Genomic DNA, 57,671 nt, shown 5'->3' with positions numbered 1-57,671 from the left:
AGAACTTGACGAGAGGCTCGCGCGTCTATTTTCCTGTGTTCGTGAAAGGCGGCAAGCTGTCCGTCGGCGACCTGCACTTCTCTCAGGGGGACGGCGAAATTTCGTTCTGCGGCGGTATCGAAATTCCCGGCTGGATTGACCTCCAGGTGGATGTGATCAAAGGCGGGATGGAAAAATACCAGATCAAATCGAACCCGATTTTCAAAACGAGTCCGGTCGAGCCTCATTATACGGATTACATCGTGTTCGAAGGTATTTCCGTGGAAGAAGGAAGTGGAAAGCAGACGTACCTGGATGCGAATATCGCCTACCGGCGGGCCTGTCTCAACGCGATCGATTACATGAAAACACTCGGCTACACCGGGGAGCAGGCGTACATGCTGTTAAGTACGGCGCCGGTGGAAGGCCGCCTCAGCGGGGTCGTGGACATCCCGAATGCCTGCGCCACCGTGGCAATCCCGAAAGATATATTCGTGAATCAGGATGTCTTTCCGAAGAAGTAGGTGAGGAGTTTGCCAAACTATACGTTTCTCTGCGGCGGCTGCGGAGAGTTTACGCAGTGGCACCAGTCCAGCAGAGGGCCGAAATCACACGCCCTCTGCCCGGTCTGTCTTCATATCGCCCGCCGGCAGTTTAAGCCGGTTTATACGTTCCGCATGGACAGCAGTGTGAAAAAGCGGATGGAGCAGGGCATGGAGCCCCGGATCGTCTCCCGGAACCAGCTGCCCTCCACGCCGATCCGCAAATCCGTGCCGCATGGACGGCCGTGGCAGGTATAACCTTCAGCCACGGTTCTCCGCCGGCACGCATCCTATTACGTCCTACAGCTCCGGAGGACCACGTGCCTCCCGGAGCTTTCTCATTTCTCATCAGCCGGAGTAATGCCCGCCGACTTTCCGACTGCGGGTTTCCTGGATGCTCGCTTTCGTGAAGCCGGCCCCCGTGCGGATCGTCCCCCGCCCGTACCGTTCATTCACCGCATCCATCGTCCGCCACAGCTGCTTTTTCTTTTCGCGCTTCTCATCAAAGGAGAACCGTTCATATTCCGGCGCCAGTCCGCTGACGGACACGCGGATTTTCCGGACGACAGCACGGGTGGCATAATACGTATCGAAGAGTGCCAGCGCCTGCAGGTAAAGATCATCGACATCGTTGGTCCAGAATTGATGAAAGGATTTCTGCCGCGAGAACCCGCGCCCCGCCGTCTCCCGGCTGTAGCGCATGGACAGGTGGACGGTCCGGCCGATCAGTTTCCGTCTCCGCAGCTGTTCGGCCACTTCTTCGACCAGGTCGCGGATGACCTGACGGATTTCCGGCCGGCGCGCATAGTCCCGGAGCAGCGTCACCCCACGGCCGACCGATTTGATGCCGGCGTTGCTGCTGCCGCGGTCAAAGGAAAAAGCCACATCCGGAGGCGCTTCCGGGTCGTAGAAGACCGGACTGTCATCGATGCCGTGCGCCTGCAGCCACACCTGCCGCCCGAGTACGCCGAATTCCTTCTCCAGCACCTCCACAGGTTCAGCCGCCAGGTCGCCGATCGTATAACAGAGACGGCGCTCCATTCTTGAAGCAATCCCTTCTCCAATCCCCCACATCTCCCGCAGCGGCAGATGGTGAAAATGGGCAGCGAACTGACCGCCGGTCGTCTCGGCGATTCCGTGCTTCTTCGCATAGATGTCGAGCGCCATTTTAGCCATGAACTTGTTTTCTCCGATGCCGATCGTCACCGTCAGTCCCATTTCCCGGAGAAGTCGGCGCTGAATCGATTCAGCTGTTTTCCAGGCGCCGCCCCAGAGGTGCTCGGTTCCGTCGAGCGTGAGCCAGCTTTCATCCACCGAATAGACGTGCAGCGCCTCTTCCGGCACGTAGGAGCGGTAGATGTCCGTCACCCGGTTTGACTGCTCCAGGTAACGACGCATCCGTGCCTGTACGACATGGATGCTGCTGTCGTTGATGTTCTCGATTTCAAACAGGCGGGAGCCGGTCCGGATGTTGTGCTCCTTTTTCATCGCCGGCGTCGCAGCAAGGACGACACTGCCGGACCGGTTTACATCCCCGACGACCGCCAGCTTCGTTGTCAGCGGGTCCAGCCCCATGTCGACGGCTTCCACGCTCGCGTAAAAACTCTTCATGTCCGCACAAAGCACCTGGTGGGAAGCGCGCTGTTCCATCCTCATCACCTCATATCAGAATATACGTTCGCATTTATTGTACCACACTCTACGTATACCCAGAAGAGAAATCGAACAAACGTTCTTAAAAAACAAAAAGCGCAGAGCGCCTTTTGTTCGAAAGGAAGCGTCAAAGAATACGTGTGGAAACTTCGTCGACTCGGCAGACAAAGCCTGTCGCCCGGACCCCCAAACCTCGACGCCCCGCGGCGAAAGGCTGTCGCCCCAAAGAAAAAGCCCGCCACACGGCTACAACCTCGCCACACGAGGCAAGAGGTACGTCGAGGTATGCACGCAGCCCTGTCGACTCACGCTGAAACCCCGCCGCCAAACCGCATCATCTTCCTCCACCCTGTTGCATAGGTAAGCGTAAAAAACGTACGGAAATCAGGCGCTGTGCCTGCCGCGCCGGGCTTTCAGCAGGGCTTGTCTTCAAGTCCTTCTTCCCCTCTCCCGGGGAAGAAGGGATTTTCAGACGGCGCGGATCCTGTCGGAGTCGTCGCCTTCTGCTCGGGCACGCCAAAAAGCCGTATACCTTTCTCTTTTTCAAGAACGGCATACGGCCAATCGGCCACTGGTGACGCTTATTCCAGCTTGAAGACAAAGGCTTCCTGCACGGGCGGTGCCCATGGCAGGTACTCCTTCAGGACATCGGCTTCCATCGTACCCGTACTGCACGGGGACAAAATAGCCTCCTCCGTTCCGGTAAAGAAGATGGCAAGACCCCATCGCTGGCACACGCGCTTTCCAGTCGGATCAACAGTCATCTACAGCGTGCGCCGGCTGTTCAGAACAGAACGCGTGCCGCTGCACGCTATTAGAGACGTTCTACCCACGCCGCGCGCGACGCCGTCGTCGTACTGTATAAAAACATATACATTCCTATCACCGAACAAAAGCGCAGAGCGCCTTTTGGTCGGAACGGCGTGCGGCGTCGCTGCATGCTTTTCAAGGGAAGAAAGGGGTTTGCTTTCTTCCCGCGCAGCGCACGAAGCCGCCGTCACCTTGTATGAAAACTTATACATTCTTATACTTCAAAAAAGGGCAGCTTTTCAGCTGCCCCGGTACGTGCTGTAGCCGCCCGGTGCAACGAGCAGCGGCACATGGTAATGTTCATCCGGATCGGCGATGCCGAAACTGATGGGAATGACGTGGTAGAACGGGGGGTCTGGCTGAATGACGCCCCGCGACTCAAAGTACGGGTAGACGTGAAAGAGAAGCTCGTACGTCCCTTTCCGCATCGTTTCGCCGGAGAGCAGCGGGGCGTCGGCACGCCCATCATCGTTCAGGCTCCCCTCCGCACGCAGGCAGAATTCTTCCGTGGCAGGGTCATACTGCCAGAGTTCATAGCGCATGCCGGCCGCCGGGCGGCCGATGCTCGTGTCCAGGACATGGGTCGTCAGTTTACCCTTCATGCGGGAGGTCCTCCCGGTGGACAGCAAATCCCTGGAAACCATAAGGAGGACGCGGCTCCGTAAATACTTGACCTTTCCCGCCGCCGGCCGTCGTTTCCCGGATGGTCTCCCACGTCCGGTTGTTCGACTCAAACGATACTTCTTCCAACTGCGGGAACCGCTCCAGCGTCCGGACACCGATATCATAAATCAGTTTTTGAATCGACGGGGAATGCTCGCTGTCGAAAATCGTCTGGGCGATGTGCTGCACCTGTTCGGCCGGCACATATTCGGTCACCGCTGTCTCCGGATCGGCATACGTCCAGTGGATGTTCAAATAGATGAACAGCGGCCGGTCGGTCGTCTCCGGAAGCGTCGTGAACTCATCCCGGACGAAGCCGGCGAACGAGCTTCCTTCCACCTTGATCAGATGCAGATCGGTCACACCGCCCCGCATCGTTTCGAGCACGGGTCCTTCTTCTCCGCGGACCACCCGGACATCGGCGGCCGGTCGATTCAATGTCTGTTCTCCGAATACGACCGCACTGCGGCCGCCGGCGGTTTCCGCTTCCAGGAATGGCAGCTGCGTCCCGGTGAAGTTCACCGCTTCGATATGGTCGTATTTCTCCAGGAATCGGCACGCCGTGTAATAGAAATATCCTTCCATCGTCGACCCTTCATACTCCCCGGCATAGTGAAGCAGAAAGTTTTTCATCGAATCGGTTGCTACGACCATGCTGTTGTCACCATCGGTAAAGGATGGAAGAAACGCCTCTCCTTCCAGCGATACTTGGGCATCCATTGCGAAAATCGTATTCGAGCGCCCCGTGAAACGCGACTCGGGAATCGGTTCAGCCTGCAGCGGAGCCGCATACGTCCGATAAACGAACACATCCCCTTTCCCGTAATACATCGTCCGTGCTGTTTTCTTTTTGACTGTATCCATCTTCTCGATCATCCCTTCTTTTCTTCCATACTTAATCTATTTACGCCATGCCCGCCTGCCTGCTGGCAGCCGAGTCGGCTACGAGTGCTTCCAAGCGGAAGCTGGCAATCGCCGCCACTTCCCGGAGTGCCGTATCCCGCTCCACCTGCAGCGTATGATGACGGCGCCGCTCGATGTCTGTCAGAATATCCTGCTTCGTTTTTCCTTTCACCGCCAGAATGAACGGGAAGGCGAAGCGCTCTTTATAGGCTTCATTCATTCTCGTCAGCGCGTCATATTCATCCGTCGTCAGCTGATCGAGACCAGCTCCCTGCTGTTCGCTGCGGGAAGCACTGGTGACTTCCATTTTCGTCCCGAGATCGGGGTGCGCCCGCAGAAGAGACAAGTGCTCGGCCTCTGATGCGCGGTACATGTCCTTCTGCAGCGCCTCCAGGAGTGCTGCCTTATCCTCGAACGGGCCGCGGTGCCACGTCCGTTCCGCAATCCACGGCGAGTGTTCAAAAATCGGACCGATGCTTTCTATAAACGATTCCTGTGACATGTCGTTGATTTCTCTGATGGTATACATGCGGACTCCCCCTCTTTGTCTCGTTATCCCGAGTGACTGGACAGCTGATCGTATTCCGGTACCGATGCTCCGGCAAGTTCAGGAATACGCCCGATCAGCCGGCGGATCGAGCTGTCTGCTTCGCGCAGGACGGTATCTTTATCGATCGTCTTCAGCTGCTGGTCTTCCATGACGATCCGCCCGTGGATCATCGTCATGACGACGTCAGCACGCGTTGCAGAATAGACGAGGCGTGAAATGGTATCGACATCGTAGGACGGATACGTATGGAAATCGTACAAGTCGTGCAGCACGAGGTCCGCTTTTTTCCCGACTTCAATCGAGCCGATCTCGTTCTCCAGCCCCATCGCTTCAGCCCCGCCGATCGTCGCCATGCGGAACACGGTGCGGGCATCCATCGCGGTCGGACCATGGTCCGGCTTGTGCATGAGGGCCGCGAGCCGCATCTCATTCATCATGTCGAGGTTGTTGTTGCACGGCGCGCCGTCGGCTCCGAGCCCGACGCAGACGTGCGCATTCAGCAGAGCCGGAATGTCGGCGCGTCCGGAAGCGAGCTTCATGTTGGAGCCCGGACAGTGCGTGACTTTGACGCCGCGCTCTTGAATGATCCGGCGCTCCTGTTCATCGAGCCAGACGCAGTGGGCGAGAATCAGCTTGTCCGTCGCCAGGCCGATGTGATCCAGGTAGACGACGTTACGCATGCCGGTTTCCGCTTCGACGATATCGATCTCCCCGAGGTTTTCCGAGGCGTGGGTGTGGACACGGGTGCCGTGCATCCGCGACAGACGCGCCGTTTCCCGGAGAAGCTCCTCGGTGCAGGAGATCACGAAACGCGGCGAGTACGCGTACTGGATGCGGCCGTTGTCTCTGCCGTGCCAGGCTGCCATGAGGTCGGCACTCTGCTGCAGCGATCCGGTCGTGGTCTCCTGCAGCGCCCGGGGAACTTCGTCTCCTTTATCCATCATGACCTTACCGGACAGCGCCCGCATGCCGGAGGCTTCAATCGCCCGGAATGCTGCTCCGGTGTGATTGACGGTCTCCATGTCGACAATCGACGTCGTGCCGCTGCGGATCATTTCGCCGAGGCCGAGCATCGCCGAGTAGTAGACCGACTCCTCGTCATGCGCCGCTTCAAGCGGCCAGATGCGTTTTTTCAGCCAGTCCATCAGCTCCAGATCATCGCCCTTCCCGCGGAAGATCGTCTGGCATAAATGTACGTGCGTCTGCACAAATCCCGGTGTCAGCACTTTACCTTTCGCGTCGATGACGTGATCCGCCTCGGGATAGGATAAGCTGCTGCCAATGTCTTTGATGGTGTCTCCTTCGATATAGACATCCCCGGTGAACGTCTCTTCCGTCTGATTCATCGTGATGATTTCTGCTTGTCTGATCAAGGTCGTTTTCATGATTTTCCTCCTGTAGCGGGCTCGTTCGTCCCTTGTTTTGACTTCTGCATGACGTAAACGTGTCTTAAACGTTTTTCGTAGTCAGGAATTTCCGGTTCCTGCCAGAGACCTTCCGACCGTATTTCGGAAGTTGTACGAAAAATCAAAACGAGAGACAAGCTCTCCTGCCTGGTGCCATTGTTCGGGTGTATCAATATCAAAGGTCGTCCACGCTTCCCGGACGGCGATCGTTTCCACCGGAAGGGCCTGCATCAAGGCCTTTCCTGCCCTGTCTCCACGACGGATCGGCGGCAGTCCCTGCGGCCGTCCCCAGAAAACCGGGTGTGCGGGAATGCTGCGGCAGACCGGCTGTACGGCAAAGCCGCGTTTGTAGCGGTGCATCGCTTCTTCGCCCTGTTCCCGGACGCGGGCCGCTACCGGGACGGGAATGAACGGTTGATCTGCGAGGAAAACCATCATGCCGTCGGTCTCCGTTTCCAGTGCTTCGATGCCGCGGGCGAGTGACGTGCCCTGCCCGGCCTGATACTCCGGGTTGTAGAGTACTTCCACCCGGGGATGCGCCGTCAGCCGGCGGATCAGTCGATGTTCTCGTCCGGCCGCGATATAGACGTGGTCGCAGACGTCCAGTGCCGTAGAGACTGCCCACTGAATCAACGGACGCCCGTCCAGCTTCAGCAGCATTTTCGGTCTGCCCATTCTAGTGGACATGCCTGCTGCGAGAATCAACCCGTCCACTCTGGTCATGCCATCACCTCCAGCATCGCTTTTGTTTTCACCCGTCTGCGGTATTGAATCAGCTCTGCCGCGATGCTCACGGCAATCTCCTCCGCTCCTTCGGCGTCAATCGGCATACCGACAGGGGAGGAAATGGTTTCCGGTACCCGGCTCTGCAGCAGCCGCTCTGTTCGGGAGCGCGGCCCGAGAATGCCGAGGTACCCGTCGAATCCCTGCTTCTGCAGCGCCTGCACAATGTCCCGGTCCTGTTCAAAGGCGTGGGTCATGACGACCACCGCGTCTGCTTCGACCTGCTGTTCCGCCAGATAACCAGCCGGATGTCTGACGAGATGATGCGCCGCTTCGGGAAAGACAGAGGGATCGTTTCTTGCCGGGCGCGGATCGACGATCGTGACGTCAAACGCCAGGTCGGCTGCCATGTGGACAAGCGGCGCTGCATCCCGGCCTGCACCGAAGATCAGCAGCTGCTCCCGCGGTACGATCGTTTCATACACCCGACCGTCCTCCATGAGGACGGCGGTCTCTTTCACCGCGGTTGCTTTCATCGTACGCTCGATCTCCGTCGTTCCCTTTCTCGTATCTTTCACGAGCAGGAGGGTGTGCCTCGTTTCCAGCAGCTCCAGCAGCTCTTTCGTTCTGGCCGGGTGAAGGACTTCGAGCAGAATGGTGACGGCTCCGTTGCAGCCGGCGCCACGGCCCCAGCCGAGGTCGTCTTCAGCCCGCAGGTCGTACGTGAGAAGCTTCATGCCACCTTCCTGCAGCAGTCGTTCTGCTTCGAACTTCAGACCTTCTTCGACGCAGCCGCCGGTGACAAGCCCGTATTCTCCGCCGTCCGCATCGAAGAGCATGCTCGCTCCTTCTTTCTGGTAGGCGGACCCTTCCACGCGGACGACCGTCGCCAGTACATAGGCTGCCGGGTCTGATACCGCTGTGCGCAGAAGCGTATGCAGTCCACTCATGACAGTCCCTCCTCGGTGATTTTGTCGAGCACCCGATGGATGCCTCCGTAGCCGGTGCAGCGGCAGATGTTGCCGGAAAGTCCTTCCATGAGCGCTTCTTTCGTTTCTGCCCGGCCGCTGCGGAGAAGGCCGCGCAGGCTGATCATCATGCCCGGTGTACAGTACCCGCACTGCAGGGCGCCTTCTTCGACGAACGCCTGGGTGAGGGCATCTTCTTCAGGAAACGATTCGACGGTTTCAATCCGCCGCCCTTCACACTGGTACATCATAAGAAGGCAGGAATTGTGCGGCACGTCGTCAACGAGAACCATGCAGGCCCCGCAGCGGCCGACTTCACAGGACACCTTCGTCCCGGTCAGCCGCAGGTCGTGCCGCAGAATATCGACTAGCCGCCGGGATGGCGAGGCTTCGATCTGATACGTCGTGCCGTTGATCTCAAGCGGGGTTGTTTTCATAGAGGTTGTCATCCTATCGTCTCTCCTTCAGCTGCTGTCATCCATGCTGTTTCATCTACCAGCACCTCCCGGTCGATCGGAAGGCGTTCCACCCGCACGCCGGAAGCTTGATACACAGCCTCAGCAATGGCCGGAGCCAGGGCGACCGAACCAATTTCGCCGACGCCGCGCGGGCCGTAATCATCTCCGGGCGGCAGCGTCTCTACCGCCTGAACGGGCTGATAGCCGGGGACGTCCTGGATCGTCGGCATCAAATACGTGTCCAGGTTCGGTGTCCGGCAGACGCTCCCTTCCATCACCGTATCTTCCATGAGCGTAAATCCAAGCGCCATCACGGATCCGCCTTCAATTTGTCCGAGGTAGCCGATCGGATAGACAACCCCTCCTGCAGCAACGACGTGTTCAGCTTCCAGCACCTGAACAGCACCAGTCCGCTGATCAATCTCCACCTCGGTAATGACCGCCGTCGATCCGTACAAGTAGTGGCCGCCGATGATCGGGTCCGGCGTAACAGGGAAATGAAACGAGACGGCTTCGGTAATGTCCGCCAGCGCTGCTGCTTCCTGGTAGGAGAGGAGCAGCTCCTGCTGCGTGCCGCCCTCCATCCGGAAGATACCGCCGGGACCGGTTTCCATGCGGGAAGCCGGCACACCGGAAGCCTGCTGGACCGCGGTGAACAGCTGCTTTTTCCACCCGGGGACCATCCGCTGCAGCGCCTGCCACATCATGTTCGTGGAGCGGCTGGCAGTCGAGGATCCGCTCGGCGGAACGAGCGACGTATCGCCGATGGTGAGGCGGATGTCGTCTTTCGTGCAGTGAAAATGATCCAGCATCATTTCCTGCAGGGAGGCAAGCAGTCCCTGGCCGAATTCCTCGTGTCCGAAGGCGGCTTCGATCCGCCCGTCTTTCGTCAGCCGGAGCTCTCCGCCGGCCGGATCGGGAATGCCGTAGCCGAGACCGGATCCGTGCATCGCCAGCGAAACCCCGATGCCGCGGACGAGCCACGGCTCTTCTGCTGACCTGGAGCGTTTCGGCTTCTGCCAGAGCAGGGATCGCTGGACGGCTTCCCATACGTCCCGCGGGCCATTGTTCGGCGCCACTTCCTGTTCGAGCGGACCCGGGTCGTACATGCGCCGGAGGTTGCGTTTCCGCAGCTCCCACGGAGGAATGCCCGATTTATCGGCCAGACGGTCCAGCTGCCCTTCCAGTGCAAAGATGACCTGGTTGCCGCCGAAGCCGCGGAACTCGCCGGCAACACCGTTGTTCGTGTAGACGGCCCTCCCATTCACACGGACGGCTCCCATCCGGTAGGCTCCTACCGCATGTTCCGTCGCAAACTGCAGGACCGGACCTCCGAGGGTAGCGTAGGCCCCGGTGTCGGAAAGGATGTCCACCTCGTGTGCGGCAATGCGCCCATGCTGATCCAGCCCGGTTTTCATGCGGATCTGCATCGGATGGCGCTTCAGGCCGGCGCGGACCGACTCCTGCCGGCTCTGATGAATCTTGACCGGTCTGCCCGTGTGGAGCGCGAGCAGCGCCCCGTAGGGCTGAACGTTCAGTTCATCTTTTCCGCCGAACGAGCCGCCGATCGGACTGGACACAATGCGGATCTGTGCTTCATGCCAGCCGAGAATGCGGGCCAGCTGCATCTGATCCTTGTAGCCATGCTGGGTCGGAGCGTGCACCGTGAGCGATCCGTCTTCCTCCGGCAGAAACAGGCCGCCTTCGGTTTCCATATAGCCGTGCATCTGACGCGGAGTTTCGTACGTTTCTTCGACGATCCAGCGGCAGTGTTCCCACGCTTTATCGAGGTCCTCATGATGGAACGCGGTCGTATGCAGCACATTGCCTTCGGGATGTAGGTGCACCGCGCCAGGTTTGAGTGCTTCCGCCGGGGAATCGAGCGGAGCAAGCGGCTCTGCGTCGATCCGGATCAAGTTCAGCGCTGCCTGTGCCGTTTCCGGCGAATCCGCGGCAACCGCAGCGACCGCATCGCCTTCGTAGCGGATATGGTCCGTACAGAAGACGGGCTGGTTCGGATCTGCAATCCCGAACCCGTTCCACCCCGGAACATCCGCTGCGGTGAGAACGGCGTGTACGCCCGGCAGTGCTCTGGCTTCGTCAATGTCCACCTGCTTCAGCACCGCGTGCGGCATGCCTGCGCGTTTCACCGCCCCATACAGCTGTCCTTCCTGATTCAAATCCGTCAGATACTGCAGCCGTCCGGACGCTTTTTTCATGCCGTCCGGGCGGCGGTTTCCTCTTTTTTGCTCATGTAGATACAGCGTGATCACGCCCTTTCCTGTACCATTCACCGACAATCAGGTTTGCCGCTACCCGCTTTTTATACTCCGCCGATGCAAAAACGTCACTCGGTGGATCATACTCCCGCTTGATCTCATCGTGCATCAGGGCCGGGAAGAGTTTCCGCGTGGACGAACGGCAGAACAGCGACTCCGTCTTCGGCATCCGCTTTGGTACGGCGGATCCACCGCCGCAGGCGATGGCAGCTGCCAGCACGTTGCCCTGCGGATCAATCCGGAGCCGTCCGGCTACCGTAACCTGGGAAGGAATGAACGTTTCTCTGCGCCCGCTCTTCAGCGCAAACACGACATCATCCACTTCTTCCGGCGCATCATAGATACGGACCGCCGTCAGCAGCCGCTCCTCTTCCGTCTCCCGCATGAGCCACGCCTCGAGCGATTCCTCTTCAAGTCCGTCGCTTCCATACCAGAGGAGGACGGCGTCGTAAACGAGCAGCGCCGGCACCGCATCCCCAGTCCGGGTGCAGATATTGCCCCCGATCGTCGCCTGATGCCGGATGGACGGCGCCGCAATCTGCTTGCATGCCTCCACCAGCACTGGCAGTTTTGCCAGCACAGCCGGATGCTCCAGCACGTCCGTCAGCGTCGTAAACGCGCCGATTTCTATATAGTTCTCCTGTACAGCGGCGCCGGACTGCAGCTCCGGCACACGATCGACAGCGATCAAATGTTCCGGCTCCTCCAGCGTCCCGGCCTCCCACTGCGTCCGCAGCCATGTTCCGCCGGCTGTAAAACAGTAACGTCCATCCAGCTGCCCCGTCAGCGACACGACTTCCTGCAGAGTCCAAGGTCTCCAAACCTGCTGCTTTGTCATCGTCATTCTGTACAGGCCTCCTTACTCTTCATATTTCCTCCGTCTCTCGAAGAAGGTACGCTTTATCGTACAAAGAAATTGTCTGAATAAAAAGACTTTCGTCAGTAAACTTCACGCACTTTTTTCGGCGTGTAGAAAATGTGACACAGCCCTTATCCCCCGAGGAGACTGGGGTGGAGGCACTTTTTCAGCGTGCGGCGTATGTTCCTCCTGCACAATGCCGGACGTGCCGCACAGCATTGTGCATAAAGACGCTGGTTCAGGGGAAAGGTAGGATAGGTCTCAGAGATGGAGGGGATGGACATGACGAAAAGAAATGGATGGATACAGGATGTCGTGGTGCGCGGGTCGGAGGAAGGGCCGCTTGCCGGGATGTCGTTCGGGTTGAAGGATGTGTTTGATGTGCAGGGCTGGACGAACACAGCAGGCAATCCGGATTGGTTCCGGACGCATCAACCGGCCGTGTCGACGGCGCCGGTCGTGGAGGCGCTGCTGGATGGCGGTGCGCTGCTTGCGGGGCTGACGGTGACGGATGAGCTGATGTACAGCCTCCAGGGCGAAAATGCGCATTACGGGACGCCGGTGAATCCGGCTGCTCCGGATCGGATTCCGGGGGGCTCGTCGAGTGGCTCTGCGTCGGTGACAGCGGCTGGCCTGGTGGATATCGGGATCGGGACGGATACCGGGGGCTCGATCCGGATTCCGTCTGTCTACTGCGGGTTGTTCGGCCTGCGTCCGACGCATGGAGCCGTGCCGGTGGAAGGGCTGATTCCGCTTGCGCCCTCCTTTGACACGGTCGGTGTAATGACACGAGGCATGCCGGAATTAATGAAGACGGCCGGCGTGCTGTTCGACGGTCCGGCCGATGCGCCGCTGACGCAGGTGCTTCTGCCGGAGGAAGCGTGGGAGCTTGCGGCACCGGCCACGGCGGAGACCCTGCGTCCGCTCGTGCCGGAAGACGCCGTCGGGCGAACGCTGACAGAAAACGGCCTCGCTGCCTGGGCGGAGACGTTCCGCATCATACAGGCGTATGAAATCTGGCAGGAGCACGGGCCGTGGATCACGGAGACGAAGCCGTCCTTCGGGCCCGGCGTCAAGGAACGGTTCAAGATGGCGTCGACCATCACGACGGATGCCTATGAGCAGGCGGTCCAGGAGCGGAAGGAGATTACCCGCTGGCTCGATAAACTGCTCGGGACAGATGGCATGCTCCTGATGCCGACTGCGGCCGGACCGGCACCAGCGCTCTCGCTGCCTCCGGATGAGGTCGACACGATCCGGAAGGCGAACCTGCAGCTCTGCTGCATCGCCGGACTCGCCGGGCTGCCACAGGTGACGATCCCGGTGGAAGGACCTGACGGCTGGATCGGCTTGTCCGCCGTCGGTCCGCGTCACCGCGACAAAGACCTCCTGCAGCGTGCCGCGTCTTTCATGGAGGCGGACAAACCAAAGCCGGCACGGGACTAGACATGACACTCGGTTCATTGGTACAAGGGGAGCGAACGCTGCAGCCTCGAAGAAATGTTGTGCTTATACCGGAAGAGGAGCCTTCTTGAACGGAGGCTCCTCTTTTTTCGGTCGAGAAGACACGAGAGCACGGGCGGCGGACACGTCCCCCCTCTATTCCTTTTTCCAGCGGCTGCCCCGGCAGCCGGGAAACCGGATGGGCCTGGTTCATCAGCAGGGTGACTGGGGTGATGCAATCGAAGCTGCTATTTGGATCGAACGTCCGCTCGAACGCGCTGAACGTCCGCTGGCGGCGGCTGAACGTCCGTTCCGCTTCTCTGAATGACCGCTGAACACCTGAAGGGCCGCTTTTTCCGTCTGAATGACTGCTGTGCAGCGCTGAGCGTCCGCTCTCAGCCGCCGAACGTCCGCTCCAGCGTCCCGAGTGTCCGCTCCCGCACCAAGCGGCGGACACGCTCCTCCCCTAATTCCTTTTTCCCCCGGCAGCCGGGGATTCAGCACCCCAGTAAGTAGAGCACGTTCAAACACATAACAAAATCGGCTTCCAGCAGAAGCCGATGGAAGCCGCATGAGGACACTTAACCATTGATACAACGCATCCACTGCATAAACGTCACTTAACGTTTTCTACCTCCCGAAAAATGATTTCGCACCTAATCATATAATACAAATACCTCCATCTTTGTTCCTTGGCTTTCCTTATACTTCCCTTCCCATTGTTTGGATGCATAAGGAAAATGTATGTTACAGTTAGTATAGTTACTTCCTCTGTTTCATCATAATCTTTATGATATTTTCGGTGTTTCTTCCTCCGCTAAGCAAGATACATAGAAATGTACCAAACTAGAACTCGTATCGCCTGTCTCCGTGCGGATGGTTGCTGGACGGATTTTTCAGCTGATCTTACCCAGCTGGCGATTCAGCCTGGAAAGCATCTTTTAAAACCCCGACTGTCTATGCTTCGCTTTCTTTGATTACTTAGCTTTTACTGTCACGAGGTAGGACCACTTCAAACGCAGCTAATAAAATGAAGCTGAAATTTCGATCATGAAGCTTGCTGAACAGATGATGACAATTTAAGGAGGCCCACATGAAGGTTCAAGATATTCTTCCTAAAATGAGCAAAATGTATTTAAACCGAATTCTCGATAGTTTTATGAAAGATGTGAAGTTGAATGATGAAGAGGAAATGCGCGACGTCATTTCACGAAATATTGAGGAATTTCAAAACAAAGAACGTGTGAAGCGCAACCTGGATTTCTCTGAAGAAAAAAGAGATGTTTTTTTGATCAACGAAATGATCCTTATGGCTTTAATGGATACCGAAGGCTATCTCTTAACCGAAGCGGAAGTCATTCAACAAGTAGAACAACTAGAGAAACAAATAGTTGAAGAAAGCATGGATGAGGAGTATGTCAAAAACGTGATCGATCCTGATCATTATCGAATCTATTCCAATGTGTTAAAAGCTGCATGGAAAAAAGATGAAAGTTTAAATGCTCATGAAATCAACATGCTGACAGTGTTGAGAGAAGAACTCGGACTAACTAAACGAGATCACTATCTGATAGAGAGCCAAATCGGCAGATTCCCTCAGAAAGGGAATAAACCTCATAGTCTCAAGCAAATAGAAAATTCATTGAAACACCTGCAACTTAGAGGTTTGATCCTAAGATTCAAAGAGGATGATATTTACTACATCATCCCTAAAGATATCGCCAGAACAATCAGGTATGAGCTGGGCGGCGAATTAAGGCAATCTACGTATGAAATGCTCCTGCAGGATCTATCCAAAAATCAATTGAAAGAGATTTTAACTCAGATGGACTTACCGGGGTCCGGGACGAAACCAGCTTTAATCGATCGGATTCTCCGCCATCACATACTACCTTCCTCAGCGTTAAACTCTTTACCTAACGGTGATCTGAAAGAAATACTGAAAAGTTTAGAGGGAATCAACATCAGCGGTACAAAGTCCGAGCGTATTAGCAACATCATTGATTATTATGAGGATTTATCTACACAGGAAGTTTCTGATCCAACTGATGAACGAGCACTTTATTTCGACTATATCGAAGACCTTGCCTCTAGAAATTACAATCCATTGCGCGTAAATAAGGTAATTGATAAAGATAATGAAATCGAGAAATATTTTGAACAAGCCACTCATTATGCTGTCGAGAAAAAACTTGGCTTAAAACCTGTTGCTATGAAGGGTTCTAAACACAGCGATGGTAAGTTGTCATTTGGAAGCAACGAATCGGTTTTGTGGGATAATAAAAGCATGGAAGAGTCATATACTTTTCCAAATGACCATTTTGATCAATTTCTGGGCTACATTAGAGCAAACGACAACCGAGTAACGCTCTTCTTGATCATCACTTCAGACATTTCACCAGAAGCGGTATCTCAAGCTCAAAGACTGAAGGCGCTCTCCGAGACCGATTCTGACGTCGCTTTAATCCGGGCAGAGGATTTTAAATATGTCTGTGACAACTGGAAAGAATATTCTTCCAAGAAGATACCCGAGTTCAGCCTTCAAGTATTTAACTACACTGGAGAGTTAAATCGACAAACATTGACAGACCGGATGAAATGGGCAGTTGAATAAAAACAATTTTGACTGCATCAAACTACACAACACCGAAAAAACCCCCGCTGCATGGCAGCGGGGGTTGTTATTATTGTGCTTTTTTGTTGTCGTCTTCCGGCGGCTGTTCTTCGCCCATCAGGTTGTTCCCCAGGGTGCCGTACTGGCCACCGCTTGTCGGGTCAATCAGCTGATTTCCGTTGAAGTATGGCCGTGGAGTTTTCCAAAGTGCGATGAGGGCTTTCCCCATCGGCATTTCATGGTACAGGTGCGGCCAGAATTCTTTGACCTTCTGCTTCACGAGCGGATAGTACTTCGAATTGACCGTCGGGAACAGATGGTGCTCGGTATGGTGAGAGAAATTGAAATGAATCACATCGACCCACTTCGGTACAGTGACCGTAAGGCTGTTGGCAAGAGGGTCATTGACTTCCGTCTGCGGATTAAGCCGGTGATTGGTGGAAATGTAAGCCATGACAATTCCGTTGGCGATCAGCAGTGGAATGAAGTAGATGAAAATCCAGTTCGTGAAACCGACCAGCAGCAGCAGGCCAATCCATGTCACCCATGGGAGGATCAACTGCATCCATAGTGCTGGTGCAGACTTCGAGTTGAATTCCTTAATATATGCTGCAAACATGCGCGTCGAGTGAAGAGTGAACATCACCGTCTGGGAAGCGAATTCGAAAAACGCCCGCACGGAGATTGGTAAACGATACATAGCACGAAGGAGTCGACTGTTTTTCACTTTCGACTCGGTCAACCACGTATCCGGGTCCTTTTCTTCATGCTGGGTATGCACGTGGTGAGTCATGTTGTGCCATTTTCTCCAAATACGGGGACCTGTGCAAAGCGGCCAGAAAAACAGACCTCCTAAGAAATTACGAAGCGCAGGTGCCTTCACAATCGTTCCGTGCAGAATTTCGTGTCCGAGAAAACCCATTCCGGCAAAGCTCATACCGATCACGATTGAAAGCAGAAGTGCAGCTGGAGCTGGTATCGGGAGTAAAATGACAGACAGCATCGCAGCGACCGTGACTAATAGGTAGGCAGCACCGCCAAGCAGTTTTTTCGGATCAGGTCGAAAAGCTTTTTTCGGAAGATATTCTTTTAGCTGTTTGGAATACCATCCAAACGAATGAAGTTCGCGCATGATGTTAATCCTCCTTTTTCTTTTAACACTTTACTGAACAAAAGCTCTACTAAGGTTATCATAACACCATATCTGACAATTTACAATAGCTTATAACACCTGGTACTAAAAAGAACGACATATTGTGACAACGCTGTTAACTAGTCTTTACGAAAGACTCACAAGATGACCTGTTTAAGATGAAAGTCCTTACATAAAAGAGGTAATATCACTCTTTTGTATCATATTTCCAAATGCGAGTTTGAGCCATCCGTCAACAGGTAATACACCTTCTTAAGCAGTTCTATTACGAAATAGAAAGGAGGAAGATTCTTGCGGACTACCGAGAAGATGGAGCAGGCGATGTATTTCAATCACGGCTTCTGCTACGAAGAGTATGAACAGTGCATCCATCGCAAGCTGCGTGTCGAGCGCGCACGGGCCGAGTCATACAAGCAGGCGAACGAACTGAGCCGCCAGCTGAATAATAACATTCAATAAACCAGTCGTACCAGGCAGATGATCAGAAAGCAGAGACCACTGCCGCAGATAAAGATTGTCCAGTCAGAGTGACTCCCAGGTAAAAGGGGGTGCTCTTTTTGTATGATACCATGCATACGCCTCCCGCACCCGGGGATGCACCGTGACATCTTTGTGTCAATTCCCTTCTATTCACATCGCCTTCATTATCTTTCTGTTCATGCTTCTTGGTGAAAGAAACTCCACTGCAGTCCGGCTGGCTTTCAGATGAACGCACGCGTTCTTGCCGTGCAGTGCATGAAGCCGCCGTCTTCTTGTATGAGCACTCATACATTCCTATAATCAAAAAAGAACGGCCCTCTACAGGAGAGGGCCGCTCTTTTTCATCAGCCGGGGGGGATCCCCGGTTTTGTTTCTTCTTAAAGATCATGGTGTCATTACAATGCCTGGCTGATGGATTTCGGAAGCAGGTACTGCAGCAGGTGATCCGGGCCACCGGCTTTGGAGTCGGTACCGGAAAGCTTGAATCCGCCGAACGGATGGTAACCGACGATTGCACCGGTACAGTTACGGTTGAAGTACAGGTTTCCGACATGGAAGTGCCGCTTCGCATACTCCATGTTCTCGACATTCGTCGAAATGACGGCGCCTGTCAGGCCGTATTCGGTGTTGTTGGCAATGTCGATCGCCTCTTTGTAACTCTTCGCCTTTGCAAGCGCGAGAACCGGACCGAAAATCTCTTCTTTCATGATGCGCGCCTGCGGATCCAGATCGCCGAAAATCGTCGGCTTGATGAAATAGCCTGTGGAATCATCGGACTCGTCGCCGGTGAGCAGCTTACCTTCTTCTTTCCCGATGTTGATATAGCTCGTGACCTTGTCATACGCCTTCTGATTGATCACGGGCCCGAGGTAGTTCTCGAACTTCTCGGAATCGCCGAGGGTCAGCTTCTCAGTCTCTTCGACGACACGTTCTGCCACCTGATCATACAGATCCTCGTGGATGACCGCGCGGGAGCCGGCCGAACACTTCTGACCGGAGAAGTTGAAAGCGGCTGTGACGATGGCTTCCACCGCTGTTTCGACGTCGGCTTCTTTGTCGACGACGACCGTATCTTTACCGCCCATTTCTGCGAGCACGCGCTTGAGATGCTGCTGGCCTTCCTGTACTTTCGCCGCCCGCTCCATGATGCGGAGACCTGTCGCTTTCGATCCGGTAAACGTGATCAGCGCGGTGTCTTTATGATCGACGAGGTAGTCCCCAATCTCATGCGGTTCACCCGGAACAAAGTTGAGCACGCCGTCCGGTACGCCAGCTTCGCGCATGATATCCACGAATTTTGCGGCAATCAGCGGCGTCGGCTCTGCCGGCTTCATAAGCACCGTGTTGCCGGTAACAAGCGGGGCAACCGTCGTACCGATCATGATGGCCGCAGAGAAGTTCCACGGCGGAATCGTGACAGCGACACCAGCGGACGTGTACACGTACTGGTTGCTTTCTCCGTCCCGGCTGACGATTTTCTTGCCGTCCTTCAGCTCAATCATCTGACGACCGTAGTATTCCATGAAGTCGATACCTTCTGCCACTTCAATATCCGCTTCACGCCAAGGCTTCCCGGCTTCTTTTACTACCGTGGCAGACATTTCATGCTTCCGGCGGCGCATGATGGCCGCTGCACGGAACAAGAGTTCAGCCCGTGCCGTCGGGTTCGTCTGACTCCACGTTTTAAACGCTTCTTTCGCTGCAGCGAATGCCTGATCCAGTTCTTTCGGAGAAGCTTTGGATGTACTTCCGATCACTTCCGTCTTGTTACACGGATTGTAGCTGACGAGCTTTTCCTCTGTCGTCACTTCTTTCCCACCGATAATCAGCGGATACTCCTTGCCGATGTCCTCCTTGACTTTCGCGAGTGCCTCAAGAAACTCCTTCTGATTCTCTTCTTTCGTGAAATCCGTAAATGGTTCATGACGGTATTCTGTATACATGCCTATCCTCTCCTTTCATATAGTAAACGTGCCGTTATCAGCCTATACCTTCTTCGACATGACCTTCAAACATTCCTGCTACAGAGCCTGAAGGACTTCCTCAATCTGCTCAATCGCCCAGTCGAGATCTTCTTCCTCGATGACGAGCGGCGGAGCAAAGCGAATCACGTTCTGCTGCGTTTCCTTACAGAGCAGTCCGGCTTCTTTCAGCTTTTCACAGCTGCTTCGTGCAGGTTCTGTCAGTTCCACGCCGATGAAGAGGCCGCGTCCGCGGATTTCTTTGATTTTCGGATTGTCGATCTGCGCCAGGCGGCCGCGGAAATAGTCACCGAGCCGTTCTGAGCGTGCGGCAAGCCCTTCTTTCTCCAGTACATCCAGCGATGCGACCGCGACAGCTGCCCCGAGCGGATTACCGCCGAACGTGGAGCCGTGCGAACCCGGATCAAACACGCCGAGTACGTCCTCATCTGCTGCAACACAGGAAATCGGGAACACGCCCCCGCCGAGGGCCTTGCCGAGGATATACATGTCTGGATGCACGTCCTCCCAGTCACAGGCAAACGTCCGTCCCGTCCGGCAGAGGCCCGTCTGGATCTCATCGGCAATGAACAGCACATTGTTCTCCCGGCAGATTTTCTGCGCTTCCCGGAGAAAACCTTCCGGCGGCATGACGACGCCGCCTTCGCCCTGGATCGGCTCGACGAGAAAGGCCGCTGTGTTGGCATTGATCATGCGGCGCAGAGCTTCTGTATCGCCGTACGGAATCGTCCGCATCCCCGGAAGCATCGGTCCGAAATCCGTGCCGTCTTCTTCCTGGGCTGCAAGCGACACCGCTGTCATCGTCCGGCCGTGGAAATTACCATGGCAGCCGATGATCTCGGCTTCAAAGCGCGGTACGCCTTTGACACGGTAAGCCCATCGCCTCGCCGCTTTGACGGCCGTCTCCACCGCTTCCGCTCCTGTATTCATCGGCAGCACGAGCTCCTTGTTGGTCAGCGCACTGACTTTATCATAGAACAAGCCGAGTTTATCGTTGTGAAACGCGCGGGACGTCAAAGTTACTTCGTCCGCCTGGTCCTTCAGCGCCTGGATGATATCCGGGTGCCGGTGGCCCTGATTCAGCGCCGAATAGGCACTCAGCATATCAATATAACGGCGCCCTTCCGGATCTTCCACCCAGGCTCCTTCTGCTTTGGAAATGACAATCGGCAGTGGGTGATAATTCCGTGCGCCGTGTTTTTCCGTCTGCTCAATCACACCCTGCGTACTGGTGGCTGTATTCATGGTCATCCCCTCCTGCCTCCCTTCTTATGCAAATTCCATGCCAAAGAAGCACCCTGTGATTTCGGGAATCCGCTTTCAATCGATGACGAAAAAGTAGGCATAAGACAAAAAGAAAGCGCATGCTGATTTGGCATCGGATCTTACCGCCGAATTTTTTTGATCCCCAGCCGTTTCATTCGATACTGCAGGCTCTGCCTCGTCAAACCGGCCGCCGTGGCTGTTTTCTGCACGTGATAATCATGCTGCCGCAGCAGCCGCTGCAAGTAGCGCTTCTCCTGTTCCGCCAGAAACGGCTTCAACTCTTCGTCCACCGGGGTCTCCTCCTGCATGTCGGGTTCTGGTTCCGCCCGCTTTTTCCCGCCGTTTACATGCGGCGGCAGGTGCTCCGGCTGAATCATTTCCCCCGGCTGCAGCAGGTTGAGCGCTCCTTCCACAACATGCTCGGCTTCCCGGACGTTGCCGGGCCAGTGGTAGCCGTGCATCAACGCCAGCGCTTCCTCCGAAAAGCCGGGCGTCTCCAGCTGGAACAGCGCCTGATACTTCCTTAGAAAGTGCGCAAGCAGCGGCTCCAGGTCTTCCGGCCGGTCCCGGAGCGGCGGAATGAACAGCGTCACGACGCTCAGCCGGTAGTACAAATCCTTGCGCAGCCGGCCGGCCTGAATGGCGTCAATCGGATCCTCATTCATCGTCGCCACCAGCCGCACATCGACTGACCGCTCTTCGCTGTCACCGACCCGGCGGATCGACTTGTCCTGAATCACCCGCAGCAGCTTCGACTGGAGCGCTGGACTGAGCGAGTTCAGCTCATCTAAAAGCAGCGTGCCGCCGTCCGCTTCTTCAAACAGTCCCGGCCGGTTTTCCGCCCCCGTGAACGCGCCTTTTTTGGTACCGAACAAAATGCCCTCGATGAGACTTTCCGGCAGCGCGGCACAGTTTTGGCTCACAAACGGACCGCTGGCACGCGGACTGCCGCTGTGCATGCTCTGCGCGAACAACTCTTTCCCGGTCCCCGTTTCCCCGATGATCAGCACCGACGACGTCGTCCGCACCGCCCGCTTCGCATGCTCAATCACTTCGCGCAGCGCCCGGCTCGTGCCGATAATATCATCAAAGCCAAAGCGCCGCCGCGAACTGCGCATATTTTCTTCCACCAATTTTTCCAGCCGCGTCACGTCTTTCGAAATCTCCAGCGCACCAACCAGCACCCCATTCTCATACACCGGAAACGTGTCATTCACCGCCGTAATCTCCATCCCTTTGTTATTCCGATACGTCTGCCGCGCCCCGCGCGACATGACCTCTGTCTCCAGCACCCGGTAGAGCGTACTCTCCCCCTTCTCAAACGTAAACACATCCTGAATCGCCCGGCCGAGCACCTCTTCCGGATCCATGTTTTCCATCTCCGAAATCTTGCGGTTATACAACACGCTGATCCCGCGCTCATCCACCGCGTGCACACCGACATCCACTTCCTCCGTCAACCTCCGGTACATCGCGTCCAGCGTTCGATTCATGCAACCCCTCCTGCGGACAAATTTTTTGTCATCATAGCACACATGCCCCGCCTCTGTCTCCTTCGTGGGCGAAAACGAGCAGACGAAGGAGGAGCAGGAGCAGGCGGTATCCTGAGCAACACGTTTGTGCGGCCAAAGAATGCGTACAGAGGGATGGCGCTGCGCGGTCATTCAGCTCAGCTTTACAGAACCGGAACGAGAGAACAGCTGATGACCCAAGCCCTTTTCGCTCTACGACTGCCGGGGCAGTCGCGGAAACACTGGAATCATGGGCTGCGCGGTTGAACGCGTACGTGGTTATGGTGCCGCTCGGTCATTCGCGCCGCCGGCTCGGACGTTCCGCGGCTCCGGGCGGTCATTCAGACGCCGCCGGCAGTCATTCAATGGTAAAACGCGGTCATTCGGGCGCTGCGCAGTCACTCCGCTCGCTCCAGCGGACGTTCCACACCGCGGCTCGGTCACTCAGCAGGAGCCAGCGGTCATTCAGCACTTGAGGAGATGGCATCTTCTCCTCACCTATCACCTCGATGTTTTCCAATACTCACAAAAACAACCCAACCTTTATCTAAAAGTACTTCCATTACCTTTCCGGGCAGGCATACGAATAAAAGCGCAAAGCGCCTTTTGGTCGGAACGGCGTGCTGCATCGCTGCTAGCTTTTCGAGGGAAGAAAGAGGTTTTCTTTCTGCCCGTGCAGCGCAGGAAGCCGCCGTCTTCTTGTATGAAAACTTATACATTCCTATACTTCAAAAAAACGCCTCCATGTCCTTCTTCAGGACATGGAGGCGCGTGACTCAGCTTCAGCTGCTGTGTTCTTTGACCGGGAACCAGCCCGGTGTGTTGACGATCGCATTCCAGAGCGGCTCCGGTACGACCAGCTTTTCGCGGTCATCGACAGACAAGGATGTACGGATTTCTCCTTCGCGGTCGGATTCGACTTTTTCGATCCAGTCCGGCTCAACAATCAATCCGCGGCCGATTGCCATCAGCGGCACGCCGCCCTTCATCGCATCCTCGACCTGTTCCGGTGTGTACATCGATCCAACGCCGACGACAGGCACCGTCTCGCCGACGACATCCTGCACGAGCTGCACGCGGGAGCGCTTATCCTGCTCGTCGCGCATCGAGCCGGCATGGAAGTCCTGCACGGACACGTGGAGATAGTCGAGTCCTTCGTCCGCCAGACGGCGAATCAGCACTTCTGTATCCTCCATCGTAATACCCGGCTCTTCTTTTTCCTCCGGAGAAAAACGATAGCCGACGATGAAGCCTTCCGGCGCTTCTGCTGCTGCCTTCTGCACTTCATGCACGACGGCCAGCGGGAAACGGAGACGCTTCTCCAGCGTGCCGCCCCATTCGTCTTCGCGGCGGTTGGAGTGCGGGGAGAAGAACTGCTGGATCAGGTACGTGTTCGCTCCGTGGATTTCCACGCCGTCATAGCCGGCACGGATCGCCCGTCGCGTCGCATCGCCGAAAGCTTTGATGATGTCTTTAATCTCTGCGCCGGTCAGTTCGCGTGGAACCGCTGCGCCTTCACGGACAGCAGGTACGGCACTGGCACTGACGGACTCTTTTTCCGGGAGCAGCTCCGGGGGCGCCATGCGGCCGCCGTGGAAAATCTGCAGGATCGCTTTCGCCCCTTCTCCATGGATCGTATCCGCTAGCTGGCCCAGGCTGTCTACGAGATCATCACGGTCCACCCCGATTTCGCCCGGAAAGCCCTGGCCGCCCGGCGTCACATTCGCGCAGGCGGTGATCACGGCGCCGACGCCTGTGGAACGGACGCGGTAATACTCCCGCTCGGCTTCCGTGGTACGTCCATCTTCTCCGGATGAGAAGTTGGTCATTGGTGCCAGCATGATGCGGTTCCGCAGCTCCGCACCGCCCGGCAGTGTGTATGGTTTCATAAAGTCTCTCATGATTTCATCCTCCTCTTTCTTAGTCCGCTTACTATTTTATAGCGAAGGCCTTCCGGAAGAAACTAATCTGCTCACGCTTCCTGCTGGCAGAGCAGGAAAACCCGTCCCCTATACAGAATATAGAGCACAGGCATCTCCTGCTTGAGGAATCAGCTTGTTGAAGATATGCAAAAAGAGGTCGACTTCTTCTTTTCTTTGTCTTTTCTCCTCCACTTACCGGCGGAAGCTTACCGTGGGCTTGTCTTCAGCCAGTTCCCCTGTCTTCCGGGCAGAGGAACGGATCTTCCGACGGCGCGAACATCCCACTGCCGTCACCGCCGGACGCACCGGAGAAAAGAAGCGTTTCTTCCTTTGCAGGAAAGGTATCATATTAGACAACAAGGCGCTCAGCGTTTTTCGATAACGTTACGGAGGTGCTCATCTTCTGAAAAAACGGAAGCAGCCAACGGAATACGTAGACAGAAAAAAATAAAGCCATGACGATTTTTTTCTGAAGGCAGAGGGAAAGGAAAGAAGGCAGGGTGACATCAACATTTTCTTATATAAATCATAAAGGAGTAGATTGTATGCTGGAACGATTACTGAAAGATTATGACAAGACCCTCTCCCACGACGGGGTCGACGGAGAACGACTCGCTGCGCGCCTCGCCGCACTGGCGGAGATTGGCGCTGTCGAAGGAGGCGGCGTCTCCCGAATCGCTTTTTCCGACGAAGAGCAGGAAGCGAAAGAACTCGTGATGCAGTGGATGGAAATTGCGGGACTGGCCGTGCATCAGGACGGGATTGGGAATGTGATCGGGACGCTCGCCGGAACGACGTCCGACCGAGTCGTCATGTCGGGGTCACACCTGGACAGCGTGCCGCACGGCGGCCATTTCGACGGCCCGCTCGGCGTGCTGGCAGCGCTGGAGGTCGCGGAAGCATGGAAGGATACGGGGTTCACGCCGGAGAAAACATACGAAGTCGTCGTGTTCACAGATGAAGAAGGCGCGCGTTTCCACAGCGGCATGACCGGCAGCCAGGCAATGACCGGGGACTGGAACCGGCCGGAGAAAGAGCGGCTGACCGATATTTATGGCGAAACGTTCGCCGAGGTACTTCGGCAGCGCGGGCTCAGCTTTGACAGCATGGCTTCCGCCGCCCGTGATCTGTCCCAGCTCGATGCGTTCATCGAAGTTCATATTGAACAAGGGAAACGACTCGAGAAAGAAGATCTGCCGGTCGGCATCGTCGAAGGCATTGCCGGACCTTCCTGGCTGGAAGTCACGTTCACCGGTGAAGCCGGGCATGCCGGCAACACACCAATGCCCGACCGCCGCGATGCCCTCGCAGCTGCCGGACAATTTGTGAGCACCGTGCCGCAGCTCCCGGAACAGATCAACAAGACGTCTGTGGCCACTGTCGGACGGCTGCACGTGAAGCCGAACGGTGTGAATGTCATTCCCGGTGAAGTGACGCTCACTGTCGATATTCGGGACATCCAGGCCGATGCCCGCAGCAGGCTTCAAGGAGCCGTCGAACTACTCGCGGAAAAAACCGGTGCTGCAGCAGGAGTCGACGTCTCCACGAAGCCCCTTATGGCGATCGATCCGATTCAAGTAGAAGACTTCATGAAAAATGAAGCGGCGGCTACCATGCGTTCCGTTACCGGCCGCACGTATTTTCTGCCGAGCGGAGCCGGTCACGACGCCATGATCCTCGGCCGCCACCTGCCGATGGGCATGCTCTTCACCCGTTCCAAAGACGGCGTCAGCCACAATCCGGCCGAGTGGTCGAGCCTGCATGACTGTGTGCAGACGGTACATGTGCTGAAAGCCTGGCTTGAAGCGCGCACGTCCGTATCAGGATGAACGAGTGACGACCCGCTGATACACGAGCAGCAGAAACACCAGCATACCGCCGGCCAAGAGCATGGTGAGGATGTTCGGAATAAGCACGTACAACGCCAATACTGCGCCGACAGCAGAAAGCAGCAGCCCGGCGCGCCGCTTTTCCTCTCCTTCTGTCAGTTTCAGCAGGCGGAAACCGACCGCAGCAACACCAGCAACGAGTGCCAGCAGGGTAATGAGAAACAGGACGTCCATGATCGATGTCTCCTTTCGTACTGTTCTTTACCCGCTGCTGTCCCGGCTGAACCCGATGTTTCCCCTTCCCTCCTGCGCGGGTAAAGGGGAAACGGTACGATAACCTAAAGGAGGCTTCACTGATGAAATTAGTCCAGCTGCACGAATTTGGCGGACCAGAAGTGCTCAACGTCGAAAATACAGAGAAACCAACCCCGGCGGAAGACGAGGTGCTGATCCGCGTCACCGCGGTCGGTGTCAACTACGCAGACACGATGCGACGCCAGAATCAGTACGTTCTCGACACCCCGCTCCCGTTCGTTCCGGGTTCGGAAATCGCCGGTGAAGTAGTCGAAGACGGCCAGTCGCTCAAAGCCGGCACACGGGTGACGGCCCTCATTGGGGAAGGCGCGTATGCAGAGTACGTCACCGCGAAAGAACAAACCGTCATCCCGATTCCAGAACAGCTGAGTGACCGCGAAGCCGCCGCCCTGCCGCTTCAGGGGCTGAGCGCCTACCACATCCTGAAGTCGATGGGCCGCCTGCAGAAAGGCGAAACCGTCCTCATCCATGCAGCCGCCGGCGGTGTCGGCACGCTGGCCGTCCAGCTCGCCCGCTACTTTGAAGCCGGGACGATCATTGCCACCGCCAGCACCGAAGAAAAGCGGTCGCTCGCCCTTTCTCTCGGTGCCGATCACGCCGTGGACTACACGAAAGACGGCTGGGAAAACGAGGTGCTCAAGCTGACCGAGAACGGCGTCGACGTCGCACTGGAGATGGTCGGCGGCGACATCTTCGATCAGACGCTCAACTGCCTTGCTCCGTTCGGCCGGCTCGTCACATACGGCGCAGCCAGCGGCGAACTGCCGGAATTCAGTCCGTTCCGCCTGCTGGAGAAAAACCAGTCCGTCATCGGTTTCTTCCTGCCGCAGATGATGGCGAAGCCGGAACTTTTCCAATACAGCCTGCAGGAGATCATGACGCTCGCTTCCGACGGCCGGCTGAAGCTCGAAATCGGCCACGTCTACCCGCTCGCCAAAGCAGCCGAAGCCCATGCCGACATGGAAGCACGAAAAACGTCCGGCAAAATCATTCTCGAACCATAAGCACAAGGCCGTCTCAGCACAGCGCTGGGGCGGTCCCTTTTGGCTTCAGCCATTCATCAGGACAGAGAAGGAGGATCCACCTATGACCGATCCATCCGTTCATACCGCGTTCGGCGTCTATGCTGTCTGCGTGGAAAACGACAAGCTGCTCGTCATCCATAAAAGCCGCGGCCCTTACGTACACCGGTACGACCTACCCGGCGGAAATCCGGAAGCCGGCGAATCGCTCGCCACAGCGCTGCGGCGGGAGTTCCTTGAAGAAACCGGCATGACCGTCCGGCTCCGACGAAACATCGGCACGGCGGATGTGAAGCTGCCGTGGCACTTCGGTCAAACAGCCTCCCTTCATCACATCGCCGCCTTTTATGAAGGGGAAAGAGCATCCGTTCCCGCACAAGCACCGGCCGTTTTCGAAGAACAGGACGCACTCGGAACGGCCTGGGTATCCGCCGAACATGTATCTACAGCCAATGCATCGCCGCTCGTCCTGCTCGCATGTGCCTGGCTCAAGAAACGGGAACTCCCGCTGGAGACGTTCACGTACGAGACGTGGGAGGTACTGCCGCGTCCGGATGCTTACCTTTAATGCCGACGGCTGTTTTCTTCTGCCATCCGACAGGAAATCACAGGCGCTCCCGGCCTCCGGTATGGTACGATAAAGCTATCATCGTCAGCCAAGGAGGAGACACGTATGGTTTTCAATCAGCTTCAGGATCTGACCGAAGCGAACCAGCAGTTTCAAGGGTTCGGCCTCGTCCGCAGTGCCAATCTGGCACAGACGAAAAAAGGAGATCCTTTTTATAATGTGACACTCGCCCACGGAAAAACGGAGCTTCCCGTGAAAGTGTGGAGCGATTTGATCCATGGACGCGAGGAAGAAGTGAAGCAGATGCTTCAGGACGGCCGCGTGCTGTATGTAGAAGGAGATACGTCGACGTACCAGGACAAACTGCAGATGACCGCACGTTCGTTCCGACCTGCCAAGGAAGAGGAATACGACATCGCCGACTTCCTGGAAACCCCGCCGGAGCCGATCGAAGCGCTGCAGCAGGAACTGGAAGGGTACCTTGAGCAGATCGTGGACCCCATCGTCAAAGACATCGTCCAGACCATCTATACCCGGTACAAAAAGCCTTTCGCCGCGTATCCGGCAGCGACCCACAACCATCATTCCTTTGTGGGCGGCCTGTTGTATCACACGGTCTGCATGCTGCGTCTCGGAATGGATATCGCTTCCCGCTACCCAGCGGTAAACAAGGACTTCATCATCGGCGGGATTACGCTGCACGATGCGTCGAAAGTGATCGAGTATACGAATCACATCGCCCCGCAGTACAGCAATCCCGGTGAGTTCATCGGCCATATTTCCATGTCCTCCATGTTCGTCGACCGTGAACAGCAGCGGATTCTATCGGAACGCGGCGAGTCGAAGCTCAACCCCCACGAACAGGAAGCCGTCTATCAGCTGCAGCACTGCATCCTTTCCCACCACGGCCGGATGGAATGGGGGTCGCCGGTGGAACCGAAGACGCTGGAAGCCCACATCATTCACCAAATCGACATGATTGACTCCCGGGTGAACATGATTGAACGCGGTCTCGCCGATGCTCCGGAAGGCGAATTCACGAAAGTCTTTCCGCTCGGGAAGCTGTACAAACCAATGAGCCGCTGACCGGCGGAAAGGAGCATACATGGCTACATTTCTTGAACGGCTGCAGCGCTGGGACGCTGCCTTGTTCCGTGCGGTCCATCAGGGGCTCCGCTCCCGCGTCATGGACATCTTCATGCCGCGGCTGACCCACCTCGGCGGACCGACCTTTTCCGCTCTGCTCATGCTGGCCATTGCCTGGTATTCAGCCCGGACCGTCTACGATCTGTTTCTGCCGACGCTTGTCGCTCTGCTCGTTACCCAGCTGCTGGTGACCGCATTAAAAAACATCTATGCCCGGATGCGTCCATACGACCGCTTTGCTTTCGTGCAGCTGCTCGCCAAACCATTGAAGGACTATTCTTTTCCATCCGGTCATACGGCAGCGGCTTTCACGATTGCCGTCAGTCTCTCGATCCAGCTGCCCATGTACACAGCCGTCCTGCTCCCTATTGCCTTGATTGTTGCCTTAACCCGGGTGTATATCGGCGTCCACTACCCGTTCGACTGTGCCGCCGGAGCAAGCATCGGCGCCGGTTCCGCTGCGGGCATTGCCTGGGTGCTCTAATCACGGTGCTGCCGGCCGCAGGCGGCAGGCGCAGCGTCCGGTTTCCGTACGTATTCTTAGACGCTTACGGCACACTTGCTGTTTGATAACGGGCCAAAAGCGCAAGCACTTTTTGATCGGAGCGACGTGCGGCGTCGCTGCAGGCTTTTGGAGGGATGCATGGGTTCTCATGCTTCACGAGCAGCGGTCAGAGCCGCCGTCGCACTGTATGAAAACTTATACATTCCTATCATACTAAAAAAAGGGGTGCCCTGGATTTCTTCCAGGACACCCTATTGTCATGGCATGCTGCTTCTGCCTGTCTGCGGCAGTACATGCTGATACATTTGGTTTGTACCGTTTTCTGCTGTGCGTCAGCTGACGCCGTTACCATGAAGCGCGGCACCGTTCTCTGTCTGGAACGCTTCCGAGTATTCCACTTTGCTGGACACACCTTCGAGCACGCCAGGCTGCAGTTCGAGTGCGAGATAATGGCCGGCTTCTGTGTCAAATGGCGGGCGGATGCCTTCTGCCAGGACGGCCCGGAAACCAAACCGCTCATAAAAAGACGGCTCCCCAAGCACAGTGACTGCTTCGTACCCTTCTTCCTTCGCCCGTTTCAGCGCTTCTTGTACCAGTGCTGTGCCGAAACCCTGCTTCTGAAAGGCGGGTGCTGTCGAAACAGGCGCAAGTGCCAATGCCCGGTTGACCCCTTCAATGCCGATTCTCGTCATCAATAAGTGGGCTGCGACTTTTCCGTCCACTTCTGCGACAAGGGACAACGATGGAAGATAGGCGTCGGACCGTCTCAGCCGGGCAACAAGTAAATGTTCTTCCCCGCTGCTGGTCGTTGTTTCCGAAAATGCCTGCTGCACGACCTGCTCAACCTGAAGATAATCCGCTGTCTTCTCTTCTCTAATGTGCATGTTCATCTTCCTTCTTGTTTTAGTCAGACCTGATGCAGTTATGCAGTCGGCTGCTCCCGTCAGAGACACGACGTCCCGTCCTTTTTTAAAAAAGAACGGGACACCTCGCTGATCGGTTGTCTACATTATACCTCAGCCCGGCAGAAAAAGCGAATTACTGCGACTGCGGGACTCTCCGTGCCGCGGCTGCAAGCCCTGCCTTGTTCAGGAAATTCCAAGGCTGGTTGAAGTGCGGCTGAAAGAAAAAGTCCGTATAGGCAAGCTCTTCCACCGTCATGTTGTTCTGTACTGCTGTACTCAGCGTATTGACTGCCTGCGTCACGTCCGCCCGGGAAATCAACTGTCCGCCAAGCAGCCGGCGGCTCACCGGATCAAACGTGATACGCAGCGTCACGACTTCGGATGTCGGCATAAAGGAAGGCCGGTGCCGCTCTTCAATCGTCACACTCTCCACCTGCATCTCCTTCATCGCAGCCGTCGTGTCGGTCAGCCCCGTGGACGCCATGTTCAGGTCGAACAAGTGCAGTCCGGATGTCCCCTGTGTCCCGGTCTGCGGAATCACAGGCCCCTGCATATTCTGAGCAACCAGCGTTCCCATGCGGACAGCGTTCGTTGCCAGCGGGATATACGCATGTTCCCCGGTCGGGTTATAGCGGACCGCGCAGCAGTCCCCAGCTGCGAAAATGTCCGGGTCGCTCGTCTGCATGTAATCGTTCACCTTCACCGCCCCGTTGTCGAGCATATCGATTTTCCCTTTCATCAAGTCCGTGTTCGGCTGGAATCCGACGCACATGATGACGAGGTCCGTCTCGATCTCTCCCCCCGTCGTCACCACCCGGTCCGGTTCAATCCGGCGCACCGTCTCCGCCAGCCGCAGATCCACACCGCGCTCCCGGAAGTCCTCTTCCACCATATCCGTGAAAAGTGGATCCAGATACTTGTTCAGAATTCGGTCCACTCCATCAATGAGCGTGACCTGCTTGCCGGACTGATGAAACGCTTCGACGAGTTCCACGCCGATGTAGCCGGCACCGACCACCGTAATATGGGAGGCTTCCGCAGAGCGCTCAATGATGGTATTCGCCTGTGCATAGTTTTTCGCCAGCAGCACGTGATCCGCGTCCACGCCTTCCACAGGTGGAATGATCGGCCTCGATCCTGTCGCAATCACCAGCTTGTCGTACCGGTCGTACACGTCTTCACCAGTAACGAGGTTCACTGCCTCGATCGTTTTTGCTGCCGTATCGACATTCGTCACGTCATGCTGCAGCTTGAGGGTGATGCCCATCGAACGCAGCTCTTCCGGCGACGAATAAAAAAGGCTCTCTGCTTCCTCGACCACGCCACCGACATAGAGCGCCAGGCCGCAGGATAAGAAGGACACGTTGTCGTTCCGCTCATATACGGTAATGTCGGCCTCCGGGTACAGCCGGGCCATGTTAGTCACTGCTGCCGTTCCTGCGTGGGTACTGCCAATCACTGCGATTCTCATGTTGATAATTCCCCTTTCTATTTTGTGAAAAATTGAGCAAGACTACGTTCAAGCGAAGCGCAGCGAATGGCTGCGCGTGTCTTTGTGAATGATTTCACTTACTATCTTATCAAGAAAAACATCCTGCTGCACGCGTTTTGCTCAATGAATCACAAATGTTTGTGCAGGTGATGTTGAATAGAGTATATACTGCCGATACGACTCGTTGCAATAACTTTGCTCACAATTTCACAAAATAGACACTTCTCGATGCTCCCTGTGTCTTTTCTACACAATCATGGAAAAGACCTGTTCACCCTCTCCAACTTGTCATACAATAAGCATAGAACTTTTTTATCATATTGACTTGATTACATATATTAAAGGAGAGAAAATCATGAAAAGTAGCCGTTTCCAGTTTCGAAGTCTTAGACAAAAAGTGTTAGCCGGTTTCATTGTCATTATGATTCTCGTTGTCGCACTTGCTGCCTTCTCCGCGGTGCAGCTCAATTCCGTAGCGGAAGAAGCCGCTGATTTGGAAGAAGAACGAGTGCCGCTGCTGGTGGCCGACAGCAACCTCGCCTACAATATGGCAGAACGACTCAGCGTCGCCCGCGCTTATATGCTGTACGGAGACCAGAACTACCAGGTCATGTTCGATTCCTTTACGGAACAGGCCGAGCAGATTCAGGCAGAAGTGCTGGCACTGAGCAGCAACCCGAATGTCGAATCTGTCATCAACCGCAATAGTGAGTGGGCCGACACGGTCCAGAACGACGTCTTCCCTCTGTATGACGAAGGAGAAGAAGAAGCAGCTGCCGAGCTTCTTCAAGAGATCCGGGATGAGGCGGAACAGATCATGGCCTTCTACGAAAACCTCGCTGTAGAACAGGAAGAGGAAATCGCAGCAGATACTGCCGCGATTTCGAACAGCACAGAGAACCTCTTCTTCTGGGTGATTGTCATTTCCGCAGCCGTGATTATCATTGGAATCGCAGCGGCCATGATCACTTCCAGCTCCATTGCCGATCCGGTAAAGCGCGTAACCGAGCGGATGGAAACCCTTGCCGGTGGGGATTTGAGCGGAGAACCGCTCGAGAACAACGCCAAAGATGAAATCGGGACGATGACCGCCGCTGTGAATGCCATGACAGAAAACAACCGTCAGCTGTTAATGAAGATTGCCGATGTGTCCGATCAAGTCTCGGCACAAAGCGAGGAGCTGAATCAGTCTGCCGACGAAGTCCGCTCCGGTACCGAACAAATCTCCTCCACGATGGAAGAGCTCGCCCGCGGATCCGAATCGCAGGCCGGCTATGCGGGAGATCTGACGGAATCGATGACGACGTTCACTTCACAGATGACTGATTCCAACGAGAAAGGCAAGGAAACCGTGCACGCCTCCGCCGAGGTACTGAGCATGACGAAAGAAGGCGGCCGGCTCATGAACACGTCAGTGACACAGATGCAGGAGATCGATCAAGTCATGAACGACGCAGTCGACAAAGTGAAAGGGCTCGATACGAGCACCCAGGAAATCTCTAAACTCGTCAATGTGATCCAGGATATCGCGGAGCAGACAAACCTGCTTGCCCTCAACGCCGCGATAGAAGCTGCGCGCGCCGGCGAACACGGCAAAGGCTTTGCGGTCGTCGCTGATGAAGTCCGGAAGCTCGCCGAGCAGGTATCCAACTCTGTCACGGAAATCACGTCCATCACCGGACGGATCCAGGAGGAATCCAACCAGGTGACGACGAGTCTCGAAGGTGGATACAGCGAAGTCGAAAAAGGCACAGCGCAGATCAAACAAACCGGAGAAACGTTCCGTCAGATTGAACATGCCGTAGACACTATGGGGGAGAACCTGCGTGAAGTGACCACGAAGCTCGATGAAATGACGACACGCAGCGGCGAGATGAGCAGCGCCATCGAAGAGATCGCTTCGGTCGCTGAGGAATCAGCGGCCGGTGTCGAACAGACGTCTGCTTCGGCCCAGCAGGCGACCAGCTCGATGCAGGAGGTCTCCTCCAGCTCGGACGAACTTGCCCGTATGGCGCAGCAGCTGCAGGATTCCATCCGCCAGTTCCGCCTGTAGCCGCCACGTTTCCACCAGGAAGCATAGAACCAGCTGAAGCCTGTCAGAGCATTCCGTCTGACAGGCTTTTTTTCTTGCATGATAGGGATGCAGCTGCTCTCATCGATAGAGCCAGCAGCCGCTGCCTAACTGCTCTTCTGCGACGTACGCCGTACCAAAAGCAGGCACACTGTATTTCTTCTCAAAGAAGCGTGGGCGTTCCCTGTTGAAGCAAGGGCCGTTTCCCACCATGGAGAATCAGTCTTCAGCTAAAAACAACCGATACTCCTCTGCCTCTCCTTCGCTGAACAGAACAAAGCGGACAAGCTTCACATGCTCCAGCTTGTCTACCGTTTCCATGACGGTCGTGATGGCCGTTCTCATCGCCGATTGAAACGGGTAGCCGAACGCGCCAGTGGAAATAGCCGGAAAAGCGATACTGGTGCACTGCTTTTCCTCGGCTCGGGCGAGGGCCTCCCGGTAACAGGAAGCAAGCAGGACATCTGCGGGTGAATCCCGATGATAGACCGGACCGAGACAGTGGATGACATAGTCGTTGGGCAGGTTAAACCCATCCGTCAGAACAGCCTCCCCCGGCTTGATCGGTGCCAGTTTCTCCCCTGCTTCTGCCAGCGCCGGACCCGCCGCACGGTGGATTGCACCGGCAACCCCGCCGCCTGTCTGCAGCTCTGCATTGGCTGCGTTGACGACCGCATCAATGTCTTTCTGATCGGCAATATCCCCATACACGACTTCCATTTTCTTTCCGTTTCTCTTCCACATAAGATTCCCTCCTTCCACCTCTGTTTTTATAAATCCCGCTTTTCTCTTTTTCTAAACCCGTGACACCGAAAACCAACAGCCTTCTAAGCTGTTGGTCGATATGACAACTATTGCAGGGGTTCGACGGGAGGCCGGCGCTTCGTTCTTGCCGAACAGAGCACGAAGCCGACGTCTTCCTGTATCACCACGTCTACATTCCTACACTTTAAAAAAGCCGCTTCCCCTAAATACATCAGCAGGCGCGGCTTTACGTCATCTAAACAATTTTTTACCTATTTCCTCATTCTTTTCCATTACTACAGTGGTATACTTAGAAAAACCACTACGATTTGGACGAGAGGGAGGAACGAGATGAGCCATTCATCGGAAGCACAGTTTGAAGCAGACTGCCGCCGCATTGGTCACACAGCCGCAACCATGTCAGAAGCACAGGCACTTCTCACCGAGCACCACTGCATCATTTCCCGCCCCGGAACAGGAACGTACGAGTACTTCGTCGTACCGTATCAATGGGCTGTGCAGGCAACGTTAAGAGGCTACCGGCTCCATGACCTGAAACGTGGCAGCGCACCTCCAGAAGGCGAAAAGCCGACGACCTCCTAAAGAAACGGGAGCGCCATCACGTGAACGTGGAACAGCCAGCCGAGCATCACAGCCAGCAGCAGCCACTCAATCCATCCTCCCGTCCGGTAAAGGGGAATTTTCCAACGCGTCTTTGACAGCGGCAGCAGGACCGGGATCCCGCGCACGGAGCAGAGGTCGCAGAGCAGGTGCACGATGTAGCCGAACAGCAGCCCTGCTGTCAGCTCCAGCGGAAACAGCATGTATACACCCCAGAGCAGCAGCACCGCCGCGGCAGAGTGCGTCGCCCCCCGGTGTCCGAAGACAAGCGATAACATATGGGAGACGACCGGCAGCCGCCGGCCGATCCAGGAACGGTGTTCGTCCACGTCCGGCGCCAGCGAACCTGCCAGTGCACCGACCGCAAACAGTGCCGTTACTTCAGGGAAGCTCGCTGCTTCCGTTTCTGCAGCCCAGGTGAGCGCGGCCGCTCCGGCTGTCAAATGGGTCAAATAAGTCATGATGATATCTCCTGCTTCCTGATGATAGTGGAACAGCCCCATTATACACGAACATATGATCTGATGCATTGCTTTTTTCGTCACGGACAGCCGCCGTAAACGTCTGCACGCTTATCCACCGACATACACCGCCAGCGGGAACAAAAGCGCAAAGCGTCTTTTGGTCGGAACGGCGTGCGGAAGCGCTGCAAGCTTTTTGAGGGAAGAAAACGTTCTTTGTTTCTTCCCGAGCAGCGCATGGAGCCGCCGTCACACTGTATGAAAACTTATACATTCCTATCATGGAACAAAAGCGCAAAGCGCCTTTTGGTCGGAACGGCGTGCGGAAGCGCTGCAAGCTTTTTGAGGGAAGAAAACGTTCTTTGTTTCTTCCCGAGCAGCGCATGGAGCCGCCGTCACACTGTATGAAAACTTATACATTCCTATCATTTGAAAAAGAAAAATGCTTCCAGACCCCTCTCCGGTCTGGAAGCATTTTTTGATTGGATTAGTTGGAAACAATGACGGTGTTCGTGCTGCCGTCCCAGTCTACGTAGGCGCCGAGCGCTTCGCCGACGAAGCGGAGCGGAACCATGGTGCGGCTGTTGATGAGTTCGCCTTCCTGATCAAGAGAAACTGCTTCTCCCTGTACGTAGGCTGTCGTGTCACCGATTGTCAGCTGTACCTGTGTACCGTTCAGAGAACCGGTTACGGTGTTGGAAGCTGCGTCCCACTGCACCGTCGCGCCGAGTTCTTCAAAGATGGCGCGCATCGGCACGAGTGTACGGCCGTCTTTTTTCACTGCGTCCTGATCCAGGTTCATCTCTGATCCGTTCACTTGCACGTCCACTGTGTCGTAGGAAGGCTCCTGAGAAGAAGCAGACGCTACTTCTGCGTGTGTGTCCTGTACGACGCGCTTAGCGCCGACATATCGTGGAGACCAGTACGAGCTGCTGAGGCTGACGATGGATACACCCTGTGAAGAAGAAGAGTGGATCATCTGATTGTTGCCTATGTAAATGCCGTTGTGCGTAATGCGGGAAGCAGAACGGGATTCGCTGAAGAAAACGAGATCTCCCGGCTGCAGGTTCGAACGGGATACGGAAGTACCGACGCTGAACTGCTGCTGTGCTGTGCGTGGCAGATCAATGCCTGCCTGTGAAAAGGCGTACCCTGTAAATCCAGAGCAGTCAAATCCGGATGTTGTTGTGCCGCCCCACTGATACGGTGTCCCAAGCTGGCTTTCCCCTGCGGAAATAATCTGGTCTGCGGTGCCCGAAGCAGAAGCTTCCTTTTCAAAGAACGGTGTTACGGTCAGCAGCAGTGCTGCTGCGAGAATTCCTATCCACTTTAACAATGACAACCTCTCCCCTATGTAATCTGATTTTTTCTCTATATGATCATGAAATTTTGTTTTCTCTTTTACCCACGATTGCAACTATAGCACGTTTACACGCTTTTTAGATTACAGTTCGTTAACATTCCGATGATAATGTAGTAACACCCTGTTACATACATAAAAATTCGGGTATAGTACAGATTGCTTTTCATCGACGTTACTCTTATGTCGATATAAGCATAAAGACTTATGAATGATGTGTACGAACGCTTTTTTCACAAAAAAAGCCCTCTGTCTGTCGACAGAGAGCGCGGTTTTGACGCTTTGTTACAAAGAAGCCTCCGATTGTAACAAACCTGTATCCACGTTTTCAGCGGGCTGTATCATCCTGCAGGAATTCCCTTATTTTCTCATTTACAATCGCCGGCTGCTCATGCAGCACCCAGTGGGTCGCTTCCCCAATGAAGATCAGCTCTCCCTCCTGGCACCATCGCAGACTCCGCTTTGCACCGTCCCGGTGGAGAAATGGATCACCGAGCCCCCACAGTATCCGCACCGGCGGCTCGATCCGTTTCGGACGGACGCTGCCGAACCAAAGGGCACGATACCAGTGCAGCATCGAAGTCATGGCGCCGGGCTGCTTCCACGCTTCTTTGTACAGCTCCAGCTCGTCTTCGGTAAAAGCTCCCGGCATCGCCGAAGACGCAATCCCCTGCTTCATCTGTTCGTAATCCTCGGCTGCAAAGATTTTTTCCGGCAGCCCGGGGAGCTGAAAGAAAAGCATGTACGAACTCTGCAGCAGCTGCAGCGGCTGCCTCGCCATGATCTCCGGCATCGCGCCCGGATAAGGAATGTTGACGGCCAGCAGCTTCTCCACCCGCTCCGGATGGTCGGCCGCCAGCTGCCAGGCCACTGCCCCGCCCCAATCATGCCCCATTACAACCGCTTTCTCTACGTGAAAGGCATCGAGTAGCGCCGTCATATCCCGACAGAGAATATCGAGCGCATAGCTGCGACGCCCAGCCGGTTTGGAGCTGAGATTATACCCTCGCTGGTCCGGCACAATCGCCCGGTAGCCTGCTTCCACAACCGCATCGATCTGCTTATCCCAGCCGTACCAGAACTCCGGGAAACCATGCAGCAGCAGTGCTGCCGGTGCATCATGCGGGCCCGCCGTTACGACGTGAAGTGTCACTTCCGGGGCCGTCTGGACGTAGTGCGTCTTCCGTTCATATCTCAAAGCAATCCCTCCCGTATGTTTCAGCCGGCTGACGCTGGCTGTTACCGGCTCTTTTCCCCTTCAGGCGTGTCTTAATCCTGCTTTTCCGGGACGTGCACCCGCGAAAGCACGTCGTGCAGTTCGTGCACGGCATGACGCAGCCGCGTCTGGTCTTCCAGGCTCATGCCTTCCATCCGGCCTTTCACTTCTTCTTCCAGCTGCTGCTTTTTCGAGTCGAAAAAGCGCCTGCCGGCCTCCGTCAAGTATAGGTGGTACACCCGGCGGTCATCCTCATCCTGCTCCCGGGCGATGTACTCTTTCTCCATCAACTTCCGCAGAAGCGGCGTCACGTTCGATTTCTGTACGGCCAGCCGTTCTGCCACTTCGGTCGTGCGGATGCGTTGATGATCGGAAATATCGATGATGTGCAGGATCGTAAAATGGGTATGATTCAGCTCTGTATCATGAAGCACGTGCACTGGGCCGAACAGCTTCTTCGACATCAGCGGCAGTACGGACAGCGTTTCTTCGACTAGTTTGTCCAGGTGCTGCGTCATGCAACCCTCCCCTTTCGTTGCTTTCTGCTTCTTTTTCTTCTAAAGTTATTATATCAGAACCAATAACCCAGCAGGGAGGAAACCCGGTTGAACCCTATTATTTCGGTCCGCGGTCTGCGGAAAAACTATAAAAAAACAGAAGCTGTCAAAGGCATCGATTTTGATGTGGAAGAAGGAGAAATTTTTGGATTTCTCGGTCCAAACGGCGCCGGGAAAAGCACGACGATCAACATGATCTGCACGATGATCAATCCGACGAGCGGATCGATCACCATCAACGGCTACGACGTCGCATCGCAGAAAGCGCGCGTCCGGGAGAGCATCGGCATCATCTTTCAGGAAAATACGCTCGATGAAAAGCTCACCGCCTATGAGAACCTGATGCTCCACTGCCGGTTTTACCGGGTGCCGAAATCAGAACGCCAGCGACGGATTGAAGAAGTGCTCGAGATCGTCGACCTGCAGGCGGAAATCAAGCAGCGCGTCGACACGTTCTCCGGCGGCATGAAGCGGCGGCTGGAGATCGCCAGAGGGCTGCTCCACTACCCGAAAGTCCTCTTCCTCGACGAGCCGACGGTCGGGCTGGATCCGCAGACGCGGGCACACCTGTGGGAATACATTCTCCGCTTGAAAGAAGAGCAGGGCATTACGATGTTTTTGACGACGCATTACCTGGACGAAGCGGAGATCAGCAGCCGGGTGGCAATCATGGATGCCGGCAGCATCATTGCCCTCGACACTCCCGATGCGCTCAAGCGGCAGCTCGGCGGGGACATGATTGAACTGGCCACGGAAGACAACGCGCTCGCCCAGCAGGAAATCACGAAGCAGAGCACCCCGGAGAGCATGACGGAACATGAAGGGACGCTGTTCATCCGCACCGACGACAGCAACCGATTCATCTCGCAGCTGCTCCCCACCCTGACCCCGGCGGTGACGTCGCTGAATATCCGCCGGCCGACGCTGAATGACGTTTTCTTGTCTTTCACCGGACGAAGCATCAGCGCCACGAAAGGAGACGGTTGATATGGAAGGCATTTATGGCATCTGGCTCCGGGATATCACGAAGTTTTTCCGTGATAAAGCGCGCCTGTTCGGCTCCTTTACGATGCCGATTTTATTCCTGCTGATTTTCGGCGGAGGCCTGAGCGGCACGATGGAGAGCATGATGGGACAGATGACCGGCGCAGATGGAGACTTCAATTACGTGGAGTTCGTGTTTCCCGGCATCGTGGCAATGACGCTGCTCATGACGTCGATTTTCTCGTCGCTTTCCATCATCGAAGATAAAGACTTCGGTTACATGAAAGAAATTCTCGTCTCGCCGGTATCCCGGGTGTCGATCGCCATCGGCAAAATGCTCGGGGCTGCGACCGTCGCCTGCATTCAGGGGATCATCCTGTTCATGCTCATTCCGTTTCTCGGTCTGACTTATGATTTCGTCTCCCTGCTGCTCGTGCTGCCGTTCATGTTTCTCTTCGCCTGTGCCCTTTCCGGTCTCGGTCTGCTGATCGCGAGCGTCATCCGCTCCACGCAGGGATTTCAGATGATCGTGCAGATCCTCGTCATGCCGATGATCTTTTTATCCGGTGCGCTCTTTCCGATCAACAACATGCCGGCCTGGATGCATACGATCGTCATGCTGAATCCCGTGACTTACGGGGTCGACGTGATGAAGAAAATCATGATTGATGTCGACTCCCTCTCACCGGAAGTCGTCGAGGCGATGGGATTGAACCTGGAAATTTTCGGCCGGCTGATCACGATCCCCGAGCAGATCCTGTTCATTGCCGTGTTCGCCGTCGTCCTCGTACTGCTCGCGACGGTCAGCTTCCGGCGGACGAACGCGTAACGGGGGAGAATCTCCACGCTGCAGACGAAAACGAGCCCGCTGCGCACTGAGGCGCCGCCCTTCTGGTTCTATCATCACCTCTTCGATGGGAAACGGTCGGTGCCGGCCCGGAGGACATCACAACGAAAGGGAGCCCCGCTTCTGCGTGGGCTCCCTTTCGTTGTATTACGTCCTTCTGCTGCTACGGACGCATGTCCTGCCAGCTCGCCACGTGGTGGATCGAGAAGCCGGCGAAGGCCGGGCTGTTCTCATAGTGGCTGCGTACGTGGTTCAGTTCTCTCATCATGTACGCTTCGCCCTGCTGGTAAAAGCTCACGTGATCCCCTTCGTAGGAGTACATCGTCTCGACTCCGACCGTCACCGGCGTATCATACTGCTCGCCGTACGCCATCTCTTCTTTCACAATATGCTGAATGGCTGCTGCCGTATCGCGGTACGCCATCAGCGTCACGCCATCGGCCTCCCGGATCGCCCAGCCGGCCAGGCTGCCGGTACCGAAATCATTGTCGTACGTGATTTCATCAAACCAGAACGGCAGATCCAGCTCCAGCTCCAGATCAAGCGCATGAACCACCGGGAGCGCTTTCGCCACCATCTCCTGGAACAGCGTCACCGCTTCCTGCCTGTTTTCATTCCAGAGTGGATGAATGTATGGCTCCACATCGAGATGCACGCCGGCAAATCCTTCGCCCTCTCCCGCGGTCCACTCATACTCCGTGACCCAGCCGAGCATCCGGCTCAGCTGACCGATCCCTTCCGGCGTCATCCAGTCCGGAGCCCCGTCCAGGGCATGGACGTCCATTCCACGCTCTCCGGCTGCACGGATGAAACTGCGGTAGTCCGCCATCGGCACATCCTGGTCCACCTGCACATAAACGTCTGTCACCTGCTTCTCTTCCAGAAACGCGACAGTCGCTGCTTCATCCTCTACAAACATCCACGGATTCCAGAGCCACGTCGCATGCCGTTCACTCTCTTCTGCTGCTGCACTCCCTGCCCCGAACATACTTCCCAGTATCATCACAATCAACGCCCATACTCCTGCTTTTTTCATCACAAAGCACCCCTTCCCGGATTTGCGCCAGGGCGCTCATGGAAAGAGGCCTCCGGCAGCCTGACAACCGTACGCAGATGCGCTTAGGCTCATGGCTTTGCGTCCTTCCCTTTCGGTGAAGTTTGCCTTTATCAGAATGATGAATTTCTTACTTTTATTATACCTTTTCCACAAAGAAATACCTATGTTTTTTGTCCTGTTTGTCTGCCTGTTTTTCAGGAATATTCCGCCAGAAGCTCCATCCACACCGCCGAACGTCCACAGCTCGTACGGAGAGAGAGCTGTCCGTTCTTTTTTTGATAATGAGCCGAGCAGGGCCGTTTCCGCGGCGCAGCCTTACCCTTCCCACTGCTCCAGTGCGAGTTCCTGATCGAGCACCAGGCGCCTCATGTGACGCTCCACGTTGCGCCGCAAAACCGGGAGCTGAATCCGGCACGTATACGTGTAGCCGCGGCACTGGCAGCCGTACGCAGCTTCGACGGCGCTGTTCTCGGTCTCCAGCTTCCAGATTTTCATTCCGTGCTGCTGCATATCATGGCGCAGTTCCTGCAGTACTTCGCCATTTTTCCGTTCGAGCGAGCCGATCCAGTCGTCGTAAATACGCGGGAATTTCAATCCGGCTTTCTCGATGCGCTTCCGGTCACGCTCCAGCACTTTTTTGGTCCAGATGGCTGCACTGTATGTATACAGCAAAAAACATTCGTGCTCTGTCATACCCGCCTGCATTGCCATCGCCTCCAGATTAGAACGTTTGTTCGTATATCATAACAGGCGCACTGGCCGATGTGCAAGCTTTTCCTTTTTGGCATTTTCAGGAATGAGCTTCCAGGCAGGCGAACGCGGCGGGAGAAGAGGCATCCGGCGTCGGAGCGCGGAAGTCGTGCAGGTGGAGCAGCGTGCGGATCCACTCTGCCACGGAAAACACGGTCCTGATGCTCCTTGTGCGGCGGATTAAGCCACCGTCGCTCTCCTCCACGACGAAAAGGCCGCCTCCGATGACGGAGACGGCGCTTCCCTTGATCAATCCGCCTCCGTCTGTCGAGGCGGTCTGTGCTGCTTTGCCGGCGATTACAGCAGCCAGAGCTCGTCCGGATTGCCGTACTGCTCGAAAATCGAGTTCCGGGCTTCATCCGCAAGACGGCGGATGCGGGTGCGGTCCACGTTGATCAGCTCACCGCCTTGTTTCACCGCTTTCCCGGCGACATAGACCGTGTCGACGTTGCCGGTATGGGCGCACTGCACCACAGCACCAATCGGATCATTCACCGGGAACATGTTGAAGTCTGTCGTCCGGATCATTTGGATATCAGCCTGTTTTCCGGGTGTCAGAGAGCCGGTTTTATGGTCCAGCCGAAGCGCTTTTGCTCCTTCGATCGTCGCCATTTCGAGGATCTGCCGTGCCGAAATGTGCAGCGGCGGTCCCGGCATCTCGCCCTGTGCCAGCTGCTTTTCGTTCACGCGCGAACGTTCTGCCTGCAGGGTAAACTTCATCTGCGCGAACATATCGCCGCCGGTCGAGGTCACGACATCCACCCCGAGAGCCGGCTTGACGCCATTTTCCATCGCCAGGCCGGTTGCCGGATAGCCGTGCCCCATCATCATTTCAATTTCCGGTGTCACCGAGATCGAACCGCCCTTTTCCGCGAGCATCCGCATTTCTTCGGCGCTCACCGCATTGGCGTGAGCGAAATTTAAGTCCGGGCCGAGGAGACCGGCTTTGTTCAGCTTCTCAATCGAACGAGCGGCGCCGCCCCACGTACCGAAACCGAGGTGCATGCTGCAGACGGCATCCAGGTCCCGTGCAAGCCGGATCTCTGCTTCAGAGGTTTCCCAAGAACTGAATTCCGGCCCGCGGATCGCAAGCCCCATGGTCAGCAGCTGATCCTTCGAGGAGAAATGCTTTTCCGCCGTCGCTCGGACGTCTGCTTCATTCTCTACAACACTCTCCCCGTTCCAGTAGTCTCCATCTCCCGGACAACCGTGCGCAAAGACCGCCCGCATACCGGAATCCTGCAGCCCTTTGATCATTTGTTCCGTATGATCGCGGGAAATGATCATCGACCAGTCGAGCATCGTCGTCACACCGGATTCCATTGCTTCCAGAGCGCCGAGCAGGTTGCCGATATAATCATCCTCCGGCCGGCGCCGGGAACCGATGTTGCCGTAATAAATGCTGCCGAGGTACTTCTGCAGGGACCAGTCCGCACCGACGTTCCGGATCACCGATTCCCACGCGTGGCGGTGGCTGTCGACAAAGCCGGGCAGGACGATCATGTCTGTCGCGTCTACTACTTCCGCACCGTCCGCTTCGATGTTCGGTTTGACATCGAGAATCTTATCCCCCTCGATCAGCACGTCCGCTTTTTTGAAATCTCCGATCTTCTCGTCCATCGTCAGGACGATTCCCCCTTGGAGTAGTGTTTTTGCCATAGTCAGCATCTCCTCTCTGTCATTTAAGATTCTATGTGAATCGTTCTCCAGGAAACATCCATCGTGTACACGATCTGCAGGTGTCTCTGCAGGCCGTGAACGACTCCGTCCCGCCAGGACATCAGGTCTTCCATCGTCACAGCCGGTCCTGTCGCGGCTGTGATACGAATGCGTTCAAAATCGATACGGATCTTTTCGATGTCAATACCAGGTACAGCAGACAGCAGGACGTAGTCTTTTACTGCGTTTTTAGAAATAACAATCCGATCCGCCGAGGCGTACACCGGCTGCACCATGATAATTTCTTCCGGACGCCCCCGCAGGCGGATCAGCAGACGCTGGAACCACCTTCCGACAAACGCCGTCAGCGCATGCTCCGGTTTCACCGGAATAACATGATAATGCCTGGAGCGCATGACCGCGGCTTTGTGCAGCTCATCCGGGCTCTGAACCTCTTCTACAGGAATCCACGTGACCGCCCCTTCCAATTCCAGCCGGGAGACAATCATGCGGATCATCCTCTTCGACGTTCCGAGCAGGAGCAGGGAAGTGAACCCGGCTTCTTCAAGTGCTTCCATCACTTCCTGACGGTGCCCTTCCGAAAAGAAGGTGGCCCGTTTCGTTGCTGCAATGACAGCGCTCTCATTTTTCGCCGAGCGGCCCGCCCTGCGGCAGCCTTCATGAATCAGCAGGCCGTCATCGATCAGGGCGTCCACGCCGTACTGTTCCATCACTTCTGTCGCCCGGTGGCTTTTGCCAGTCCCGCTTCTGCCATAGAGGCCGTAAAGCTTCATGACGTCCGTCTTCCGGATGGAAAGGCGGGCTCTCTCTTTTCCGCAAAGGCCCGGCATCCTTCGGCGAAGTCTTCAGGATCTGCATAGTGCATCGGATCCTCTACCGGCTGCTGCACGCTGCGTACCGACTGCAGAAACTCTGTGACCGCTCCGCGCGAGAGACGGGTGATCGACTCGGCTGCCTTCAAAGCCTCGGTATCGACTTCCCCTTCTTTCGCAATGGTATGCAGGAGGCCGAGCCGCTGCGCTGTCTCATGTCCGTAAATCCGGCTGAGGAGCACGAGCTCGTTCGCCCGGTCCGGCCCGAGGCGGTGGACGATCCGCTGGACGAAGGCCGGTCCGAGACGGATACCGAGCCGCGCCACAGGAATGCCCATTTTGGTCCGCGGCGTGCCGATACGAATATCAAAAGTCAGCGCGAGAATGAAGCCGGCCCCGTAGACCGGGCCGTCCATGGCGCCGACCACCGGAATGTCCAGCGCTTCGAACGAAGCCACCGCCCGTTCCATATGGCGGAAGGCGTCGTCCGCTTCTTCGGTGCTCATGCTGCAAAACTCTTTGATGTCAGAACCCGACGTGAAGTTCCCCGGGACACCCCGGATCAGGACCACCCGGTTCTTTGGATTTTTCGGTATTTCCCGGGAAATATGATACAGCTCCTGCCACATGGCCGACGTCAGTGCATTTCGTGCTGCAGGCCGGCTGATGGTGATGATGGCGATGCCGGCCCCTTCCTGAAGCGTGATTTTGCCATCCGGGGCTCTGCGGATTAAGATGCGCATGCCTTTCTCCTCCTCTGCCGGCGCGTTACGGCTTCGCAGTAAACCGGACGCGGTTTGTCTGCTTTCCGAGGTCGATCGTGCCGTCCGCGCTCGTGATTTCGCTTGTGATCACGTCGCCTTCTTTTAAATAATGAGCATTCTCCTGCTGGCTGTTGTTCAACGTTTCCACTTTCTTGTCCATCTTTTCAAACGGATTGAGCAGTTCATTCATTTCTTCCGGCGACAGCTTCAGCGCGACGCCCCCTGGCGTTCCGGTGAGAAGCACATCTCCAGGATAAAAGCTCATCATACGCGAAAGTTCCACCAGCGTTTCTTCCGGCTTATACAGCAGCTGCGTTGTATTCGCCTGCTGCCGCACCTCGCCGTTGACAGACAGCGTCAGCTCCAGATCGTGCACCTTGTCTGCTTCTTCCCGGTCGATCAGATAAAGAATCGGTCCGGCCGGGCAGAACGTCCGCAGGCTTTTGCCTTTAAACCACTGGTTCTCCGTAAACTGCATGTCTCTGGAAGAAACATCGTTGGTGATGATGAAGCCGGCGATATAGTCTGCAATAGAATCCAGGTCGTCGAGCGGCTCGTCCAGCGTCCGCTCAAAGACGAGACCCAGCTCAATTTCATAATCGAGCAGCTGAATCGAATCCGGACTGACAATATCACTGTCCGGGCCGGTCAGCGAGCTTGGTGCCTTCGTGAAAATCAGGTTGAACGGCGGCCGTCCGGCATCCAGTCCCCCTTCTTTCCGGTGGGAGGAATAGTTCGCTCCCTGACAGATGAGCTGCGCGGGGGACGTGACAGGACTCAGCAGCTCTACCGTGGAAGGATCAACGGTTTCCCCGCTCCGCTTCACCGCTTCTGCTGCCTTGTCTCGTGCTTCCGGGAGAAAAGCGGCTAGCGTGTCGGCGCTGGAATCAACCGGATGAATCTGCCCTTCCTGCAGAACTCCCCACGCTGCGTGCTCCCCTTGTTTGAATCGAACGATAGATATTCCCATGTTTGACAGCCTCCTTAGTTGGATGATTGAACTTCTTCTGCGAACGTATTGAAATTCGCTGCTACTGTATCAAGAAAATCGACGGTTCCAGTGTCGGTGATGGATCCGTCATCGGCCAGCTTCTGATGCACGCTGCCGATGAGCACTTCGTTGCCGGGCAGCACCTTCGCAGCCAGTCCGGGAGAGGCGAGAATCTGGCGCAGGTGCATCTGACAGCGCACCGTCCCCAGGAATCCAAGGCTTGCGCCGACGATCAGCACCGGCTTCCCATTCATGACTTTATCGACACGCGAGAGCCAGTCGAGCGCGTTTTTCAGCATGCCGGGCACGGAATGGTTGTACTCCGGCGTCACGATCAGCACGGCTTCTGCCTCCCGGATGTTCTGCTTGAACGCTTTCACGACTTCCGGCGGATCTTCTTCCGCGTCCTGATCAAAATGGGGAAGCCCCTGCATATCGAGGATGTCCGCCTCCCACTTGTCCTTGTAGCGCTCCATCATGAACTGAGCAATCTTGTGATTGAATGACTGTTCGCGGATGCTTCCGACTAAGACGGCCATTTTCATTGTTTATTCCTCCCTGATGTCATTGTCATACGATTCAATACGGCAGCAAGTGCGTCGGGCTGTTCGAGCATCACGTCATGGCCGCCTTCCAGGCTCGTCTGCGTGACGTGCGGGACGTCCTGCAGCGTTCCCACAGCTTCGGGAGGCAGCAGCCGGTCTTCCCGGCCGTAGATGGCATGCACCGGGATCTGGAGGGACGCAAGCGCCGCACTCCCTTCCTGGTACATGTCACAGGCGGCGAAATCGGCATGCACCTGCTCCGGCCGCATCTGCTGGATGGCCTGCTTTTCTTCTTCCAGCATGGCTGTATCCGGCTGATCCCGGCTGTACGAAGCATAAAAGAGCCCGTCCGGATACTCGCCCTGCTCCAGCCTGCTGAGCACAGATGGATGCACCGGCAGCGACGTATGTGACGCAATCAAGGTGACCGAGCGGACACGGGAACTTCTGGCAGCTGTCTCGAGTGCAATCAAGCCGCCCATGGAATGTCCGGCAAGATCCACCTGATCCGGCAGCTGCGGCGCCAGCCAGGCGGCATACGCTTCAATCGTCGTCTGCGGAAGAGGTTCGTGCCCCGCTCTCCCCGGCAGATCCACTGCATGTGCTTCCTGCTCCAGCAGCGGCAGCAGCCGGCGGAATTTCGCCGACGAGCCTCCAGCCCCATGGATGAGTACCATCGATGTTGTCATACCAGCCCTCCTCAACGTCTGAAAATTCTATCTTTATTTAAATAATATTATATTATTAAAGCGCTTACAAGTCAAACGAAAGAACTTTTTTCGATAAAACGACGAGAAGGCCGTCGTTACGGCGCGGTCCGAGGGGGCACGGGAAGACGGACACGGACCGGACCTTCAACCGCCTATGCCCCTCGTTCCCGCGCCTGCCCCGGCAGCCGTAAACCGGAAAGGGCTTGGAGGGGTGTGGCCCGGGCTGCACCGGCTGCTCCCGCCTCCGGCCCGGTAGAAACCTGGTCGACTCGACCGGCAGCGCTCGTCGACCGGCCCCCGAAACTTCGACGCCCCGCCATGAAACTCTGTCGCCCCAGAGAAAAAGCCCGCCATACGGCTCCGCCCCCGCCAGACGAGGCCAGAGGTATGTCGAGGTATGCGGCCAACCTTGTCGATTCGCGGCGAAACCCCGCCGCGGCGCTGCACCTTCTTCCACCTTCCCGCTCTCCAGCAGCAGCCCCGGTACGAGACGAGGAGGCCTGGGAGACAACCACATTCCGTTCTGTCCGAGCAGCGTACGATGCCGCCGTCTCCTTGTATGAAGACTTTCTTAAACTATGAACAAAAGCGCAAAGCGCCTTTTGGTCGGAACGGCATGCGGAAGCGCTGCAAGCTTTTTGAGGGAAGAAAACGTTCTTTGTTTCTTCCTGAGCAGCGCATGGAGCCGCCGTCACACTTTATGAAAACTTATACATTCCTATCATGTAAAAAAGCAGGACGGCCTTGATGAAGGCTGTCCTGCCTGGGACGAGCTAGGAGCCGTGCCGCTGCGCGCCGTACTCTTCGATCAGCGCGACAACAGAATGCAGCAGTTCCCGCATCCGGTCATAGGCGGCGTCCGGGTCCCGGTTGCGGATGGCATCCAGGACGTCCCGGTGCATGTAGAGTGCCGAGGCTTTTCTAGACTCAGGGTTCTGTTTTAGAACTTCGATCGTTTTATGCCGGCTCTGCAGCAGTCCGATATGCAGAGTCTGTACAAGACTTTTCATGAGTTGATTGTGGGATCCTTCCAGAATGCTTGCATGAAACTCCGCATCCGCCTCCGCCCATGAGCCGTTGTCTTCTGCGGCCTTTTCCAGGTTCAGGTACGCATGTTCCATCTGTGCAATGTCCTCTTCGGTCGCATTCAGCGCCGCCAGCCGGACAGCTGCCGGTTCCATGGCAAGACGTACTTCCGAGAGCTGGAGCAGAAAGAGGCGGGGATCGTCGGCAGACGAGGCCCAGGCAATGATATCCGGGTCCCACCAGAGCCACTCCGTCGGCGGCTGCACGATCGTACCGGTTCTCGTTGCTGAGACGACGAGCCGTCGGGCACTCAGTCCTTTCAGTGCTTCCCGCACAACGGTACGGCTGACCCCGCGCATTTCGCTCAGTGTCTCTACTTTCGGCAGCACGTGTCCCGGCTCGAGTTCGCCGTGGACAATCCGTTCTCCTAAATCATGCAGCAGCTGATCACTCAAATTTTTCGGCATATCGTTCCCTCCCGTTCCAGCTCTTTTTTCCAGCATACCATGACTACCTTAGAAAGAAGAATGTTTTTTCCATATTCTGAGCCGTTCTACCGGGATCAGAGATAGACAGGAAGCGTAAAGTCTTTACACAAGCGCCTTTTCAAAGTCAACGCCCCAGAGCGAGAGGCATTCCTCGGTACTCCATACCTTCGGCTTCTGCGGAAAATCGTTGTGCCACGGCCGCGGATCGAACATGTCGAGTTCCGGGATATAGATATCGCCATCGGTGAACAGCTCAATCAGGTTCCCCTCCGGATCATAGTGGTAGCAGGCGATGTTATGACCCGCCCCGTGTCTCGATGGTCCCCAAAGGAGATGGATCCCGTTGAGACGTAGGAAGTCGAGCGTCTGAATCAAATGCTGGTAGTTGCGCATCTCCATCGCGAGGTGATGCATCCCCTTCGTTTCCGATGTAAAGAAGTTCAGCACGTGGTGGTCCCGGTTGCACGTCATGAACCCGAAGTAATCTTCAATCCAATCTGTATTGTAGAAGCCGAGTTTCTTATAGAATTCTACTTGCTGCTTCGCATCCCCGACACGGATGGACAGATGCCCGACCTTATTCGGCACAATTCCTTCCGGTTTGAACCCGCGGCGGTTGGCCGGCAGCATATCCATCGTCCGGTACAGCTCCACGTGATAGCCTTCCGGATCCTGAAAGGCGATGACTTCCGGAACGGTTTTGGACGTCTGCTGCTTCACTTCCGCCTGGATGTCCAAGGAATGAAGATGCTCGACAACGGCTTCCGTGCTGTGCTCCGACTCGTACTGAAAGCCGAATCGGCGGATGCCGGTTTCTTGTGACGGGGTCAAAATGATGTTGTGATGGTCTGTCGATGTAGAGAAGTAAGCGCTTCCATTTTCGTCCGTTTCTGTCAGCGTCATGCCTGCGATCTGCTCATAGTATGTTGTCATTGCGTCCATATCCGACACGTGAAAATCCACATAACCAAGCTTAAATACGTTCAACATGAAGAACGCCTCCTTAAAGAATTTTCTGACTTTAACTAATAATATAATATTATTTTTTACCCGTCAAGCGGATCGTCTTTTCTCCCTTCCGGCTCCGAGGCATACTTGCGCAGCAGGACCGGCCTGCTGAACGAAGCACGGCGCTCTTTATTTTTTTGGAAGGAGAAGCACATCACCACTCGTTCATTCCTGGATGTTCCCCTCCGAGCGGTAGGCGTCTGCAGCCAACTGCACGAAAAAGATGTAGATGGGATAGATCACCCCGCCCCCCATCGCCAGCAGACCCGTGACAGGGTTCGGCATGTCGCCCCGATACGTGATCGGAAAGAGCGAGGCAACTACGTACACAAACAGAACCAGATAAGGGATCCACAGAATCGTGATCCAGGCATTCGCCTTACGCCCGTGAAGCCACCGCTTCGATAATAGATAGAGCCCGGTCGTCCCTCCTGCCACCACCACAGCCGTGGCGGCGATCATCCACATAGTCACCGTTTCTATCTCCCACGGTGTCCACCTGCTGATTCTGTACACATTCAACATCAGTTCAAGCGGGATCCATGCCATAACGGCGCATAAAAGACTGACTACGTTCATCTTGAAGACATCGTTCATGTTCTCTCCCCCTGACAGGATAACGGGCGTCATAGCTTATTCTCCACGAACCACGTGCACGAGCGAAGCGGGCCGGGATCATCCTTTGTCGTTATTATACTAGGACATCTGGAAAAAACATACACACCGATGCTTTTTTATCAAGAGGCCTAACGCCAAGCGCCTGCTGCAGCCTGGAAGAGAACGTAAACGTATCTATTAAATGAGGCTATGTGATCGTTCGTTGTGGATACAAGGATCCTTCCCTGCGGCTCGCCATGCCTGCCGTGGAAGCGCTCCTCCGCTTCCTCGCAGCGCTGCGGGATCTTCTCCGCTCGATCTTCCGCAGGCCTCCGCCGTTTTCCGCTTCGTTCTTGCTTTGCAATAGAAAAGACAGAGATGGTTTCTTTCTCCCATTTTCTATCAAAAAGCGCAGACAAGGCGATGTTTCGAGACGCCTGCGGAAAAAGAAAGCGTGACGATCATCCCGGACGAAAAGAAGGGATAGCGGAAGGATTTCTCCGCGGCAAGCGAAGAAATAGGAGCCGCAGGCGTCCTTTTTATATCAACACCAGCCTTTAACAGAGCCAAATAAAAAGAAGCCGCCTCTCCAAATGATGGGAGGCAGCTCTTTTTTCCAGCGCCGTTCATGTGCCGTCCAGCGGCCGTTGCTGCATGGAAGGATCGCCTGATGGCTCCTTCTACTCCGATTCTCCGAGTGCCGATGCAAGCGTGGACGCATTATGCTCCATCATCTCGATGTACGTTTCCACGCCTTCTCCCTCGACACTGACAGCATCGGTATACAGCACGTCTTCATAGATAGGAATATCGGCATTCTCCGATACGGTTTCCATGTGATTCGGGCTGACCGTGGATTCGGTGAAAACGTAAGGAACCTCCCGCTCGGTTAATTCACTCACCAGCGCCGAAATCTGCTGTGGCGTTCCTTCTTCATGCGAGTTCAGCTCCCAGATCCCGCGTGTTTCAAAATCGTACCGGTCACCAAAATACACAAGTGCGTTTTCACTGATCGTGACGAGGCGATGTTCTTCCGGCACAGAAGACAGCATCTCTTCCACGTCCGCATCCAGAGAGGCAAGTTCTTCGCGGTACGCATCGGCATTTGCTTCGTAGTCCGCTGCTCCCTCAGGATCAAGGTCGGAGAGTTCCTGCTGGATGTTGTCGACGTACGTCTGGGCATGCTGCGGATTCAGCCACGCGTGTGGATCTGCCGCGTCCGAATCGGGCATGTTGATGGGGTCTATCCCTTCCGTCAGCTCTACAGTCGGCGTATCGCCGGCATTATCCATCATCGATTCCAGCCACGACTCGAGATTCATGCCGTTGACAAAGAAGACTTCACTGTCCGCCACATCGGTGAAATTGCCCGGTGTCGGTTCGTGTTCCTCGGGCTCTTCCCCGCGCGGAACTACATAGTCTACCTGAACACGGTCGCCGCCGACTTGTTCGATCATATCAGCGAACACCGAGATACTCGTTGTCACTTGAAGCTCTCCGCTGTTTTCCGAGTTCTCATCCGCTTCGTCGTTATTGTTGGTCGTGTCGTTCTCTTCCCCAGCGTCCGCATTCCCGCTGGTGTTCTCAGCTCCTTCGTCGTTCTCAATGCATGCCGTCAGCAGCAGTCCTGCTGCGGCTATCAGTCCCAGTGACTTCTTCATCGATGTGCTTCCTCCTCCAAATATCAAATTTTATGCTTCGCCGGTACGGACGCGCCGGACCATCCGGACGAGGTAGCCGTGTTTCGGCGAGAATAAGAATGCTGCAGCGAACAGCAGCGAGGCAATGACGACAATCATGGCGCCCGTCGCCACATCATAAATGTACGAAAAGTACACCCCGGAAACAGCAGAGAATACGCCGAATCCGGCAGACAGCACGAGCATGACAGGCAGACGGTCCGTCAATAGATAGGCCGTCGCGCCCGGCGTGATCAGCATCGCCACAACAAGGATGATGCCGACCGTGTTCAACGAAGCCACAGTCACCATTGCGAGGGTGACCATAAGAATGTAGTGAATCCATTTGACCGGCAGGCCGATCGCTTTGGCCATCGTCGGATCGAACGTGCTGAGCAGCAGCTGCTTGTAAAACAGCACGACGAGCGTCAGCGTGAAGACCGTGATCCCGAGCGTCACCCACAGGTCCGACCGGGAGACGGCCAGCACATTTCCGAAGAGAATATGCCAGATATCAACGGTCGTTCCCTGTAACGACGTCACCATGACGATACCGAGGGCGAAGGACGACGTCAGAAGGATTCCGATGGCCGAGTCATCTTTGATCTTGCTGTTCTGACTGATAAAACCAATTCCGAGGGCAGCTGCAGCCCCTGTCACGACAGCACCGAAGAAAAAACTGCCGGCGCCGAGCATGTAGGAGATCACAACCCCTGGAAGCACAGCGTGGGAGATCGCTTCCCCCATCAATGCCATGCCGCGCAGGATGATAAAACAGCCAACGACCCCGCAGAGAATGCCGACGAGCGTGCCTGCAATGAGGGCGTTCTGCAGAAACGGATACGTGGCAGCTGCTTCAAAAAAGTACCCTAGTTGTCCCATCAGCCCATCACCACAATCTCGCCATCTTTTCCGGACACTGATGCGATGCTGCCTTCGTATGCCCGTCCGAGAAGCTCCGGCTTGAACACATCCTCCTTCGTTCCGTATCCGATCAGATGCTGGTTGAGAAGCAGGATGCTGTCAAAGTATTCTTCGACTTTGCTCAAGTCGTGGTGTACAACAAAAATCGTTCTGCCAGCCTGCTTCAACGTGCGGAGCAGCTCGATGATGATGCGCTCTGACGAGACGTCGATCCCGGCGAACGGCTCATCGAGAAACAGGATTTCTCCCTGCTGCTGGAGGGCGCGGGCAAGAAAGACGCGCTGCTGCTGTCCCCCGGATAGTTCTCCGATTTGACGCGAAGCATACTCCTCCATACCGACTTCCTTCAGGCTCTCCAATGCCTGCGCTTTCTCTTTTTTACCCGGACGCTTCCACCAGGCCAGGTGAGGATGGCTTCCCATCAATACGACATCCTTGACCCGGACCGGAAAATCAAAATCGATCATGCTCCGCTGCGGAACATAGGCAATCCGCTTCCGGATTTGATTCACGTCAGAACCCAGCATCCGCACCGTCCCGCGGTTGGCCTTGGTCATGCCGAGCATGGCTTTCATCAACGTCGATTTCCCCGCTCCGTTCGGACCGATGATGCCGATCATCTCACCGGCAGCCGCCTGAAACGTGACGTCTGTCAGCGCTGGCTGTCCATTATAAGTGACCGTCAATCCGGCTACTTCGACTGCGTTCGTCATAGTCAGGTCTCCCTTCCAATATTTCCTTCATATAAATGTTTTGCCCATAGGCAAATTTTTTAGCAAAAAAATACACTTTCGGCACAAGGAAAAAGTTGCCCTTGTCCAAAACTTACTCATATTTTAACGCTGCAGCATCGATTTGTCCAGCACCTCCGCTCGATTTCGTCTCGTTATTTTCGTCCAAAAGCGCAGAGCGCCTTTTGGTCGAAACGGCGTGCGGAAGCGCTGCAAGCTTTTTGAGGGAAGAAAACGTTCTTTGTTTTTTCCCGAGCAGCGCATGGAGCCGCCGTCACACTGTATGAAAACTTCTACATTCCTATCATGCCAAAAAAGCAGAGCGCCGCTGCTGCCTTGTTGAAGGAAGAAAAAGAGGCGGCTTCTTTCTTCCCGCGCAGCGCACGAAGCCGCCGCCTTCCTCGATGACTCCTGATCCTCTGATACGAACGCAGCATAGATGGAATCGAAGGCATCCCCGTCCGATTTCTATTTTTTGCAGGAGAAAGACAGGTGTGTTATGGTATTTTGGTCGAACAGTCATTATATTGACCGATAAGTCAAACACATGGAGGGAAAGAGACATGTCCAAAAAAGAACACCTGACCCGGGCTGCCCTGGATGTATTCGAAACCATCGGGATCCGTGCCGCCCCAGTCGCAAAAATCACCGAGGCAGCCGGCATGTCCAAGGGCGCTTTTTATCAGCATTTCGATTCCAAAGAATCGCTGGTCACAGCGGTACTGGCCCGTTATTATGAGGAATTGTTTGCCGTGCCGGAGGAACCAGCAGACGGTCAGGAGCTGCTGCGCACCCGGGTTGCTCGGGAAATCGAGCATGCAGCTGCACACCGGCACTTTATCTTCGAACTGATGACAACGTATCCTCCCGGCGGGGACCACGGCATTACCGAGGCGTTCCGCGGGCATCATCACGATGTATTCATCTGGCGGAAAACCGCTTTGTCTGCCGCTTTCGGCGCCCGCGTTGATCATCAGCTGCATGACTTGACGATGCTGATCGACGGGATGCTCCACAGTTACCTGCAGCAGATGCTCTGGGAGGACCGCAGCTTTTCGCCGTATGATGTCAGCCGCTTTATCGTTGAAGCCGCTGGCGCGGTATCCCACCTGGAACGCCCGTCCCTCCCGGATGCACCGGTGACGACAGACCAGCTGCTGGAAGCGTGCAGGCACGCGGCGCAGACGAGCCAATTGGAAGATGTGCAGGCCCTGCTGCACGAAGCCGTCCGCCAGCTGCAGCAGGAAACCTGGCAGCCGGTCGTCATCGATACGCTGCTGGCACGGGCAGCAGCTTGGGAAGCGAACAGCAGCATCCGGACACTCGAGCTGCAGTGGACACGCTGGAAAGGAGTGCAGTCTCATGCATGATCAACTCACGAAAAAAGAAATGTACGCCATGATCGGCGCGCTGCTCATCGGGGCGTTCATGGGGATTACGAATGAAACACTGCTGGCCACCGCCCTGCCGACGATCCAGGAAGCATTCGGCGTAACGCAGGGAGAGGTACAGTGGCTGACGACCGTCTTTCTCATGGTCAACGGGATCATGATTCCGATTTCGGCCTTTTTGATTGAACGATTCTCGACCCGAAAATTATTTTTGACTGCGATCAGCTTGTTCGGCGCGGGCACCCTGCTTGCCGCCGTCTCCTTTTCGTTCCCGATGCTTCTCGCTGGGCGGGTCGTGCAGGCTTCAGGGTCCGGCATCATGCTGCCACTCCTGATGACCGTCCTGCTCATCCTGATCCCGCCGGAGCGGCGCGGCCGGGCGATGGGACTGCTCGGTATTGTCATCGCCTTCGGACCGGCGATCGGACCGACCCTCTCCGGGGTGCTGGTCGAGTATTTCAGCTGGCGGTCGCTGTTTATCACCGTACTGCCGCTCGTGGCGCTGGCGATGACGCTTGCTCTCATCTTCATGAGAAACGTCACCGAGCTGTCGAAACCGAAGCTCGATATCCCTTCAATCATCCTGTCATCGGCCGGGTTCGGTTCCTTTTTGTATGGATTCGGCGTCGCGTCGAAAGAAGGATTCACGAGTCCGCTCGTCATCGGCCTCGTGCTTCTCGGCGCGGTGATCATCACGTTTTTCGTCCGCAGGCAGTTTAAGCTGCCCCGGCCGATTCTCGAATTCCGGATTTTCAAGTACCCGATTTTCACCCTGTCGATCGGCATCACGCTCGTCTCCATGATTTCTTTGATCGGGGCGGAGACGATGCTGCCGCTGTTCGTCCAGAACGTGCTCGGCTTCAGCCCGCTGCAGTCCGGTCTCATGCTGCTTCCAGGGGCGGTTGTTATCGGGATCATGTCCCCGATTGCCGGCGCGCTGTTTGATAAATACGGTGCCAAACGCCTGGCGATCCCCGGTTTTACCATCGTCGTCATCACGACGTTTCTGTTCACCCAGCTGACGCTGGATATGTCGTTTGCGTTCCTGACGACCTTGTATGCGGTGCGCATGTTCGGCCTGTCGCTCACGCTCATGCCGGTCATGACGGCAGCCTTGAATCAAATTCCGCAGCAATGGTATGCGCACGGGTCGGCGATGGCAAACACGCTGCAGCAGATTTCGGCCTCCATCGGCACCGCGCTGCTGATTACGTTTGTCGGCATCGGCACGCAGCTCTATGAACCAGGAGCATCCACTGCCGACCCGGCGCAGATGGCCGAGCTGACCGGCTTCCAATGGGGCTTCGCCGGCAGCCTTGTCATGGCAGCCGCCGCGCTGATCCTGAGCTTCTTCCTGAAGCCGGGCCGCTCGATACCGCAGACACAGGAAGAAACCGAAGCCGACCGGATGGCCCAGTAGACGGGTGCGCGGTGCAGGCTGGGGGATGATTGGCCTTTGACCGCTGATTCGGTCCGGATCGGACGTTCGCAGCGCCGGCTCGGACGCAGCGCGGCCGGGAGCGGTCACTCAGCGGAGAAAAGCAGTCGCTTGAGGAGGAAAAGCGGTCACAGCAGCGCTGGGCGGTCACTCGGCCGGACGCAGCGGACATTCAGGAGCCGCACTCGGTCACTCAGCGCCATGCAGCGGCTCTTCGGCGAAGACCGGCGACGTCTCCGGAAACCTTAAGACTTTCATCTACCCAAGCCCTTT

General features: G+C 55.9%; 54 protein-coding genes, 1 pseudogene and 2 riboswitches (1 of these 57 running past the window's edge). Of the genes and pseudogenes, 17 read left to right on the top strand and 38 right to left on the bottom strand.

Going from position 1 to position 57,671, the window contains the following annotated elements; translation table 11 throughout:
* Positions 1-503, top strand: partial view of a formamidase gene (fmdA, locus tag G477_RS0118245; protein ID WP_026699128.1) — the 3' portion only. 682 nt of this gene lie to the left of the window's left edge; only the last 503 of its 1,185 coding nucleotides appear in the window; its start codon lies off the left edge, out of view; it ends in the stop codon at positions 501-503.
* 9 nt (positions 504-512) lie between these two features.
* Positions 513-779 carry an FmdB family zinc ribbon protein gene (locus G477_RS0118240; protein ID WP_026699127.1) on the top strand — a complete coding sequence of 89 codons (267 nt, stop codon included), beginning with the start codon at positions 513-515 and terminating at the stop codon, positions 777-779.
* A 90-nt stretch (positions 780-869) separates the two neighbouring features.
* On the opposite strand, the gene G477_RS0118235 is transcribed toward G477_RS0118240, so the two are convergent.
* The 10 genes and pseudogenes from G477_RS0118235 to G477_RS0118180 form a co-directional block, all read right to left on the bottom strand.
* Positions 870-2,171, bottom strand: a complete 1,302-nt coding sequence (locus G477_RS0118235; protein ID WP_051288256.1) for a Y-family DNA polymerase — start codon at positions 2,169-2,171, stop codon at positions 870-872.
* 1,052 nt (positions 2,172-3,223) lie between these two features.
* Entirely contained in the window at positions 3,224-3,586 is a 363-nt protein-coding gene (gene uraH, locus G477_RS0118220) for a hydroxyisourate hydrolase (RefSeq protein WP_026699125.1), read from the bottom strand.
* Positions 3,576-4,511 carry a factor-independent urate hydroxylase gene (pucL, locus tag G477_RS0118215; RefSeq protein WP_245575581.1) on the bottom strand — a complete coding sequence of 312 codons (936 nt, stop codon included), beginning with the start codon at positions 4,509-4,511 and terminating at the stop codon, positions 3,576-3,578. The genes uraH and pucL overlap by 11 nt, the downstream gene beginning before the upstream one ends.
* Before the next feature lie 40 nt (positions 4,512-4,551).
* Positions 4,552-5,079, bottom strand: a complete 528-nt coding sequence (uraD, locus tag G477_RS0118210) for a 2-oxo-4-hydroxy-4-carboxy-5-ureidoimidazoline decarboxylase (protein WP_026699123.1) — start codon at positions 5,077-5,079, stop codon at positions 4,552-4,554.
* A 23-nt stretch (positions 5,080-5,102) separates the two neighbouring features.
* On the bottom strand, positions 5,103-6,485 hold the full coding sequence (locus G477_RS0118205) for a 5'-deoxyadenosine deaminase (protein WP_026699122.1): 1,383 nt from the start codon (positions 6,483-6,485) through the stop codon (positions 5,103-5,105).
* Between the two features lie 58 nt (positions 6,486-6,543).
* Positions 6,544-6,643, bottom strand: a riboswitch (purine riboswitch).
* Positions 6,644-6,749: 106 nt separating this feature from the next.
* Positions 6,750-7,229 (bottom strand): annotated as a pseudogene (locus G477_RS21735) (nucleotidyltransferase family protein); the annotation flags it as partial.
* Positions 7,226-8,179, bottom strand: coding sequence for an XdhC family protein (locus G477_RS0118195; RefSeq protein ID WP_026699121.1), 954 nt, complete (start codon positions 8,177-8,179; stop codon positions 7,226-7,228). The pseudogene G477_RS21735 and the gene G477_RS0118195, both read right to left, overlap by 4 nt.
* On the bottom strand, positions 8,176-8,646 hold the full coding sequence (locus tag G477_RS0118190) for a (2Fe-2S)-binding protein (RefSeq protein WP_026699120.1): 471 nt from the start codon (positions 8,644-8,646) through the stop codon (positions 8,176-8,178). Before G477_RS0118190 ends, G477_RS0118195 begins: the two co-directional genes overlap by 4 nt.
* Positions 8,643-10,928, bottom strand: a complete 2,286-nt coding sequence (gene pucD / locus G477_RS20355) for a xanthine dehydrogenase subunit D (RefSeq protein WP_281171182.1) — start codon at positions 10,926-10,928, stop codon at positions 8,643-8,645. Before pucD ends, G477_RS0118190 begins: the two co-directional genes overlap by 4 nt.
* On the bottom strand, positions 10,906-11,778 hold the full coding sequence (locus G477_RS0118180; RefSeq protein WP_026699119.1) for an FAD binding domain-containing protein: 873 nt from the start codon (positions 11,776-11,778) through the stop codon (positions 10,906-10,908). Before G477_RS0118180 ends, pucD begins: the two co-directional genes overlap by 23 nt.
* A 297-nt stretch (positions 11,779-12,075) precedes the next feature.
* On the opposite strand from G477_RS0118180, the gene G477_RS0118175 reads away from it, so the two are divergent.
* The 3 genes from G477_RS0118175 (at position 12,076) to G477_RS0118165 (ending at position 15,850) form a co-directional block, all read left to right on the top strand.
* The gene (locus G477_RS0118175) at positions 12,076-13,239 is read left to right on the top strand and encodes an amidase (protein ID WP_026699118.1); all 1,164 of its coding nucleotides are present in this window, start codon (positions 12,076-12,078) and stop codon (positions 13,237-13,239) included.
* Positions 13,240-13,324: 85 nt separating this feature from the next.
* Complete coding sequence (locus G477_RS0118170; protein ID WP_026699117.1) at positions 13,325-13,564, top strand: hypothetical protein; 240 nt, start codon at positions 13,325-13,327, stop codon at positions 13,562-13,564.
* Between the two features lie 765 nt (positions 13,565-14,329).
* Entirely contained in the window at positions 14,330-15,850 is a 1,521-nt protein-coding gene (locus G477_RS0118165; RefSeq protein WP_026699116.1) for an SAP domain-containing protein, read from the top strand.
* A 70-nt stretch (positions 15,851-15,920) separates the two neighbouring features.
* Here G477_RS0118165 and desB read toward each other — a convergent pair whose 3' ends face one another.
* Entirely contained in the window at positions 15,921-16,982 is a 1,062-nt protein-coding gene (desB, locus tag G477_RS0118160) for a Delta(10) desaturase DesB (protein ID WP_026699115.1), read from the bottom strand.
* Between the two features lie 312 nt (positions 16,983-17,294).
* Here desB and G477_RS21330 point away from each other — a divergent pair, with 312 nt between their 5' ends.
* Positions 17,295-17,462, top strand: coding sequence for a YuzK family famiily protein (locus G477_RS21330; protein WP_156897400.1), 168 nt, complete (start codon positions 17,295-17,297; stop codon positions 17,460-17,462).
* Positions 17,463-17,878: 416 nt separating this feature from the next.
* Here the strand turns inward: G477_RS21330 and pruA are convergent, their stop codons facing one another.
* The 4 genes from pruA to G477_RS0118130 all read right to left on the bottom strand — a co-directional run bounded on the left by pruA (position 17,879) and on the right by G477_RS0118130 (position 24,143).
* Complete coding sequence (gene pruA / locus G477_RS0118150) at positions 17,879-19,426, bottom strand: L-glutamate gamma-semialdehyde dehydrogenase (RefSeq protein WP_026699114.1); 1,548 nt, start codon at positions 19,424-19,426, stop codon at positions 17,879-17,881.
* 78 nt (positions 19,427-19,504) lie between these two features.
* Positions 19,505-20,710: an ornithine--oxo-acid transaminase gene (locus G477_RS0118145; RefSeq protein WP_026699113.1), complete on the bottom strand. Its 1,206-nt coding sequence runs from the start codon at positions 20,708-20,710 to the stop codon at positions 19,505-19,507.
* A gap of 140 nt (positions 20,711-20,850) precedes the next feature.
* Positions 20,851-22,224, bottom strand: a complete 1,374-nt coding sequence (locus G477_RS0118140) for a sigma-54 interaction domain-containing protein (protein WP_026699112.1) — start codon at positions 22,222-22,224, stop codon at positions 20,851-20,853.
* 800 nt (positions 22,225-23,024) lie between these two features.
* Entirely contained in the window at positions 23,025-24,143 is a 1,119-nt protein-coding gene (locus G477_RS0118130) for an NADH-dependent flavin oxidoreductase (protein WP_026699110.1), read from the bottom strand.
* A 566-nt stretch (positions 24,144-24,709) separates the two neighbouring features.
* On the opposite strand from G477_RS0118130, the gene G477_RS0118120 reads away from it, so the two are divergent.
* Positions 24,710-25,993, top strand: a complete 1,284-nt coding sequence (locus G477_RS0118120) for a Zn-dependent hydrolase (RefSeq protein WP_026699109.1) — start codon at positions 24,710-24,712, stop codon at positions 25,991-25,993.
* Here the strand turns inward: G477_RS0118120 and G477_RS0118115 are convergent.
* A complete protein-coding gene (locus G477_RS0118115) occupies positions 25,985-26,227 on the bottom strand; it encodes a hypothetical protein (RefSeq protein ID WP_026699108.1) in 243 nt (80 codons plus the stop codon). The genes G477_RS0118120 and G477_RS0118115 overlap by 9 nt on opposite strands.
* A gap of 122 nt (positions 26,228-26,349) precedes the next feature.
* Between G477_RS0118115 and G477_RS0118110 the strand changes: the two genes are divergently transcribed.
* From G477_RS0118110 to G477_RS0118095, 4 genes are all read left to right on the top strand, one after another.
* A complete protein-coding gene (locus G477_RS0118110; RefSeq protein WP_026699107.1) occupies positions 26,350-27,312 on the top strand; it encodes a quinone oxidoreductase family protein in 963 nt (320 codons plus the stop codon).
* 82 nt (positions 27,313-27,394) lie between these two features.
* Positions 27,395-27,898: an NUDIX hydrolase gene (locus G477_RS0118105; RefSeq protein WP_026699106.1), complete on the top strand. Its 504-nt coding sequence runs from the start codon at positions 27,395-27,397 to the stop codon at positions 27,896-27,898.
* 105 nt (positions 27,899-28,003) lie between these two features.
* A complete protein-coding gene (locus tag G477_RS20350) occupies positions 28,004-28,984 on the top strand; it encodes a 3'-5' exoribonuclease YhaM family protein (RefSeq protein WP_051288252.1) in 981 nt (326 codons plus the stop codon).
* Positions 28,985-29,003: 19 nt separating this feature from the next.
* Entirely contained in the window at positions 29,004-29,528 is a 525-nt protein-coding gene (locus G477_RS0118095; protein WP_026699105.1) for a phosphatase PAP2 family protein, read from the top strand.
* Between the two features lie 353 nt (positions 29,529-29,881).
* On the opposite strand, the gene G477_RS20345 is transcribed toward G477_RS0118095, so the two are convergent.
* Entirely contained in the window at positions 29,882-30,433 is a 552-nt protein-coding gene (locus G477_RS20345; RefSeq protein ID WP_051288250.1) for a GNAT family N-acetyltransferase, read from the bottom strand.
* Between the two features lie 154 nt (positions 30,434-30,587).
* Entirely contained in the window at positions 30,588-31,925 is a 1,338-nt protein-coding gene (locus G477_RS0118085) for an FAD-dependent oxidoreductase (RefSeq protein WP_026699104.1), read from the bottom strand.
* 376 nt (positions 31,926-32,301) lie between these two features.
* Between G477_RS0118085 and G477_RS0118080 the strand changes: the two genes are divergently transcribed.
* Complete coding sequence (locus tag G477_RS0118080) at positions 32,302-33,999, top strand: methyl-accepting chemotaxis protein (protein WP_026699103.1); 1,698 nt, start codon at positions 32,302-32,304, stop codon at positions 33,997-33,999.
* Positions 34,000-34,236: 237 nt separating this feature from the next.
* Here G477_RS0118080 and G477_RS0118075 read toward each other — a convergent pair whose 3' ends face one another.
* Positions 34,237-34,761 (bottom strand): macro domain-containing protein, encoded by a 525-nt coding sequence (locus G477_RS0118075; RefSeq protein WP_026699102.1) that lies wholly within the window; start codon positions 34,759-34,761, stop codon positions 34,237-34,239.
* A 351-nt stretch (positions 34,762-35,112) separates the two neighbouring features.
* Between G477_RS0118075 and G477_RS0118070 the strand changes: the two genes are divergently transcribed.
* A complete protein-coding gene (locus G477_RS0118070; RefSeq protein WP_026699101.1) occupies positions 35,113-35,364 on the top strand; it encodes a hypothetical protein in 252 nt (83 codons plus the stop codon).
* Here the strand turns inward: G477_RS0118070 and G477_RS0118065 are convergent.
* From G477_RS0118065 to G477_RS0118050, 4 genes are all read right to left on the bottom strand, one after another.
* Positions 35,361-35,843 carry a metal-dependent hydrolase gene (locus tag G477_RS0118065; RefSeq protein ID WP_026699100.1) on the bottom strand — a complete coding sequence of 161 codons (483 nt, stop codon included), beginning with the start codon at positions 35,841-35,843 and terminating at the stop codon, positions 35,361-35,363. The two genes, G477_RS0118070 and G477_RS0118065, sit on opposite strands and share 4 nt — an antisense overlap.
* A gap of 487 nt (positions 35,844-36,330) precedes the next feature.
* On the bottom strand, positions 36,331-37,179 hold the full coding sequence (locus tag G477_RS21075; protein ID WP_170203917.1) for a stalk domain-containing protein: 849 nt from the start codon (positions 37,177-37,179) through the stop codon (positions 36,331-36,333).
* Between the two features lie 352 nt (positions 37,180-37,531).
* Positions 37,532-38,401 (bottom strand): alpha/beta fold hydrolase, encoded by an 870-nt coding sequence (locus G477_RS0118055; protein ID WP_035212484.1) that lies wholly within the window; start codon positions 38,399-38,401, stop codon positions 37,532-37,534.
* Positions 38,402-38,472: 71 nt separating this feature from the next.
* Positions 38,473-38,937, bottom strand: coding sequence for a MarR family winged helix-turn-helix transcriptional regulator (locus G477_RS0118050; RefSeq protein ID WP_026699098.1), 465 nt, complete (start codon positions 38,935-38,937; stop codon positions 38,473-38,475).
* A gap of 87 nt (positions 38,938-39,024) precedes the next feature.
* On the opposite strand from G477_RS0118050, the gene G477_RS0118045 reads away from it, so the two are divergent.
* Entirely contained in the window at positions 39,025-39,963 is a 939-nt protein-coding gene (locus G477_RS0118045) for a daunorubicin resistance protein DrrA family ABC transporter ATP-binding protein (RefSeq protein WP_026699097.1), read from the top strand.
* Between the two features lies 1 nt (position 39,964).
* Positions 39,965-40,789: an ABC transporter permease gene (locus G477_RS0118040; protein ID WP_026699096.1), complete on the top strand. Its 825-nt coding sequence runs from the start codon at positions 39,965-39,967 to the stop codon at positions 40,787-40,789.
* A 181-nt stretch (positions 40,790-40,970) separates the two neighbouring features.
* Here the strand turns inward: G477_RS0118040 and G477_RS0118035 are convergent, their stop codons facing one another.
* The 15 genes from G477_RS0118035 to G477_RS0117960 all read right to left on the bottom strand — a co-directional run bounded on the left by G477_RS0118035 (position 40,971) and on the right by G477_RS0117960 (position 54,551).
* The gene (locus G477_RS0118035) at positions 40,971-41,843 is read right to left on the bottom strand and encodes a hypothetical protein (protein WP_035212481.1); all 873 of its coding nucleotides are present in this window, start codon (positions 41,841-41,843) and stop codon (positions 40,971-40,973) included.
* A gap of 51 nt (positions 41,844-41,894) precedes the next feature.
* Positions 41,895-41,980, bottom strand: a riboswitch (cyclic di-GMP riboswitch).
* Positions 41,981-42,179: 199 nt separating this feature from the next.
* Positions 42,180-42,569, bottom strand: coding sequence for a YhjD family protein (locus G477_RS0118030; protein WP_026699094.1), 390 nt, complete (start codon positions 42,567-42,569; stop codon positions 42,180-42,182).
* Between the two features lie 85 nt (positions 42,570-42,654).
* Positions 42,655-42,867, bottom strand: coding sequence for a hypothetical protein (locus G477_RS0118025; RefSeq protein WP_026699093.1), 213 nt, complete (start codon positions 42,865-42,867; stop codon positions 42,655-42,657).
* Between the two features lie 44 nt (positions 42,868-42,911).
* Positions 42,912-44,273 (bottom strand): amidohydrolase family protein, encoded by a 1,362-nt coding sequence (locus tag G477_RS0118020; RefSeq protein ID WP_026699092.1) that lies wholly within the window; start codon positions 44,271-44,273, stop codon positions 42,912-42,914.
* 23 nt (positions 44,274-44,296) lie between these two features.
* Complete coding sequence (locus tag G477_RS20815; RefSeq protein ID WP_051288248.1) at positions 44,297-45,067, bottom strand: hypothetical protein; 771 nt, start codon at positions 45,065-45,067, stop codon at positions 44,297-44,299.
* Positions 45,064-45,849 (bottom strand): enoyl-CoA hydratase/isomerase family protein, encoded by a 786-nt coding sequence (locus G477_RS0118010; protein WP_026699091.1) that lies wholly within the window; start codon positions 45,847-45,849, stop codon positions 45,064-45,066. The genes G477_RS20815 and G477_RS0118010 overlap by 4 nt, the downstream gene beginning before the upstream one ends.
* Positions 45,850-45,874: 25 nt before the next feature.
* The gene (locus G477_RS0118005; protein WP_026699090.1) at positions 45,875-46,840 is read right to left on the bottom strand and encodes a fumarylacetoacetate hydrolase family protein; all 966 of its coding nucleotides are present in this window, start codon (positions 46,838-46,840) and stop codon (positions 45,875-45,877) included.
* A gap of 14 nt (positions 46,841-46,854) precedes the next feature.
* Complete coding sequence (locus G477_RS0118000) at positions 46,855-47,406, bottom strand: NADPH-dependent FMN reductase (RefSeq protein ID WP_026699089.1); 552 nt, start codon at positions 47,404-47,406, stop codon at positions 46,855-46,857.
* Positions 47,403-48,095, bottom strand: coding sequence for an alpha/beta fold hydrolase (locus tag G477_RS0117995; protein WP_026699088.1), 693 nt, complete (start codon positions 48,093-48,095; stop codon positions 47,403-47,405). Before G477_RS0117995 ends, G477_RS0118000 begins: the two co-directional genes overlap by 4 nt.
* A gap of 794 nt (positions 48,096-48,889) precedes the next feature.
* Positions 48,890-49,609, bottom strand: a complete 720-nt coding sequence (locus G477_RS20330) for a FadR/GntR family transcriptional regulator (RefSeq protein WP_170203915.1) — start codon at positions 49,607-49,609, stop codon at positions 48,890-48,892.
* A gap of 123 nt (positions 49,610-49,732) precedes the next feature.
* Positions 49,733-50,620 carry a VOC family protein gene (locus G477_RS20810; RefSeq protein ID WP_051288244.1) on the bottom strand — a complete coding sequence of 296 codons (888 nt, stop codon included), beginning with the start codon at positions 50,618-50,620 and terminating at the stop codon, positions 49,733-49,735.
* Positions 50,621-50,803: 183 nt separating this feature from the next.
* Complete coding sequence (locus G477_RS20320) at positions 50,804-51,235, bottom strand: hypothetical protein (protein WP_051288260.1); 432 nt, start codon at positions 51,233-51,235, stop codon at positions 50,804-50,806.
* Between the two features lie 680 nt (positions 51,236-51,915).
* A complete protein-coding gene (locus tag G477_RS0117970; RefSeq protein ID WP_026699087.1) occupies positions 51,916-52,896 on the bottom strand; it encodes a metal ABC transporter solute-binding protein, Zn/Mn family in 981 nt (326 codons plus the stop codon).
* A gap of 30 nt (positions 52,897-52,926) precedes the next feature.
* Complete coding sequence (locus tag G477_RS0117965; protein WP_026699086.1) at positions 52,927-53,796, bottom strand: metal ABC transporter permease; 870 nt, start codon at positions 53,794-53,796, stop codon at positions 52,927-52,929.
* The gene (locus G477_RS0117960) at positions 53,796-54,551 is read right to left on the bottom strand and encodes a metal ABC transporter ATP-binding protein (RefSeq protein WP_026699085.1); all 756 of its coding nucleotides are present in this window, start codon (positions 54,549-54,551) and stop codon (positions 53,796-53,798) included. The genes G477_RS0117965 and G477_RS0117960 overlap by 1 nt, the downstream gene beginning before the upstream one ends.
* 581 nt (positions 54,552-55,132) lie before the next feature.
* On the opposite strand from G477_RS0117960, the gene G477_RS0117955 reads away from it, so the two are divergent.
* Both G477_RS0117955 and G477_RS0117950 read left to right on the top strand, forming a co-directional pair.
* Entirely contained in the window at positions 55,133-55,939 is an 807-nt protein-coding gene (locus G477_RS0117955) for a TetR/AcrR family transcriptional regulator (protein WP_026699084.1), read from the top strand.
* On the top strand, positions 55,932-57,380 hold the full coding sequence (locus G477_RS0117950; RefSeq protein ID WP_051288241.1) for an MDR family MFS transporter: 1,449 nt from the start codon (positions 55,932-55,934) through the stop codon (positions 57,378-57,380). The genes G477_RS0117955 and G477_RS0117950 overlap by 8 nt, the downstream gene beginning before the upstream one ends.
* The last annotated feature ends 291 nt before the right edge of the window (positions 57,381-57,671 follow it).

This window comes from Alkalicoccus chagannorensis DSM 18086 (assembly GCF_000429725.1).
GTDB classification, from domain to species: domain Bacteria; phylum Bacillota; class Bacilli; order Bacillales; family Salisediminibacteriaceae; genus Alkalicoccus; species Alkalicoccus chagannorensis.
The sequence above is the reverse complement of the archived record's forward strand: the minus strand, read 5'-3'. Positions and strand labels throughout refer to the sequence as shown.

What these genes read in the sequence shown, in the direction of transcription:
- G477_RS20320 (WP_051288260.1), bottom strand. Translation starts at nt 51,235, where the DNA reads ATGAACGATGTCTTCAAGATGAACGTAGTCAGTCTTTTATGCGCCGTT.
- G477_RS0118105 (WP_026699106.1), top strand. Translation starts at nt 27,395, where the DNA reads ATGACCGATCCATCCGTTCATACCGCGTTCGGCGTCTATGCTGTCTGC.
- G477_RS0118080 (WP_026699103.1), top strand. Translation starts at nt 32,302, where the DNA reads ATGAAAAGTAGCCGTTTCCAGTTTCGAAGTCTTAGACAAAAAGTGTTA.
- G477_RS0118205 (WP_026699122.1), bottom strand. Translation starts at nt 6,485, where the DNA reads ATGAAAACGACCTTGATCAGACAAGCAGAAATCATCACGATGAATCAG.
- G477_RS0117950 (WP_051288241.1), top strand. Translation starts at nt 55,932, where the DNA reads ATGCATGATCAACTCACGAAAAAAGAAATGTACGCCATGATCGGCGCG.
- G477_RS0118070 (WP_026699101.1), top strand. Translation starts at nt 35,113, where the DNA reads ATGAGCCATTCATCGGAAGCACAGTTTGAAGCAGACTGCCGCCGCATT.
- G477_RS0117965 (WP_026699086.1), bottom strand. Translation starts at nt 53,796, where the DNA reads ATGGGACAACTAGGGTACTTTTTTGAAGCAGCTGCCACGTATCCGTTT.
- uraH (WP_026699125.1), bottom strand. Translation starts at nt 3,586, where the DNA reads ATGAAGGGTAAACTGACGACCCATGTCCTGGACACGAGCATCGGCCGC.
- G477_RS0118075 (WP_026699102.1), bottom strand. Translation starts at nt 34,761, where the DNA reads ATGTGGAAGAGAAACGGAAAGAAAATGGAAGTCGTGTATGGGGATATT.
- G477_RS0118140 (WP_026699112.1), bottom strand. Translation starts at nt 22,224, where the DNA reads ATGAATCGAACGCTGGACGCGATGTACCGGAGGTTGACGGAGGAAGTG.
- G477_RS0118130 (WP_026699110.1), bottom strand. Translation starts at nt 24,143, where the DNA reads ATGAGAGACTTTATGAAACCATACACACTGCCGGGCGGTGCGGAGCTG.
- G477_RS20350 (WP_051288252.1), top strand. Translation starts at nt 28,004, where the DNA reads ATGGTTTTCAATCAGCTTCAGGATCTGACCGAAGCGAACCAGCAGTTT.
- G477_RS0118065 (WP_026699100.1), bottom strand. Translation starts at nt 35,843, where the DNA reads ATGACTTATTTGACCCATTTGACAGCCGGAGCGGCCGCGCTCACCTGG.
- G477_RS0118000 (WP_026699089.1), bottom strand. Translation starts at nt 47,406, where the DNA reads ATGAAAATGGCCGTCTTAGTCGGAAGCATCCGCGAACAGTCATTCAAT.
- G477_RS0118145 (WP_026699113.1), bottom strand. Translation starts at nt 20,710, where the DNA reads ATGAATACAGCCACCAGTACGCAGGGTGTGATTGAGCAGACGGAAAAA.
- G477_RS0118120 (WP_026699109.1), top strand. Translation starts at nt 24,710, where the DNA reads ATGCTGGAACGATTACTGAAAGATTATGACAAGACCCTCTCCCACGAC.
- pucL (WP_245575581.1), bottom strand. Translation starts at nt 4,511, where the DNA reads ATGGATACAGTCAAAAAGAAAACAGCACGGACGATGTATTACGGGAAA.
- G477_RS0118020 (WP_026699092.1), bottom strand. Translation starts at nt 44,273, where the DNA reads ATGGCAAAAACACTACTCCAAGGGGGAATCGTCCTGACGATGGACGAG.
- G477_RS0118035 (WP_035212481.1), bottom strand. Translation starts at nt 41,843, where the DNA reads ATGAAAAAAGCAGGAGTATGGGCGTTGATTGTGATGATACTGGGAAGT.
- pruA (WP_026699114.1), bottom strand. Translation starts at nt 19,426, where the DNA reads ATGTATACAGAATACCGTCATGAACCATTTACGGATTTCACGAAAGAA.
- G477_RS20815 (WP_051288248.1), bottom strand. Translation starts at nt 45,067, where the DNA reads ATGAAGCTTTACGGCCTCTATGGCAGAAGCGGGACTGGCAAAAGCCAC.
- G477_RS0117995 (WP_026699088.1), bottom strand. Translation starts at nt 48,095, where the DNA reads ATGACAACATCGATGGTACTCATCCATGGGGCTGGAGGCTCGTCGGCG.
- G477_RS20810 (WP_051288244.1), bottom strand. Translation starts at nt 50,620, where the DNA reads ATGTTGAACGTATTTAAGCTTGGTTATGTGGATTTTCACGTGTCGGAT.
- G477_RS0118085 (WP_026699104.1), bottom strand. Translation starts at nt 31,925, where the DNA reads ATGAGAATCGCAGTGATTGGCAGTACCCACGCAGGAACGGCAGCAGTG.
- G477_RS0118005 (WP_026699090.1), bottom strand. Translation starts at nt 46,840, where the DNA reads ATGGGAATATCTATCGTTCGATTCAAACAAGGGGAGCACGCAGCGTGG.
- uraD (WP_026699123.1), bottom strand. Translation starts at nt 5,079, where the DNA reads ATGTATACCATCAGAGAAATCAACGACATGTCACAGGAATCGTTTATA.
- G477_RS0118010 (WP_026699091.1), bottom strand. Translation starts at nt 45,849, where the DNA reads ATGCGCATCTTAATCCGCAGAGCCCCGGATGGCAAAATCACGCTTCAG.
- G477_RS0118040 (WP_026699096.1), top strand. Translation starts at nt 39,965, where the DNA reads ATGGAAGGCATTTATGGCATCTGGCTCCGGGATATCACGAAGTTTTTC.
- G477_RS20330 (WP_170203915.1), bottom strand. Translation starts at nt 49,609, where the DNA reads ATGCCGAAAAATTTGAGTGATCAGCTGCTGCATGATTTAGGAGAACGG.
- G477_RS0118180 (WP_026699119.1), bottom strand. Translation starts at nt 11,778, where the DNA reads ATGACGATGACAAAGCAGCAGGTTTGGAGACCTTGGACTCTGCAGGAA.
- G477_RS0118190 (WP_026699120.1), bottom strand. Translation starts at nt 8,646, where the DNA reads ATGACAACCTCTATGAAAACAACCCCGCTTGAGATCAACGGCACGACG.
- G477_RS0118115 (WP_026699108.1), bottom strand. Translation starts at nt 26,227, where the DNA reads ATGGACGTCCTGTTTCTCATTACCCTGCTGGCACTCGTTGCTGGTGTT.
- G477_RS20345 (WP_051288250.1), bottom strand. Translation starts at nt 30,433, where the DNA reads ATGCACATTAGAGAAGAGAAGACAGCGGATTATCTTCAGGTTGAGCAG.
- G477_RS0118030 (WP_026699094.1), bottom strand. Translation starts at nt 42,569, where the DNA reads ATGCAGGCGGGTATGACAGAGCACGAATGTTTTTTGCTGTATACATAC.
- G477_RS0117970 (WP_026699087.1), bottom strand. Translation starts at nt 52,896, where the DNA reads ATGAAGAAGTCACTGGGACTGATAGCCGCAGCAGGACTGCTGCTGACG.
- G477_RS0118195 (WP_026699121.1), bottom strand. Translation starts at nt 8,179, where the DNA reads ATGAGTGGACTGCATACGCTTCTGCGCACAGCGGTATCAGACCCGGCA.
- G477_RS0117960 (WP_026699085.1), bottom strand. Translation starts at nt 54,551, where the DNA reads ATGACGAACGCAGTCGAAGTAGCCGGATTGACGGTCACTTATAATGGA.
- G477_RS0118165 (WP_026699116.1), top strand. Translation starts at nt 14,330, where the DNA reads ATGAAGGTTCAAGATATTCTTCCTAAAATGAGCAAAATGTATTTAAAC.
- G477_RS0118110 (WP_026699107.1), top strand. Translation starts at nt 26,350, where the DNA reads ATGAAATTAGTCCAGCTGCACGAATTTGGCGGACCAGAAGTGCTCAAC.
- G477_RS0118175 (WP_026699118.1), top strand. Translation starts at nt 12,076, where the DNA reads ATGACGAAAAGAAATGGATGGATACAGGATGTCGTGGTGCGCGGGTCG.
- G477_RS0117955 (WP_026699084.1), top strand. Translation starts at nt 55,133, where the DNA reads ATGTCCAAAAAAGAACACCTGACCCGGGCTGCCCTGGATGTATTCGAA.
- desB (WP_026699115.1), bottom strand. Translation starts at nt 16,982, where the DNA reads ATGCGCGAACTTCATTCGTTTGGATGGTATTCCAAACAGCTAAAAGAA.
- G477_RS0118235 (WP_051288256.1), bottom strand. Translation starts at nt 2,171, where the DNA reads ATGGAACAGCGCGCTTCCCACCAGGTGCTTTGTGCGGACATGAAGAGT.
- G477_RS0118050 (WP_026699098.1), bottom strand. Translation starts at nt 38,937, where the DNA reads ATGACGCAGCACCTGGACAAACTAGTCGAAGAAACGCTGTCCGTACTG.
- G477_RS0118095 (WP_026699105.1), top strand. Translation starts at nt 29,004, where the DNA reads ATGGCTACATTTCTTGAACGGCTGCAGCGCTGGGACGCTGCCTTGTTC.